The 55,564-nt window shown below is 64.9% G+C and carries 55 protein-coding genes and 1 pseudogene (1 of these 56 running past the window's edge); 17 read left to right on the top strand and 39 right to left on the bottom strand.

Annotation, left to right across the window (positions count from 1 at the left end; genetic code table 11):
• Positions 1-106 precede the first annotated feature (106 nt).
• The 3 genes and pseudogenes from NCR35_RS17515 to NCR35_RS17525 all read right to left on the bottom strand — a co-directional run.
• Positions 107-1,684, bottom strand: a pseudogene (locus NCR35_RS17515) (ShlB/FhaC/HecB family hemolysin secretion/activation protein); the annotation flags it as partial.
• Positions 1,573-3,618, bottom strand: coding sequence for a two-partner secretion domain-containing protein (locus tag NCR35_RS17520; protein ID WP_350029214.1), 2,046 nt, complete (start codon positions 3,616-3,618; stop codon positions 1,573-1,575). The pseudogene NCR35_RS17515 and the gene NCR35_RS17520, both read right to left, overlap by 112 nt.
• A gap of 1,117 nt (positions 3,619-4,735) precedes the next feature.
• The gene (locus tag NCR35_RS17525) at positions 4,736-5,170 is read right to left on the bottom strand and encodes a DUF3293 domain-containing protein (RefSeq protein ID WP_250535354.1); all 435 of its coding nucleotides are present in this window, start codon (positions 5,168-5,170) and stop codon (positions 4,736-4,738) included.
• Positions 5,171-5,271: 101 nt separating this feature from the next.
• On the opposite strand from NCR35_RS17525, the gene NCR35_RS17530 reads away from it, so the two are divergent.
• Complete coding sequence (locus NCR35_RS17530; RefSeq protein WP_250535355.1) at positions 5,272-5,481, top strand: DUF1059 domain-containing protein; 210 nt, start codon at positions 5,272-5,274, stop codon at positions 5,479-5,481.
• Positions 5,482-5,589: 108 nt separating this feature from the next.
• On the opposite strand, the gene NCR35_RS17535 is transcribed toward NCR35_RS17530, so the two are convergent.
• Positions 5,590-5,829 carry a hypothetical protein gene (locus tag NCR35_RS17535; protein WP_250535356.1) on the bottom strand — a complete coding sequence of 80 codons (240 nt, stop codon included), beginning with the start codon at positions 5,827-5,829 and terminating at the stop codon, positions 5,590-5,592.
• Positions 5,830-6,184: 355 nt separating this feature from the next.
• Between NCR35_RS17535 and NCR35_RS17540 the strand changes: the two genes are divergently transcribed.
• A complete protein-coding gene (locus NCR35_RS17540) occupies positions 6,185-6,430 on the top strand; it encodes a DUF4148 domain-containing protein (protein WP_250535357.1) in 246 nt (81 codons plus the stop codon).
• Between the two features lie 46 nt (positions 6,431-6,476).
• Here the strand turns inward: NCR35_RS17540 and NCR35_RS17545 are convergent, their stop codons facing one another.
• The 3 genes from NCR35_RS17545 to NCR35_RS17555 all read right to left on the bottom strand — a co-directional run bounded on the left by NCR35_RS17545 (position 6,477) and on the right by NCR35_RS17555 (position 9,110).
• On the bottom strand, positions 6,477-7,649 hold the full coding sequence (locus NCR35_RS17545; RefSeq protein WP_250535358.1) for an acyl-CoA dehydrogenase family protein: 1,173 nt from the start codon (positions 7,647-7,649) through the stop codon (positions 6,477-6,479).
• 71 nt (positions 7,650-7,720) lie between these two features.
• Positions 7,721-8,086: a nucleotide pyrophosphohydrolase gene (locus tag NCR35_RS17550; RefSeq protein WP_250535359.1), complete on the bottom strand. Its 366-nt coding sequence runs from the start codon at positions 8,084-8,086 to the stop codon at positions 7,721-7,723.
• Positions 8,087-8,126: 40 nt separating this feature from the next.
• Positions 8,127-9,110, bottom strand: a complete 984-nt coding sequence (locus NCR35_RS17555) for a 2-dehydropantoate 2-reductase (RefSeq protein WP_250535360.1) — start codon at positions 9,108-9,110, stop codon at positions 8,127-8,129.
• A 275-nt stretch (positions 9,111-9,385) separates the two neighbouring features.
• Here NCR35_RS17555 and NCR35_RS17560 point away from each other — a divergent pair, with 275 nt between their 5' ends.
• From NCR35_RS17560 to NCR35_RS17575, 4 genes are all read left to right on the top strand, one after another.
• Positions 9,386-9,820: an Hsp20/alpha crystallin family protein gene (locus NCR35_RS17560; RefSeq protein WP_244849988.1), complete on the top strand. Its 435-nt coding sequence runs from the start codon at positions 9,386-9,388 to the stop codon at positions 9,818-9,820.
• 21 nt (positions 9,821-9,841) lie between these two features.
• Positions 9,842-10,246 carry an Hsp20/alpha crystallin family protein gene (locus tag NCR35_RS17565; protein WP_250535361.1) on the top strand — a complete coding sequence of 135 codons (405 nt, stop codon included), beginning with the start codon at positions 9,842-9,844 and terminating at the stop codon, positions 10,244-10,246.
• 142 nt (positions 10,247-10,388) lie between these two features.
• On the top strand, positions 10,389-11,168 hold the full coding sequence (locus NCR35_RS17570; protein ID WP_250535362.1) for an ABC transporter substrate-binding protein: 780 nt from the start codon (positions 10,389-10,391) through the stop codon (positions 11,166-11,168).
• 199 nt (positions 11,169-11,367) lie between these two features.
• The gene (locus NCR35_RS17575) at positions 11,368-11,676 is read left to right on the top strand and encodes a hypothetical protein (RefSeq protein WP_250535363.1); all 309 of its coding nucleotides are present in this window, start codon (positions 11,368-11,370) and stop codon (positions 11,674-11,676) included.
• Between the two features lie 3 nt (positions 11,677-11,679).
• On the opposite strand, the gene NCR35_RS17580 is transcribed toward NCR35_RS17575, so the two are convergent.
• Complete coding sequence (locus tag NCR35_RS17580; protein WP_250535364.1) at positions 11,680-13,086, bottom strand: aminotransferase-like domain-containing protein; 1,407 nt, start codon at positions 13,084-13,086, stop codon at positions 11,680-11,682.
• A 151-nt stretch (positions 13,087-13,237) separates the two neighbouring features.
• On the opposite strand from NCR35_RS17580, the gene aptA reads away from it, so the two are divergent.
• Positions 13,238-14,566, top strand: a complete 1,329-nt coding sequence (gene aptA / locus NCR35_RS17585; RefSeq protein ID WP_250535365.1) for an omega-aminotransferase AptA — start codon at positions 13,238-13,240, stop codon at positions 14,564-14,566.
• Positions 14,567-14,680: 114 nt separating this feature from the next.
• Positions 14,681-15,217, top strand: a complete 537-nt coding sequence (locus NCR35_RS17590) for a carboxymuconolactone decarboxylase family protein (protein ID WP_250535366.1) — start codon at positions 14,681-14,683, stop codon at positions 15,215-15,217.
• Here NCR35_RS17590 and NCR35_RS17595 read toward each other — a convergent pair.
• The 3 genes from NCR35_RS17595 to NCR35_RS17605 are packed head-to-tail and all read right to left on the bottom strand — an operon-like array spanning position 15,214 to position 17,903.
• Positions 15,214-15,984, bottom strand: coding sequence for a slipin family protein (locus tag NCR35_RS17595; protein WP_250535367.1), 771 nt, complete (start codon positions 15,982-15,984; stop codon positions 15,214-15,216). The two genes, NCR35_RS17590 and NCR35_RS17595, sit on opposite strands and share 4 nt — an antisense overlap.
• Positions 15,985-15,999: 15 nt before the next feature.
• Positions 16,000-17,379, bottom strand: a complete 1,380-nt coding sequence (locus tag NCR35_RS17600) for an NfeD family protein (RefSeq protein WP_250535368.1) — start codon at positions 17,377-17,379, stop codon at positions 16,000-16,002.
• On the bottom strand, positions 17,376-17,903 hold the full coding sequence (locus NCR35_RS17605; RefSeq protein WP_250535369.1) for a BON domain-containing protein: 528 nt from the start codon (positions 17,901-17,903) through the stop codon (positions 17,376-17,378). The genes NCR35_RS17600 and NCR35_RS17605 overlap by 4 nt, the downstream gene beginning before the upstream one ends.
• A 101-nt stretch (positions 17,904-18,004) precedes the next feature.
• Between NCR35_RS17605 and NCR35_RS17610 the strand changes: the two genes are divergently transcribed.
• The gene (locus NCR35_RS17610; protein WP_175941218.1) at positions 18,005-18,424 is read left to right on the top strand and encodes a secondary thiamine-phosphate synthase enzyme YjbQ; all 420 of its coding nucleotides are present in this window, start codon (positions 18,005-18,007) and stop codon (positions 18,422-18,424) included.
• Positions 18,425-18,452: 28 nt separating this feature from the next.
• On the opposite strand, the gene NCR35_RS17615 is transcribed toward NCR35_RS17610, so the two are convergent.
• From NCR35_RS17615 to NCR35_RS17700, 18 genes are all read right to left on the bottom strand, one after another.
• On the bottom strand, positions 18,453-19,223 hold the full coding sequence (locus NCR35_RS17615) for a CDP-diacylglycerol diphosphatase (RefSeq protein WP_250535370.1): 771 nt from the start codon (positions 19,221-19,223) through the stop codon (positions 18,453-18,455).
• A 201-nt stretch (positions 19,224-19,424) separates the two neighbouring features.
• Positions 19,425-19,742 carry a DUF4148 domain-containing protein gene (locus NCR35_RS17620; RefSeq protein ID WP_250535471.1) on the bottom strand — a complete coding sequence of 106 codons (318 nt, stop codon included), beginning with the start codon at positions 19,740-19,742 and terminating at the stop codon, positions 19,425-19,427.
• Positions 19,743-19,937: 195 nt separating this feature from the next.
• The gene (gene hutG / locus NCR35_RS17625) at positions 19,938-20,750 is read right to left on the bottom strand and encodes an N-formylglutamate deformylase (RefSeq protein WP_250535371.1); all 813 of its coding nucleotides are present in this window, start codon (positions 20,748-20,750) and stop codon (positions 19,938-19,940) included.
• Positions 20,751-20,774: 24 nt separating this feature from the next.
• Positions 20,775-22,154 carry a formimidoylglutamate deiminase gene (locus NCR35_RS17630; protein WP_250535372.1) on the bottom strand — a complete coding sequence of 460 codons (1,380 nt, stop codon included), beginning with the start codon at positions 22,152-22,154 and terminating at the stop codon, positions 20,775-20,777.
• On the bottom strand, positions 22,151-22,726 hold the full coding sequence (locus NCR35_RS17635; protein ID WP_250535373.1) for a HutD/Ves family protein: 576 nt from the start codon (positions 22,724-22,726) through the stop codon (positions 22,151-22,153). Before NCR35_RS17635 ends, NCR35_RS17630 begins: the two co-directional genes overlap by 4 nt.
• A gap of 1 nt (position 22,727) precedes the next feature.
• Positions 22,728-23,423, bottom strand: a complete 696-nt coding sequence (hutC, locus tag NCR35_RS17640) for a histidine utilization transcriptional repressor HutC (RefSeq protein ID WP_250535374.1) — start codon at positions 23,421-23,423, stop codon at positions 22,728-22,730.
• The gene (hutH, locus tag NCR35_RS17645) at positions 23,420-24,967 is read right to left on the bottom strand and encodes a histidine ammonia-lyase (RefSeq protein ID WP_250535375.1); all 1,548 of its coding nucleotides are present in this window, start codon (positions 24,965-24,967) and stop codon (positions 23,420-23,422) included. Before hutH ends, hutC begins: the two co-directional genes overlap by 4 nt.
• A gap of 132 nt (positions 24,968-25,099) precedes the next feature.
• The gene (locus tag NCR35_RS17650; protein WP_250535376.1) at positions 25,100-25,573 is read right to left on the bottom strand and encodes a GNAT family N-acetyltransferase; all 474 of its coding nucleotides are present in this window, start codon (positions 25,571-25,573) and stop codon (positions 25,100-25,102) included.
• Positions 25,574-25,707: 134 nt separating this feature from the next.
• Positions 25,708-26,085, bottom strand: coding sequence for a fluoride efflux transporter CrcB (crcB, locus tag NCR35_RS17655; protein ID WP_250535377.1), 378 nt, complete (start codon positions 26,083-26,085; stop codon positions 25,708-25,710).
• Positions 26,086-26,128: 43 nt separating this feature from the next.
• Positions 26,129-26,347, bottom strand: a complete 219-nt coding sequence (locus tag NCR35_RS17660) for a hypothetical protein (RefSeq protein WP_250535378.1) — start codon at positions 26,345-26,347, stop codon at positions 26,129-26,131.
• Between the two features lie 71 nt (positions 26,348-26,418).
• Positions 26,419-27,243 (bottom strand): M55 family metallopeptidase, encoded by an 825-nt coding sequence (locus NCR35_RS17665; RefSeq protein WP_250535379.1) that lies wholly within the window; start codon positions 27,241-27,243, stop codon positions 26,419-26,421.
• Positions 27,240-28,265, bottom strand: a complete 1,026-nt coding sequence (locus NCR35_RS17670) for a DmpA family aminopeptidase (protein WP_250535380.1) — start codon at positions 28,263-28,265, stop codon at positions 27,240-27,242. Before NCR35_RS17670 ends, NCR35_RS17665 begins: the two co-directional genes overlap by 4 nt.
• Positions 28,262-29,152, bottom strand: a complete 891-nt coding sequence (gene gsiD / locus NCR35_RS17675) for a glutathione ABC transporter permease GsiD (protein ID WP_250535381.1) — start codon at positions 29,150-29,152, stop codon at positions 28,262-28,264. The genes NCR35_RS17670 and gsiD overlap by 4 nt, the downstream gene beginning before the upstream one ends.
• A gap of 7 nt (positions 29,153-29,159) precedes the next feature.
• Positions 29,160-30,080 (bottom strand): glutathione ABC transporter permease GsiC, encoded by a 921-nt coding sequence (gene gsiC, locus NCR35_RS17680; RefSeq protein WP_175941194.1) that lies wholly within the window; start codon positions 30,078-30,080, stop codon positions 29,160-29,162.
• A 9-nt stretch (positions 30,081-30,089) separates the two neighbouring features.
• On the bottom strand, positions 30,090-31,655 hold the full coding sequence (gsiB, locus tag NCR35_RS17685) for a glutathione ABC transporter substrate-binding protein GsiB (protein ID WP_250535382.1): 1,566 nt from the start codon (positions 31,653-31,655) through the stop codon (positions 30,090-30,092).
• Between the two features lie 62 nt (positions 31,656-31,717).
• Positions 31,718-33,619, bottom strand: coding sequence for a dipeptide ABC transporter ATP-binding protein (locus NCR35_RS17690; protein ID WP_250535383.1), 1,902 nt, complete (start codon positions 33,617-33,619; stop codon positions 31,718-31,720).
• The gene (locus tag NCR35_RS17695; RefSeq protein ID WP_250535384.1) at positions 33,616-34,602 is read right to left on the bottom strand and encodes an isoaspartyl peptidase/L-asparaginase family protein; all 987 of its coding nucleotides are present in this window, start codon (positions 34,600-34,602) and stop codon (positions 33,616-33,618) included. The genes NCR35_RS17690 and NCR35_RS17695 overlap by 4 nt, the downstream gene beginning before the upstream one ends.
• Complete coding sequence (locus NCR35_RS17700; RefSeq protein ID WP_250535385.1) at positions 34,599-35,591, bottom strand: MurR/RpiR family transcriptional regulator; 993 nt, start codon at positions 35,589-35,591, stop codon at positions 34,599-34,601. Before NCR35_RS17700 ends, NCR35_RS17695 begins: the two co-directional genes overlap by 4 nt.
• Positions 35,592-35,769: 178 nt before the next feature.
• Here NCR35_RS17700 and NCR35_RS17705 point away from each other — a divergent pair, with 178 nt between their 5' ends.
• Positions 35,770-37,035 (top strand): mechanosensitive ion channel family protein, encoded by a 1,266-nt coding sequence (locus NCR35_RS17705; protein WP_250535386.1) that lies wholly within the window; start codon positions 35,770-35,772, stop codon positions 37,033-37,035.
• 156 nt (positions 37,036-37,191) lie between these two features.
• On the top strand, positions 37,192-38,160 hold the full coding sequence (locus tag NCR35_RS17710) for a LysR family transcriptional regulator (RefSeq protein ID WP_244849960.1): 969 nt from the start codon (positions 37,192-37,194) through the stop codon (positions 38,158-38,160).
• Between the two features lie 16 nt (positions 38,161-38,176).
• Here NCR35_RS17710 and NCR35_RS17715 read toward each other — a convergent pair whose 3' ends face one another.
• On the bottom strand, positions 38,177-38,473 hold the full coding sequence (locus tag NCR35_RS17715; protein WP_250535387.1) for a YciI-like protein: 297 nt from the start codon (positions 38,471-38,473) through the stop codon (positions 38,177-38,179).
• Between the two features lie 559 nt (positions 38,474-39,032).
• On the opposite strand from NCR35_RS17715, the gene NCR35_RS17720 reads away from it, so the two are divergent.
• Complete coding sequence (locus tag NCR35_RS17720; RefSeq protein WP_250535388.1) at positions 39,033-40,856, top strand: OmpA family protein; 1,824 nt, start codon at positions 39,033-39,035, stop codon at positions 40,854-40,856.
• Positions 40,857-40,939: 83 nt separating this feature from the next.
• Here NCR35_RS17720 and NCR35_RS17725 read toward each other — a convergent pair whose 3' ends face one another.
• The gene (locus tag NCR35_RS17725; protein WP_250535389.1) at positions 40,940-41,428 is read right to left on the bottom strand and encodes a hypothetical protein; all 489 of its coding nucleotides are present in this window, start codon (positions 41,426-41,428) and stop codon (positions 40,940-40,942) included.
• A gap of 215 nt (positions 41,429-41,643) precedes the next feature.
• Between NCR35_RS17725 and NCR35_RS17730 the strand changes: the two genes are divergently transcribed.
• Entirely contained in the window at positions 41,644-41,898 is a 255-nt protein-coding gene (locus NCR35_RS17730; RefSeq protein WP_244849956.1) for a GlsB/YeaQ/YmgE family stress response membrane protein, read from the top strand.
• A gap of 49 nt (positions 41,899-41,947) precedes the next feature.
• Here the strand turns inward: NCR35_RS17730 and hutI are convergent, their stop codons facing one another.
• Both hutI and hutU read right to left on the bottom strand, forming a co-directional pair.
• Complete coding sequence (hutI, locus tag NCR35_RS17735) at positions 41,948-43,168, bottom strand: imidazolonepropionase (RefSeq protein WP_250535390.1); 1,221 nt, start codon at positions 43,166-43,168, stop codon at positions 41,948-41,950.
• The gene (gene hutU / locus NCR35_RS17740) at positions 43,165-44,838 is read right to left on the bottom strand and encodes a urocanate hydratase (RefSeq protein ID WP_250535391.1); all 1,674 of its coding nucleotides are present in this window, start codon (positions 44,836-44,838) and stop codon (positions 43,165-43,167) included. The genes hutI and hutU overlap by 4 nt, the downstream gene beginning before the upstream one ends.
• A 213-nt stretch (positions 44,839-45,051) precedes the next feature.
• On the opposite strand from hutU, the gene NCR35_RS17745 reads away from it, so the two are divergent.
• Positions 45,052-45,261 (top strand): hypothetical protein, encoded by a 210-nt coding sequence (locus NCR35_RS17745; RefSeq protein ID WP_250535392.1) that lies wholly within the window; start codon positions 45,052-45,054, stop codon positions 45,259-45,261.
• Between the two features lie 26 nt (positions 45,262-45,287).
• Here NCR35_RS17745 and NCR35_RS17750 read toward each other — a convergent pair whose 3' ends face one another.
• From NCR35_RS17750 to NCR35_RS17760, 3 genes are all read right to left on the bottom strand, one after another.
• A complete protein-coding gene (locus tag NCR35_RS17750) occupies positions 45,288-48,257 on the bottom strand; it encodes a putative bifunctional diguanylate cyclase/phosphodiesterase (protein WP_250535393.1) in 2,970 nt (989 codons plus the stop codon).
• A gap of 164 nt (positions 48,258-48,421) precedes the next feature.
• Positions 48,422-49,207 carry an N-acyl amino acid synthase FeeM domain-containing protein gene (locus tag NCR35_RS17755; protein WP_250535394.1) on the bottom strand — a complete coding sequence of 262 codons (786 nt, stop codon included), beginning with the start codon at positions 49,205-49,207 and terminating at the stop codon, positions 48,422-48,424.
• Positions 49,208-49,687: 480 nt separating this feature from the next.
• The gene (locus tag NCR35_RS17760) at positions 49,688-50,110 is read right to left on the bottom strand and encodes a hypothetical protein (protein ID WP_159834340.1); all 423 of its coding nucleotides are present in this window, start codon (positions 50,108-50,110) and stop codon (positions 49,688-49,690) included.
• A gap of 298 nt (positions 50,111-50,408) precedes the next feature.
• On the opposite strand from NCR35_RS17760, the gene NCR35_RS17765 reads away from it, so the two are divergent.
• Complete coding sequence (locus tag NCR35_RS17765; protein WP_250535395.1) at positions 50,409-51,647, top strand: EAL domain-containing protein; 1,239 nt, start codon at positions 50,409-50,411, stop codon at positions 51,645-51,647.
• A gap of 87 nt (positions 51,648-51,734) precedes the next feature.
• Here the strand turns inward: NCR35_RS17765 and pip are convergent, their stop codons facing one another.
• Positions 51,735-52,706, bottom strand: coding sequence for a prolyl aminopeptidase (gene pip / locus NCR35_RS17770; protein WP_250535396.1), 972 nt, complete (start codon positions 52,704-52,706; stop codon positions 51,735-51,737).
• 136 nt (positions 52,707-52,842) lie between these two features.
• On the opposite strand from pip, the gene NCR35_RS17775 reads away from it, so the two are divergent.
• A complete protein-coding gene (locus NCR35_RS17775) occupies positions 52,843-53,556 on the top strand; it encodes a lysophospholipid acyltransferase family protein (protein WP_250535398.1) in 714 nt (237 codons plus the stop codon).
• Here the strand turns inward: NCR35_RS17775 and NCR35_RS17780 are convergent.
• Together NCR35_RS17780 and pcaQ are read right to left on the bottom strand one after the other, a co-directional pair.
• Positions 53,553-53,921, bottom strand: a complete 369-nt coding sequence (locus NCR35_RS17780) for a response regulator (RefSeq protein WP_244849947.1) — start codon at positions 53,919-53,921, stop codon at positions 53,553-53,555. The two genes, NCR35_RS17775 and NCR35_RS17780, sit on opposite strands and share 4 nt — an antisense overlap.
• A 190-nt stretch (positions 53,922-54,111) precedes the next feature.
• On the bottom strand, positions 54,112-55,050 hold the full coding sequence (gene pcaQ / locus NCR35_RS17785; RefSeq protein WP_250535408.1) for a pca operon transcription factor PcaQ: 939 nt from the start codon (positions 55,048-55,050) through the stop codon (positions 54,112-54,114).
• A 112-nt stretch (positions 55,051-55,162) separates the two neighbouring features.
• Here pcaQ and pcaH point away from each other — a divergent pair, with 112 nt between their 5' ends.
• On the top strand, positions 55,163-55,564 hold the 5' portion of the coding sequence (pcaH, locus tag NCR35_RS17790) for a protocatechuate 3,4-dioxygenase subunit beta (protein ID WP_244849945.1). It continues 300 nt past the right edge of the window; the window shows 402 of its 702 coding nt (coding positions 1-402); its start codon is at positions 55,163-55,165; the stop codon falls past the right edge of the window.

Here is a 55,564-nt window from a genome sequence, read left to right on the forward strand (position 1 = left end):
ATTATGGGTCGGGTCGGACAGCGGCCCGTCGGTGGTGCTCTTGGCGGGCGCTGCCGTTGACCGTTAAAGCTGGCGGCGACGGTAGGGATGACGCATCTTTGTAGCCTCAGAACTGAGCGGTCATCTGAAAGCCGAGCGTGACGCGTGACGTATCCAACGTGGCCGGCTTGTACAGCGGCGTGCCCGCGAACAGGTCGTAGCTGAAGCCGGCGCACTTCGACGGCAAGCCACCGCGAATACCGATCACCGCGCCGACAAGTTGCGTTCCTGCGAGAAAGGCCGTGTTCGGTCCGAACACGTGGCCGTAGTCGATGCCCGCGTATAGCGTCTGCCCGCTCTTGCCAATCGGCGCTTGCATTTCGTTACGCCAATAGAAGCCCTTCTCGCCCGCCACCATCTGCTCGCCATCGAAGCCTCGCACGGTGTATCGGCTGCCAATGGTTAGGTCGTCGATGTAGAACAACGTGTCGTTCGTGTATTGGCCGTGGAAGGTCGTCACATATCGAAGCGGTTGCGATGCGATCGCGAATGGTACCGACAGGTTTGCATCGAGCACGGCCATGTGGAACAGGTATGTCGGACCCGTCGGCTTCGTTGCGGGCGTCGGCGCGATGTTGGGGTCGGGCGGCTGCGAGGGGTCTCCTGTGGCGCCGAAATCGTTAATGCCTTGCCGGTACGCGAGTGAGCCGTCGAACTGCGCTCCGCCGAAGTAATGCCGGTCGGTCAGCCCCGTTTCGAAGAACGTGTTGTTGCGATGCTGAAGCACGATCTCGGTGTCGTCGATGAAACTTGCGCCGAAGCGCTTCGACAACTGAGCGTAGCCGCCAAAGACATCGTTCTGGCCGCGATGCAGCACGCGCGCGAGCTTGAAGCCCGCCGTCTGCGCGTTGCCGCTCGACACGAAGGTCTGGTTCACGCCCGCAATCTGCTGATAGTACGTGTTCGTGATGCCGAAGAATGTGGCCGTCCAATAACCCCACGGGATCGAATACGAGCCGTTGAAACCGTGAGAGCCGAGGCCCTTGTCGCCGAACTCGAGGTCTTGATTCGCGCCGACAGTGAAGATGTCGTTCAGTCCGAGCGGATTGTCGATGCCCAGACTCATATTGCCTTGCAGCCTCCCCGTTGCACGGCTACCCGAGTTGTCGACCGAGGCGACGAGCGACCACGGCTTCGCACGCTTGAGCGTCAGCACGACGTCGCTCTCGCCCGGTACGTTGGTCGGCTCGATTTTCATGTCGACATCTTGCGATGCCACGCGCTTCATCTGCTCGACGCCTTGTTCGAGATCGCGCAGGTCGAGGATGTCGCCGGGGCTTGTTGGAAATGCGGTCTTCCATGTGTCCCATGACAAAGGCTCTGCGAACCGCACGTCGTGGATCACGCCGGGCACCAGCGCGAACCTCAGCACGCCGCTCGACAGGTCTTGCTCGGGCAGCAACACGCGAGTCGTGATGTAGCCGCGACTGAGAATCGCCTGTTGCAATCCCTTGGTCACTACGTTCACGCCCTCCTTGCCGACGCATTGGCCCCTGTAGTGGTCAAGCCATTCACGCGCAAAGGCAAACGGGTCTAGCGGCAGGGCGGACGCGCCTTTGGCGCGCACAGCATCGGGCAGCGTTGTTGGCACGTCCAGCGCGAAGGTGTCGATGCGGAAGCATGGCGACTCGTGCGGCAGCTGCGGATGGCGGCTTTCACGTTCACGAGTTTGCCCGCCGAGATTGCGCCGCCTGCATCGGTGAGCGTCGTGCCCGCCGTAACGCTCGCGTTTCCGTTCGCGGCCAGCGTGCCCGCGTTCGAGAGCGATTGCGTGGCTGTCGCGGCGAGGTCTTGCACCGCCGTAATCGACCCGGCATTGGCAATCTGCCCCGCCTGCACGACGACGTTGCCGTTCCCGCCGATCGTACCGCCCTGCGCGTTGTTCAGTAGTTCGAAGGTGGTGACGCTGAGGCCATCGGCGTTCAGGGACGCGAAGTGGCCCGCAGTATTGTCGATACTGCCCGCTTGCACGCCGAGCGCGCCCGCCGCCTGAACCGTGCCGCCCTGGTTTTGCAGCGCGGACGCGACGCTGGCGGTCAGCGAGCCGCCCGAGATCATCTGCCCGTTGCGGTTCGAGAGTGCGCCGGCCGTGATCGTCTGTGCAGCGCCGGACTTCAACGCGCCGTTGTCGTTCACGAGCGTCCCAGCGGCGTTTGCGTTGATGCTGCCGCCGGCTGTCATGGTCGCCGACGACAAGTTGATGTCGCCAGCCGTCGCGGTGAGCGCAAGATTGCCGTTCGCCGTGGTCGAACTTCTGGCGAGATTCACCGACGTGCCTTGCACAACGCCGCTGCCGCCTGCCGCGTTGCGCCCGGTCGCGGAGACCGCGCCGCTCGACGTCACGTTCAGGTCGCCAGAACCGGCGATCGACCCGTTGCTGTTCACGCCCGCGCCGAGCGTGCCGGTAGATGCGACGCTGCCCGCGTTGATCGACGTATTGTTCTGCGCGGCAAGCACGCCGCTGTTCGTTAGCGTGCCTGAAGTCGAGACGACGACGTTCTGTTGCGCGTAGGTCGTCCCGCTGTTGTTGATGCCCTGCGCGGCGCTCGCATTGATGGAGCCGCTCGCGTTGGTCGTCCCGGCGAGCACGAGCTGGCCGTTGGATTGCAGCGTCAGATCGCCCGCTTGCGCGGCCAGCACGCCCTTGTTCGAAACCCCGACGCCATACTCATTCGATACGAGAAAGATCCGGTTGGCGTACATCCCGCCCAGCGCACTCACGTCGATTGCAACGGATGGCGCGGGTCCATTGCCCGCGATGGGCGTCGCCGTCAGCGTGTTGTGGTCGATCTGATTCGAACCGGTAATTGCGTTCAGGTTGTTGGCATAGATCGCGGCGTTCACCTGAATCGCACGGGACAGCAAATCGACCTGATCGACGTTAGTGGCATTCAGCCCAGCGCCCTGCACGGTGATATTGCCGCCGGTGACGTTGAAGCCCGCGAGACTGCCATTCGCGCCGAAGTTCGGCGTACCGGTCGTCAGAATCGCGCGCGAGGTGTTGATGAAGCCGCCGCCGTTGACTACGAGGCCATTCGGATTGGCGACGACGACCTCCGCGCGCTGCCCGGCCACTTCCAGATAGCCGTTCAGTTGCGACGGCGAATTGCTCAGCACCTGATTTACGATGATCCCCGCCGACTGCCCCGGCGAGAGATTCGGGTTGCCATTGATGTAACCCGCCTGCTGCGTCTGCACGAGCGTCGGCGAGTTGTTCAGAATCGCGCCCTTCGACGGGATATCGAATTGTGAATAATTGTTAAGGGAAACGCCGGCAGCAGACGGCTTGGCGATGTTGACTTGTTGCAGCCCATTCTGCGTTTGAATCACCTGCGCAGCCGACCCGGGCGCTGCGACGATCTGCGCGTGCGATACCGACATGGCAGTACCCAACAGCAACATCGCGGCGATTGCCACGGCACGCATGGGAAGGCTCGAACCGATGTTCAGAGACGATGCGACCGACCCGCGTTGCGTCGCGCTACCGCCTTGCGCGCCCTGCCCCGTGGCGAAATCCGCAACCGCTACCATCATGTGCCGCACGCGGCTAAACACCAGCTTGTAAATCCCGTTATTGATTCTTCGATGCTTCGCTTTTTTACGGTGCAGGAGGCGCTAAGGGCAACCCGCAAACAGGCCGTGAGTGTTTCCGCGATCAGCGTTGGGGAATATGGGAGTAATCCGAATTCGTTCGCGCTGCTGCCGTTCGATCACGTGAGATCTTTCGTAGGCTTGGAGGTGGGATTTGTGGCAGCAACGCGTGCTAAGTTGCGTGAATGCAACGGGTGATGCTGCGTTGGTGGAACTGCGCGCTCGCGAAGCCGAAGGCGGTCGCGATGCCCGCCTATGACAACCAAGGTGCAGGCGGCCAACGCAATCGATATGCGCGGCGTGCCGTCGTATGCGTTTGCTTCGCCCGACGTTGGTGAGGACGCAGATGTGCTAGCCCGCTTCACACGCTCGCCACAGCGAGCCAAAACGCGGTTCGTGCTCGGCCCGCGATTCCGACGAGCCCCACCATCAGGCCGACGTGCCGGTTGGCGCGCGCTTTGAATCGTCGTGCCGCCGAGATGTTGTCTGTGTTGAGCAGCACGCCAGCGCGCCGATCTCATCGCTCGCCGTCGCGACGACTATATTATTTGCAGTCCGTAGTATTTCGCGCGTTGTGGTGCGGCGCATCCATGCTCTGATAGATGCAGCCACGGACTCTGCCGCCGCGTGCACTTCCGGGAATCGCTGTTGGAGAAGCCTCGAGTGAGCCGCAGCTGTCGGTTGTTTCCCGGCCCGCGTCGTGTTTCCGATGGAACGCATGCCCTCCGCGTTAGTGTGCGACTCTGCTGATCACGACCTTCGCCGAGCCGGGCCCGTTGAGGATCACGCCTCGCCCGGCGAATGCATCCTACTCGGCATTGAGCGACGCACAGCCGAGCGACGAGCTGTCGGTTCAGTGCGAATCCGTCTCTTGGTCGCCTCTGGGGTATTTACCGGAAGCCCTGCCATCCGTAGCCAGCAAACACTGCGCTTGCATAGTCGCGAACGTAGCGTCAAGGGCGAGCGACCCGCCCCGCATCAGCCTGCGCGATTGGCGAGAGCACGGACATTAGACCGTTGATGTCCCGCCCAAACGGCGAACGCCGCACGATGCGCGACGTCCTTCCCTGCGCCAAGTCGAACGGCATGGGAGCGCTCTATTCGTTTACGTATATCGCGGATGCACCCGCAGTTGCGGTAGCCCATCGCTGTGCACGACCACGACGGCGTTCTGTTCAAACGCCAGCATGAAATCGTCGGCGTCCAGTTCAGTCGCGCCGAGCACGAACAGACTCGCTTCGGCGCGCCATACGTTGTTCGGATCCAAGCCTTCGCCTGATAGCGCCATCCAGCCTGCTTGCGCAATGTGCGCTGCGAGTGTCTGCTGCCGCGCGGCGTTCTCTTCGGCGCTCAGTTCGCAGCCGAACGGATTGAACGCGGTCACGAATACTGCGCTCGCAACGCCGTGACCGGCCAACAGCGCGGCGACGGCGGCGTTCTTCGCGCCAATCATCATATCGATCGGCGGCTCGCCGTATATACGGTAGATTGCGGCGCGGTACGCTGCAAGCGTTGCATCGGTAAGCGATGGAGCGTTCATGAGCATCGACGTTACCCGACTGCGCAGGCGCGCGCAAATTGCCCTCGCAGCGTGGACGACCGCCTATACTGAAGTCAGCGCCTTCATGCCAGGAGGACGCCATGACACGCATGTACATCGATTGCCGCGAGTGCTCGAGCGACAGCAACTGCACGATCGCACTGGCGGCCGACTCCGAAGGCGAATTGATGCAAGCCGCCGTGCAACATGCGGTGAGCATGCATCAGCACGAAGATTCGCCGGAACTGAGAGCGGAACTGAGGAAGTTCTTTCACGAGGGCACGCCGCCGCTCGAAAGGCCGTCCGCATAGGACGTGAGGCAGTTGATTTCCGCCAGCTAGCGTTTCTTGGCGCGCTAGGCGGTAGAGCTTTGTCGTTTGATAGGAGAAGACGCGGAAAGCAGCGATGCTGCCGCTAGCTTACGGGCAGCCGGTGCGCCGCTCGCTGCGGCTGAATCGTTGACGCGAACGCCAGTCTTCCGAGCGCAGCACGTGTTCGCCGTCCTCGCGGGCTTCGTCCTCGGAATCGAAGCCCTCGTCGCTATAGGCGACCACCTTCATGCCGCCGCCTGCGGCGCGCTCTACGGTGATGCCCCAATGCCACCCGCCTTCCTGGTGGAAGATATGCAGCGTGGGCTTCGACGGTCCGGTCAGATCCATACATGCGGCTCCTTCAAGTTGACGTCCGTAAGGCTTGCTGCCTTGCCTAGACGAACGCCCTTGATGTCGGGCGCTTCTCTTTGCGTTGCCCGTACGCGGAAATCGTTCAGGGCACTGTTACTCTAACGAGGGGCTTGAGCACCCGCTTAAGACAGCATACTCAATCACATGTTGCATTGCAACACGGGCTTTCCCCGATCGTGTGTTCGCGAGACGACGCCTCGTCGACGAAAGGCGAATGGAAGCGATCCTTTCCTTGCAGAAGTCATCGGACTGTCACGTTAGCGCGCGCCGGTGACATTCGGCGTTGTGTCCTAGAATGAGTAAGCCGTCATCAGCGGCGTAGGAGGGACTCATGAACGCTACTTCCCGAATCATGCTCGGCGCGCTCGCTGCGTGCTGGGCCGCGTCTGCATTCGCGCAGCCGCTCGCCGACGATCCTTCCGCGCCCAAGACACGCGCGCAGGTGCGTTACGAACTGCACGCGTGGATCGCTGCCGGCTACGATCCGAACGACTGGATCAATTATCCGGACAATGCCATGGGCGCGGGCCGCATCGTGGCGCAGCGACGAGCCGACGCGCCGCCCACGACGCACTGAAGCGGCGCGCGTAACCGCGCTCATGCAGCCGGCTCATGCAGCCGGCTCAGGCAGCCGGCTTCGGGCCGCGCAAGATGCGCCGCGCGATGCTCCAGCGATGCACTTCGGACGGGCCGTCGTAGATTCGGAACGCGCGCATGTCCGCGAAGATGCGCGCGACGACCGTCTCGTGTGTGACGCCCTGCCCGCCCAGCACCTGCACGCAACGATCGACGACGCGCCACAGCGCCTCCGACGAAACGACCTTCGCGATGCTCGACTCGTGCTTGCCGAGCACGCCCTGATCCAGCACCCACGCGCAATGCCAGATGGCCAGGCGCGTGACGTGCAGGTCCATCTCGTTGTCCGCCAGCATGAAGCCGACGCCTTCGTGCTCGCCTAGCGCCTTGCCGAACGCCTGACGCTGCCGCGCATAGTCGCTCGCGACGTCATGCGCGCGGCGGGCCGCACCGAGCCAGCGCATGCAGTGCGTGAGACGCGCGGGCGACAAACGCACCTGCGCATAACGGAAGCCTTCGCCTGGTTCGCCCAGCACGTTCGACGCCGGCACGCGCAGGCCGTCGAAACGCACGACGCCGTGGCCGCCGGGAAAGCACGTGTCGAGCGAATCCATCGCCCGTTCGATGACGATGCCGGGACTCGACATGTCCGCGAGAAACATCGTGGCCGGGCCGTCCGCGAACTTCGCCATGATGATCGCGACTGACGCGCCCTCGGCGCCCGTGATGAACCACTTGCGGCCGTGAATCACGTACTCGTCGCCGTCGCGCGTGGCGGTGGTCTGGAGCATCGCCGGGTCCGCGCCGGCGCCGGGCGACGGCTCGGTCATGCAGAAGCACGAGCGGATCTCGCCCGCCGCGAGCGGACGCAGCCAGCGTTCCTTCTGCTCGGGCGTCGCGATGGCTTCGAGCAGATGCATGTTGCCCTCGTCGGGTGCCGCGATATTCAGCGCGACGGGGCCGAGCGGCGAATAGCCCGCTTCCTCGAACAGAATCGCCTTCGCGACATGACCGAGCCCGAGCCCGCCGAACTCCGGTGAGATGTGGCTCGACAGCAAACCCGCCTTGCGGCCCTTCGCGATCAGTTCGGCGCGTAGCTCTTCGTTCGGCCCGTGCGGCGTGCAGCGCGGATCGCGCTCCATCGGCACGATTTCATCGGCGATGAACGCGCGCACCCGCGCCTGCAATTCGGTCAATTCCGGCGAAAGCGAAAAATCCATCGGCATCCTCGGTCGTTAGTGGAGCATGCGAGCTTAATCGTGCGCGCCGCTTTCGTCATTCAGGCATTGCGTCATTCATCGTATTCGCTGTATTTGCGCGCGTCGCCGCGGACCTTGTGCGCCGGATACTTCGCGCGATTGAGCGCCATCTTTTCCAGCAACGCCTGATGCAGATCCACATCGAGCGCGTCGGCAAGCATCACGAGATAAGCGAGCACGTCGGCCATCTCGTGACGAATGGCGCGGAGCTTCGCGTCGTCGAGTTCGGCCCTGTCGCCCGTCTGAAGCCACGTGAAGGGCTCCAGCAACTCGCTCGCCTCCACGCTCAGCGCCGCCGCGAGATTCTTCGGCGCATGAAAGCGGCGCCAGTCACGTTCGTGCACAAACTCGCGCAGCATGTCGCGCATGGCGACGAGTTCACTCCGAGATCCTTCCATCACGTCCTCGACTCATTGCTCATTGCTCATTACTCATCGGTCATTGCGCCGGATAAAGGCCCAGCGTGCGCGCATGCAGGCGCGCGAGGCCGAGCAGCGCGTCGGTGAATGGCGTCGGCACGCCGGTCATCGCGCCAAGTTCGCGCACCGACGCGACGAGCGCATCCAGTTCGACGGCCTTGCGCGCTTCGACGTCCTGCAGCATCGACGTCTTCATCGCGCCCAGTTTCGCCGTGACGGCATGCCGGTCCGCCGGCTCCTGCTCGATGGGAATGCCGAAGCGCGCGCCGATCTCCTTCGCCTCCAGCATGATGCGCGTGACGAAGCCACGCACGAGATCGTCGCCGAGAATGCGGTCGGTGGTGGCGCCGGTGATGGCGCTGATCGGGTTCATCGTCATGTTGCCCCACAGCTTGAACCACACGTCGCGCTGAATGTGCGGCGAAGCGGACGCGTCGAAGCCCGCCCGCGCAAAAAGCGATACGAGCGAATCGACGCGCGCGCTCGGCTTGCCGGTCGCCTCGCCCAGAATCAGCCCGTTGCCCTGATGGTGCCGGATGACGCCCGGCGCTTCTACGAAGCAACTCGCGTGAACGACGCAACCGACCGTCTGCGCGCTCGGTATCGCGGCGGCAATCGTGCCGTGCGGGTCGACCGAGGAGAGTCGCTTGCCGGCGAACGCATCGCCTAAGCCCTCGCAAAACCACCACGGCACGCCGTTCATGGCGGTGAGCACCGTGGTCCGCGCGCCCAGTAACGGCGCGATGTGCGCGGCCACGGACGCCATCGCCGGCGCCTTGACGGCGACCACAACCAGGTCTTGTTCCCCGAGTGCTTCGGGCGCATCGCTCGCGCGGACCGGCGCCGTATGCGTCGCGTCCTTCTCGACGAGTTGCAGGCCGCGCGTGGTGAGCGCATCCAGCGTCGCGCCGCGCGCGACCACGCTGACATCGCAGCCCGCTTGCGCGAGCCTCACGCCCATCCATCCGCCGATTGCGCCCGCGCCGTAAATGCATACCTTCATCTTGTCGTCCCCGCCACTGGTTGGTCGCCCATTGTAAGAGCGGATTGAATTCATCCGCGGGTGACGCTCAAACGGTCCAATCTATGAGTCGCAAAACGCATTTCAAGAGTCGCCGGACGAATAAAAAATGCGCTTGAAAATGCAGTCCGGCTTATTGAAAAGAGCCTCTCCGCACCTATTTTTCGATCCGAGGGCAGCGACGCTCGACCGCCCTGCCCACAAGGATCAACGCACTGTGCCGGCCTGGATGCGGCCGCATTTTCGGAGACTGAATCATGAGTGACTTCTACTTTGGCGGCGACGTGTTCGCGGAACTGGATCGCATGCAGCGGCAAATGTCGACGCTGTTCGGCAACCTGCCGTCGAGCATCCGGACGAGCCGCGCGGATGTCTTCCCGCAATTGAATATCGGCAGCACGGACGAGGCCGTCGAGATCGTCGCGTTTGCGCCGGGCGTGGATCCCGCATCGCTCGATGTGACCGTGGACAAAGGCACGCTCACGATCAGCGGCGAGCGGAAGGCCGAAACGCTGACCGAAGGCGCGCGCACTTATGCGAAAGAGCGCTTCACCGGCAGCTTCCGCCGCGTGATCGAACTGCCGCAGAACGCGGACACCGACAAGGTGCAGGCGCGCTACGAGAACGGCACGCTGTCCATCACAGTCGGCAAGCGCGAAGCGTCCAAGCCCCGCGCCATCACCATTCAGTAATCCAGCATTCGGGAGCTCACGATGAACGACACCACTCAACTGACGCAGCGCAACGAAGGCGACGTGACGCGCAAGAACGAAGACACCGCGCGCCGCGCGAGCATCACGCCCGCGGTCGATATCGTCGAAGACAGCCATGGCATCACGCTTTGGGCCGACCTGCCCGGCGTGCCGCGCGAAAAGCTGGACGTGAAAGTGCATGACGCGCGGCTCTATATCGAAGCCGAAGCGGTGGTCACCGCGCAAGCCGGCTTGCGCGTGCATCACGCTGAAGTGCGCGCGCCGCGTTTCGCTCGCGCCTTCACCGTCAGCGACGACTTCGACACCACGAAGATCGACGCGAATCTGACGAACGGCGTGCTCAAGCTCACGATTCCGCGCCGTGAAGAAGCGCGTCCGCGTCGTATCGAAGTGCGCGCGAGCTAAAGCGAATCTTTAGCAGCAACGCAATGCTTCAACCGAATGGCCGCGAATTTCGCGGCCGTTTTTTTAGCGCATGCTTAACGCCTCTATAATCTTCCGCGGCAGTCCGAGAACTATTCAAACTCATCGCTAGGAAGAGACGAACGTGAAGACGCTGTTGAAGGTGTTGTTGAGTTCCATGCTGGCCGTGTCCATCGGCGCGCATGCGAAAGACTGGTCCACGATCCGGTTCGGCGTCGATGCCAGTTATCCGCCCTTCGAATCGAAAGCGCCCGACGGCCAGCTCGTCGGCTTCGATATCGATGTCGGCAACGAACTGTGCCGCCGTCTCGACGCAAAGTGTGTATGGATCGAAAACGCCTTCGACGGCATGATTCCCGGCCTCAAGGCGCGCAAATTCGACGGCGTGCTCTCCACCATGTCGATGACGCCGGCGCGCGTCAAGCAGATCGCATTCTCCAGCAAGCTCTTTCATGTGCCGACGCGGCTGGTCGCGAAGCGCGACTCGAAGATTCAGCCGACGGCGGAATCGCTTGCGGGCAAATCGGTCGGCGTCGAACAAGGCTCCATGCAGGAGAGCTACGCGAAGGCGCATTGGGGCGCCAAAGGCGTGACGGTCGTATCGTATGCGGATCAGGATCAGGTCTATGCCGACCTGCTCGCCGGCCGTCTCGACGCATCGCTGCAAAACGCGGTGCAAGCCGAACGCGGCTTTCTCGACACGCCGCGCGGCAAGCCGTTCGCTTTCGCCGGCCCGGCTCTCGAAGACAGCGCGATCTTCGGCCCCGGCACCGCAATCGGCCTTCGCAAGGAAGACACCGATCTGAAAGAGAAGCTCGACGGCGCGATCGCCGCGATGATCAAGGACGGCACATACAAGCGCATCGAGCAGAAGTACTTCGACTTCGATATCTACGGCGAATAAGCATAAGAAAGCAGTCGGCGCGAGCGCGCGGTAGGCCTCGCGGCAACACATGCGTTGGCGCGCCGATGGCTTTTTTTCACGCACGTCATGCTGAAAATTACACGTCGCCCGCCGGCACGCTGGGAATCTGCGTGGTCGAAGCATCGGCATAGTGTTTGCATGCCCGGCAACGCACAGAGAGACTGTTTCCGGGGGCATCATGCATCATTCGATCGAACCTCACGAGCTCGGCAAGGTTGATCTCGCGCACTTTCAGATCGTGCAAGTGTCGGACGGCACGCATACCGTCGTGCTCTGGGAAGCGCCGGAGCCGGACACGCTGGTGCCGCTGCACGCACGCGCCGCCACACTCACCATTCGTCTGTGCGATCCGCTCAACCCCGTGCGCAGAAAAGACGTGTGCGAGCGCTTGCAGGCGCACCTCGCGGCATCGCGGGGACGCAAGAGCGCAGCGCGGCCGCGCACGCATCTGCATCGACTGAGCGCGAGTCCGCGCGCCGCTCTGTAGCCGCTAAAGCGACTTGCCGAGAAAAGTCCACAGCGCGTCGTCGAGCGAATACGGCACGTTGAAGCGAAAGCACGCGCTCGGTGCATCGCCGGGCCGGAAATACGAACCCGGCGCGAGCCAGATGCCGTGTTCGAGCGCGCGCGTCGCGACATCGCTCGCATGCGATGGATCGATCGGCAACTCCGCCCACACGAAAAGACCCGCACGCGGACGGCGGAACAACGTGGCGCCGAGCGCATCCATGCGCTGCTCGACGACCGCATGCGCGTCCTTCAGCTTGTCGATCACGAATTCGACGTGCCGCGCATAGCGCCCTTCCGTCAGCACCTTCTCGACGATGCGCTCCGTCGCCTCCGACGACGTGAGGCCCACCGCCATCTTCGTGCGCGCCAGTTCGCGCAGCACGTCGCGCTCGGCGACGACATAGCCGCAGCGCAGCGACGGCGTGATCGTCTTGGCGAAGCCGCCGACATACACGACGCGGCTCAATCCTTCCAGCGCCGCGAGCAACGGCGCGCCGGGCGGCGCGAGCTCGCGGTTCACATCGTCTTCCACGACCCACAGGCCATGCCGCTCCGCGATCTGCATCAGGCGGAACGCCGACGCCATGCTGAACGTCGCGCCGGTCGGATTCTGCAGCGTCGTGTTGAGAAAGACGGCCTTCGGACGATGCTCCGTCACGATGCGCTCGAAGACGTCGGTGTCGATACCCGCGACGGTGCGCGGCACGCCATGCACGTTCAGGCCGGCAAGCCTGAGAATCTGCAGCAGATTGCAGTAGCCGGGATCTTCGACGACCACGGCATCGCCGGGACGCAGCAACGTGCGCACGATCAGATCGAGCGCCTGCGTCGCGCCGCTCGTCAACAGCACGTTGGGTGTGGCATCGACCGGCAAGCCGTGACGGTCCAGTTGCTCGGCAATGCGCTCGCGCAGCGGCGCGAAGCCGTACGGATGCCCGTAATCCGCGATGCGCGCCGCCGGCACGCGGCTCACCGCGCGCAGCGCGTGGTGCAGCCCGCTTTCGTTGACCCATTCGTTCGGCAGCCAGCCGCAGCCCGATTTGATCGGCACCGAATGGTCCGCGAAGACATCGGAAAGCAGCCATGTCGCCGTGAGGCTCGGCGGCTGCCATTCGACCGAGCGGGCCCGCGCGCGCGGCCCGCGCACGGCCACGCGATACCCCGAGCCGCGCCGCGCGGTGACTAGGCCCATCGACACGAGCCTGCCGTACGCTTCGGTCACGGTGAACGTGCTCAGGCGCTCGGTTTCGGCAAGACGCCGCACCGAAGGCAACAGCGCGCCCGCGCGCAACGTGTCCGACTCGATGGCGGATGAAAACGCGCGCACGAGTTGCTCGACGAGCGTCGGCGCCTGCCGCGAGCCGCGTTCCAGGTTGAGTTCGATCATCGGTTCAATCGGCCAAGGTAATCAGCCAAGGTCTGCCAGCACAGTTCGCCCCATTTTGCCAGCACAGTTGGCAGCGCGGTGAAGCAACTGTCTATGCCGCGCAAAATTGCGTCGACATACAGTGACCGTTCTTTCGAGGAGAGACCTAGCCATGAACGCCCGCCCCGTCATCGACGACCTGTCGTCTTTCTGGATGCCCTTCACCGCGAATCGCCAGTTCAAGGCCGCGCCGCGGCTTCTGGAAAGCGCCAAAGGCATGTACTACCGGTCGACCGACGGCCGCGAAGTGCTCGACGCCTGCGCGGGGCTGTGGTGCGTGAACGCCGGTCATTGCCGCGAGGAAATCGTCGAGGCCGTGCAGAAGGCGCTCGGCACGCTGGATTTCGCGCCGACGTTCCAGATGGCTCACCCGCTAGCGTTCGAAGCCGCGACGAAAGTGGCCGGACTGATGCCCGACGGCCTCGACCGGATCTTCTTCACGAACTCGGGCTCGGAGTCGGTCGACACGGCGCTCAAGATCGCCATCGCCTACCACCGCGCGCGCGGCGAAGGCCAGCGCACGCGGCTGATCGGACGCGAGCGCGGCTATCACGGCGTGGGCTTCGGCGGCATTTCGGTCGGCGGCATCGCGCCGAACCGCAAGACGTTCTCGGGCGCACTGCTGCCTTCGGTCGATCATCTGCCGCATACGCACGATCTCGCGCACAACGCGTTCTCGAAAGGCCAGCCGGCGTGGGGCGCGCATCTCGCGGACGAACTGGAGCGCATCGTCGCGCTGCACGATGCATCGACGATCGCGGCGGTGATCGTCGAACCGGTAGCGGGCTCCACCGGCGTGCTGATTCCGCCGCAAGGCTACTTGCAGAAGCTGCGCGAAATCTGCACGAAGCACGGCATTCTGCTGATTTTCGATGAGGTCATCACCGGCTTCGGGCGTCTCGGCAAGGCGACGGCCAGCGAGTTCTTCGGCGTGACGCCCGACCTCATCACCATGGCGAAGGCGATCAACAACGCGTCCATTCCGATGGGCGCGGTCGCGGCGCAGCGCACGGTGCACGACACGATCATCGATGCGGGCGCGGCCAATGCCATCGAACTCTTTCACGGCTACACGTACTCGGCGCATCCGGCCGCGACGGCTGCGGCCATCGCTACGCTCGACCTCTACGTGCGCGACAAGCTGTTCGACCGCGCGGCATCCAAGTCTCCGGCGTTCGAAAGCGCGGCGCATGCGCTGCGCGACGCGCCGCACGTGAAGGACATTCGCAATCTCGGGCTCGTCGCGGGCATCGAACTCGAACCGCGCGACGGCGCGCCCGGCGCGCGCGCCTACGAAGCGTTCGTCAAGTGCTTCGAGGCAGGCGTGCTCGTGCGCTATACCGGCGATACGCTGGCGTTCTCGCCGCCGCTCATCATCGAAGACGATCAGATCGACCGTATCTTCACGACGGTGAGAGAAGTGCTCGCGACGGTGCAATAGAAGATGAGACGATCGCGCGTTTCGTTGAGACGCGCGCGCATTCACGGCGGCGCTGCTCCGGCCTACAGTTGACTCAAGCCATTCAGATGGCTCACCAACGAACCGGAGCACACCATGTCACGTCTTTCCCAAGTCAACGTCAACGAAGCCACCGGCAAGACCGCCGAACTCTTCAGCGCCATCAAGAAGGCCGCGGGCCGCGTGCCGAACGCGTATGCCACCATCGGCACGCATAGCCCGGCGGCGCTCGGCGCGGCGCTATCGAACGATGCCGTGCTCGCGAAGAGCAGTCTCGACAAGGCCGATGCCGAAGCCATCAAGCTCGCCGTCAGCGAACTGGCGGGTTGCGATTACTGTGCCGCTGCGCATACGGTCGTCGGCAAGATGGTCGGGCTCACGCAAGCCGAGACGCAGCAGATCCGCGCGGGCGACGCGACCGGCAATGCGAAGCGCGATGCCCTCGTGCGCTTCGTGCGGCAAGTGGCGGATTCGCGCGGCACGGTGGATGCCCGCGTGCTCGCCGATGTGCGAGAAGCAGGCTATAGCGAGGCGCAAGTCATCGACGCGCTGTTCGCGATGAGCGTCATCAACTTCACGAATCTCGTCAACCGCGTGAACGACACGACGCTCGACTTTCCCGCGCTCGTCTAAGGGTTCGAGGACTTCGTGAACCGGTCGATCACCGCGCTGACCAGATCGACCGGGACCGGAAACACAATCGTCGAATTCTTGTCGCCGGCGATCGTCGTCAGCGTTTGCAGATAGCGCAGCTGCATCGCCTGCGGCGCCTGGGCGAGCATCTGCGCGGCCTGCAACAGCTTTTCCGATGCCTGCAATTCGCCTTCCGCATGAATGATCTTCGCGCGACGCTCGCGCTCGGCTTCGGCCTGGCGGGCGATCGCGCGAATCATCGTCTCGTTGATATCGACGTCCTTGATCTCGACGTTCGACACCTTGATGCCCCACACGTCCGTCTGCGCGTCGAGCACGCGCTGGATGTCGCTGTTCAGGCGCTCGCGCTCGGACAGCAATTCATCCAGTTCGTGCTTGCCGAGAATCGCGCGCAGCGTCGTCTGCGAGAGCTGGCTCGTCGCGTCGAAATAGCGCGCGACCTGAATCACGGCTTTTTCCGGATCGACCACGCGAAAGTAGACGACCGCGTTTACCTTCACCGAGACGTTGTCGCGCGTGATGACGTCCTGCGGCGGCACGTCGAAGACGACCGTGCGCAGGTCCATGCGCACGACCTGCTGCACGACCGGAATGATGAGCACGAGCCCCGGCCCTTTCACCTTCCAGAAGCGCCCGAGCATGAACACGACGCCGCGCTCGTACTCGCGAAAAATGCGCACCGCCGACGCGAGCAGAAAAACGACGAGCGCGAGGACGATGCCGCCGAAACCAAAAGTCAGCCCCATGTTTTCTAGCCTCGTTCAAGCTGCATGGTGATGTGATTCGTCGAACGGCTCGACGGTCAGCGTGAGTCCGTCGCGCGCGGTCACGCGCACGCGCGCGCCCTGCCCCGGCAAAGCAGCGGCCGATGCCGGCTGCACGCGCCAGCGTTCGCCCTGCACGCGCGCCCAGCCGACGCCTTCGCCGCCCTCCAGCATCACGCCGATGCTGCCGAGCATGGCCTCGCCGCCGCTGACGACGGGCCGCCTGCGCGCCTTCAACGCGAGCCCCGACACCGCGAACACGAAGACCGCCGAAAACAGCGCGAGCGCCGCCACAAGGCCCGGTGGAACGCCGAAGCCGGGCACGTCGGTATCCACGAGCATCAGCGCGCCGATGGCGAACGCGACGATGCCGCCGATGCCGAGCGTGCCGAACGTCGGCAAGAACGCCTCCGCGACGAGACAGCCGATGCCGAGCATCAGCAAGCCGAGGCCCACGTAGCTCACCGGCAGCAATTGCAGCGCGAACAGGCCGACGAGCAGGCAAATGGCGCCCGCGACGCCCGGCAGCACGTAACCGGGATTCGCGAACTCGAAGAAGAGGCCGTACATGCCGATCATCATCAGTATCAGCGCGACGCTCGGGTCCGTGATCGCCGCGAGAAAGCGGCTGCGCCAGTCGGGCTGGAACGCGACGACGCTCGCCTCGCGCGTCGCCAGCACGCGCTCGCCCTGCGCCGTGCGCACGCGGCGGCCGTCGAGTTTGGCAAGCAGATCGGGAATGTCGGTCGCGGTGAGGTCGATCACCTTCTGCGCAAGCGCCTCGTTGGCCGAGAGCGCGACGGCCTCGCGCACCGCGCGTTCGGCCCACTGCGCGTTGCGCCCGCGCAGTTGCGCGAGGCCGCGGATATACGCGGCGGCGTCGTGGACCTGCTTGCGCGTTTCGGTCGATGCCCCTTCCGCCGCGCCCGACGCGCCCGACGCCGCGCGCTCCGCTCCACCGGCGCCAAGCTGGATCGGCGTGGCCGCGCCGAGATTCGTGCCGGGCGCCATCGCGGCGATATGCGCGGCGTACACGATATACGTGCCCGCGCTTGCCGCACGCGCGCCGCTCGGCGCGATGTACGCCGCGACCGGCACCGGCGAAGCGAGGATCGCCTGAATGATGGCGCGCATCGAGAGATCGAGGCCGCCGGGCGTGTCAATCCGGAGGACGGCGAGTTGCGCGCGCTCGTCTGCGGCGCGCGCAAGCGACCGCACGACGAAATCCGCGCTCGCCGGGCCGACCGCGCCGGTCAGCGGAATCACGACGACGGGCGCGGCAGCTTCCGCGTGAAGCGGGAACACGGCGAACGCCAGCACTAGCAAGAGGCGTTGGACGAACGGCAGGAGCCGGTCAGCGGGTATCGTTCTCATCATCGGCAATCGCCGGCCGAGGCCGGCGTCGCGCAGGGTCTCGCTTTCAGCTTAGGCGATAGAACCGTCGTGCGGTCGATGATCTTCTCGACGTCCGCCGTCTCGCTCAAGCCCGCCACGAACCGCGCGCGGTCGAAGTCCGGCGAGACGCAGCCGTCCACGTAGACGAAGCGGCGCTGCAGCGTGAGCCACAGGCTCGTCTTGTCGCGCCATTGAAGCGATGCGTTCAGCGCGTTCAGACGGCGCGTGACGCTTTCGGCGATCTCGCGGTCGTAGTCGTAACTGTTCGGCAGACGGCAGCGGCCCGCGATCCAGCAACTGTTGCCGCGCTCGATGCGATAGTGCGCTTCAGCGAGCCATTCGGCTTCCGTTTCGAACGGGCCGCGCGGCGCGGGGCAATCGGCGATGGCGTTCGATACGTGCAGAAACGGGTCGTTGCCGCGATTGGCGAGCGTGTCGGCGTGGACGGCCAGCGCGTGCAGTGCCAGCAGTACTCCGAGCAGCGCGGTGGTCTTCGGTTTGCGCATGATCGTCCGATCGTGTGAACGGCACGCGCCAAGCATAGACCATCATCGCGCGAACCAGCCGTTACACTGGAACCCGCACTTTTCCTCGGATTCAAAACGACATGAAACAGGCACTTCACCATCTGACGCTCGCCACCGGCTCGCGCGGCCTGCACGAAGTCACGCGCGACATCGACCGCTGGATCGACCTGCAGGATATCCGCACGGGTCTGCTGACGGTGTTCTGCCGTCATACGTCGGCGTCGCTGCTGATTCAGGAAAACGCCGACCCGGACGTGCGCGCGGACCTCGAACGGTATTTCGAATCGGTCGCGCCGGAAGCGCCCGGCCGCTATATCCACGACGCCGAAGGCCCCGACGACATGCCCGCGCACCTGCGCACCGCGCTTACCACCGTGCAGCTTTCGATTCCGGTCGAAGCCGGCCGCATGGTGCTCGGCACGTGGCAGGGCATCTATGTGTTCGAGCATCGGGCCGCGCCGCATCACCGTGAACTCGTGTTGCATCTGATCGGCGAGTGACCGCGGGCTTCAGAGAGATCCGGCGCGGTCACGGTTTGATGATGGTCCGTCCGGCCAGCGCGCAGGTGTGATCCTGCAATTCTTCCGACGACGCGAGATTGCCGGGACCGACGTGATCGTTGAGCAGAAAGAACGCGGGCGCGCCGTCGCTGCGCTCGGCGCCCACGAGCAGCAAAGTCTGATCGCCCATGGAACCGCCTTCCTGCGCGACGGTGGCGGCCAGCAGCCTGAACGGATCGGTGCGCGACAAATCCGCGTCGTCGATGCGCAGCGCGCGATACCTGTGTCCACGAAGGCGCACGGGCAGCGGCGTCCAATGCGTGCGGATGCCCGGCCCCGCTTCGCGCAGCGCCTCTGCCACGTCATCCGCGAGGCAGTCGATATGGATATGCAATTGATTCTGCGTGCGTCCGCTCGCTGAATTGACCGCGAGCGACATCTCGTCGCGCGGCAAGCGGCGGCGCAGCGCGTCCTCGACGTAATGGCGCGCGTTCCACGCATCGCGCCAGTAGTTCGGCGCGTCCGGTTCCAGTAGCGCCGGACTTTCGATGCCGCTCACGCGCGCGGTCGGAATCAGCAGATATTGCGCGACGCCGACGATGTCCTTGAGCACCGCATAGCCGCCTGCGACGTTCACCTCGGCGCACGGCTGCTCGATGCGCGCGCCGTCGGCGGCGGGGACGCAGCGGTCATGGACGATCTGCCAGAGCGCATCGGAATTGGCCGCGCGCGCGGGCGAACACGCGAGGCCCAGCGCGACAGCGGCGCTGGCGAGGAGACACTTCGTGAAGATGTGCATCGGCAATGATCCGGGACGGAGACCCTAGCGTGCCGGATTATGCTTTCAGCCGCATGAAACTCCGCTGCGGCGGCCTCGCGCGTGCCGACCGCACAGCAAAAAGCGCCGGCTGCGATAACGCGGCGGGCGCTTTCTTTACTACGACTGCCCTGCTCCTGCTGCCCGCCGCGTGCCATCCGCTGCGGGATCACAGACTCCGGCTTAGTGGCCGAAGTAGACCGAGTTGCGATCCGACATCGTGACCGCTGCACGCGCGCCCGACTGGGTGTTGCCAGCGGTCGATGCGCCATACGACGTCGTTGCAACCGCGCCTTGCTCGGCGTTCACGCGCGCCTGGGCGGCTTGCAGGTTTTCCGGATAGTTCACGCGGTCTTGCGACGGGTTGTAGCCAGCCTTTTCCAACTGAGCCAGTTCGGCGCGAACCTGAGCGCGCGTCACGGGCGCATTGTTTTGCGCGAAGGCGAAAGTCGGAGCGGCCAGAGCCGAAGCGAGGACGAGAGCCGGAACGAAAGACTTGATCATGATGACCTCCAATAATCTTGTTTTGAAATCGACTGGAAATCGGAGAGCTTTTTAAGCGTTTTCTGATTTCCTTTCGCTTGCAAAGAAGTTTAGGAGGTCAAGGACCTAGGGGAAACCCCGATTCTCATGAAAGATCTTTGTTCAACGAGCAATAATCCAGGCACGAATCGAAGCTGATGACCGCTCCCGCCGTCACCGCGCCGCGACGTGTTCGAGCGCGACGCTCATCAACTCGCGCAGCAGCGGCTGGACGGCGCTGGCGCGGGTGTCGTCGTAGGCATAGGGCGACGTTTCTTCCATATACGTCACCTGCGTCAGTTCCAGTTGCACGGCGTGGATGCCGCGCGCCGGCTCGCCATAGCGCCGCGTGATGTAGCCGCCCTTGAAACGCCCATTGGCGACGCTGGTGTAACGCCCGTCACGCGATACGACCTCCGCCAGCCGCTCGGCAAGCCCCGGCGCCGCCGACGCACCGTCTGCCGTGCCGAAGTTGAAGTCGGGCAAGCGGCCTTCGAAGAAACGCGGCACGACCGAGCGGATGGAATGCGCTTCCCACAACAGCACGCGGCCGTGCGCTTCGCGCAGCGCGGCGAGTTCGCCGGCGAGCGCGTCGTGATACGGCTGCCAGTACAGCGCGCGACGCGCTTCGATCTGCTCGCGCGACGGCGCGTGCCCGGGCCGGTAAAGCGGCTCTTTCTCGAACGTATCGACCGGACAGAGACCCGTCGTGTCGCGGCCGGGGTACAGATTCGCGTCGTCGGGCGGGCGGTTCAGGTCGATCACGTAGCGCGCATATTCCGGCAGCAGGATCGACGCGCCCAACTCGCGCGCGAACGCATACAGCCGCTCCAGATGCCAGTCGCAATCGTCGACGCGCAGCGCCACCGGCGTCATCTCTTCGACGAGCGCCTCCGGAATGCGCGTGCCGCGATGCGGAATCGAAATCAAAAGCGGCGCGGTGCCGCGTTCCAGCGTGTAGATGGAGCAATCGTGAACGGTATCCATGTCTGCGGCTCCGGGAGTTGAACGTTACGCGAGCAGTTCGCCGAGCGCCGCGCGATAACGCGCGAGTGCCCGCTCTTCGCCGGCGTGGCGGCGGTCGGCGACGACCTTGCGGCCGCCGACGAACACGTCGCGCACCGGCGTCTGCCCATGCTCGCAGAAGACTGCGCTGGACAGCCACGCGTCGCAGGAAAGTCCGCCGATGCCGGGATGCGCTTCGTCCAGCACGATCCAGTCCGCGCGCATGCCCGCCGCGAGCGCACCGACGCGCCGCCCGGTCGCGCTCGCGCCGCCGTCGAGGGCGGCGTCGAAGAGACGGTCGGCGGGGCGCGTGTCGCGCGCCGACGCCAGCACGTTGCGCTCGCGACGCAGCAGCCGCTGGCCATATTCGAGTAGTCGCAGCTCGGAGCGCCAGTCGACGCCCACGTGACTATCGGAGCCGATGCCGAAGCGCCCGCCCGCATCCAGATAGTCGCGCGCCGCGAAGAAGCCGTCGCCGAGATTCGCCTCCGTCGTCAGGCAAAGGCCGGCGACCGCGCGGCTGTCAGCGAGGCCGCGGCATTCGCTCGCGTCCAAATGCGTGGCGTGGACGAGGCACCAGCGCGCATCCACGTCGAAGCGATCCAGCAGCCACTGCACCGGCCGCTGGCCGGTCGCGGCGACGCACGCATCGACTTCGGCAACCTGCTCGGCGATATGAATGTGCACCGGAGCGCGGTCGAAGCGGGCGTCGAAGCCTTCGAGCAGCGCCGCGAGCGACTCGCCCGAGACCGCGCGCAGCGAGTGCGGTGCGACGCCGTAACGCCGCGCGCCGTTCTCGGGCCGCGCACGGGCTAGCGTGTCGAGCATGTCGAGGAGGCTCTCGGGCGTATGCAGGAAGCGGCGCTGATCGTCGCGCGGCGCGGTCTTGCCGAAGCCGCCGTATTGATAGAGGACCGGCAGCATCGTGATGCCGATGCCCGCGCGCTCTGCCGCATCCACCACGCGCTCGGCCAGTTCCGCACGGTTCGCATACGGCGAGCCGTCCTGCGCGTGATGCACGTAGTGGAATTCGCAGACCGATGTGTAGCCCGCCTTCAGCATTTCGATGTAGAGCCAATGCGCGATGTCCGCCAACGCGCGCGGCTCGATCTTCGCGGCGAAGCGGTACATCAGGTCGCGCCAGCTCCAGAAGGTATCGGCGGCGCTTGCGCGATATTCGGTGAGCCCGGCCATCGCGCGCTGGAACGCGTGCGAATGCAGGTTCGGCATGCCGGGCAACACCGGGCCTTTCGCCCGCTCGACGCCTGCCGGAGCCGCGCTGTCCGGCTCGACGCGCGTGAGCGCGCCGTCGTCGCTCCACTCGATCCGCACGTTGCGCCGCCAGCCATCGGGCAAGCGCGCGTGGTCCGCGAAATAGAGATTCAAGCTCGTGTCTCCTCGATGCCGATACAAAGCCACGCGGCATCGCCCGCGGCTTCGACGATGCAAGTCCGCTCGATGCGCGCGGTATCGCCGGGATAAAGCATTGCGCGCGTTCCATCGGCGGATGCGATATTCAGGCTGCCGCTCGCGCAGTAGACGAACGTCAAGTCGTGCTCCTGCGCCAATTCATGACGCCCGGCGCGCCCGACGCACACGGACATGCGCGCCCGGTCCCGTCGGACCATCACGTTGAAGTCGCGCGTCGGCCCGTCTATGAGACTCGCGTGGATCGGCGTTTCGCCCGCGAAGCGCGCCATCGCGAGCGGTTCGTCGAGCCGATGCTCGCGGCCGCCCGCCTCAGTGAGCAGCATGCCCGCGCCGTCGAGCAGGACGAGCGCGCGATCCACGCCGGCAAAGGCCGAAAACGCGCCATCCGACGACACGTCCGCGACCGACAGCCGCCACGCGAACGCATCGAGCGATGCGCCCGGCGGCCCCGCCGCGATCTCGCGCGTGATGCCGCCGCCGTTCTTCCACGGCACGGCGATGAGCGAAGCCGCAGGAATGATCGTCACGTCAGAAGTGCCCGGTGAATTGATAACGGTCGCCGGGATGCCAGAGATTCGCGACCGATGCGACGGCATCCCGCGACCACGTGCGCCGATGCAGCAAGAGACAAGGCTCGTACTCGCCCATTGCGAGCGCCGCGCGGATTTCGGGCGACGGCACGGATGCCTCGATCCGGTACTCCACGCGCTGCAGCGGCGCGGCGATCATCAGGTACTGGTTCGGCGTGATCGTCGTGAAATCCTGCCGCGCGTACTCCGGCGCGAGCGCCGGGTTGACGTAACGTTCTTCGAGTTGCACCGGCTCGTCGTTCTCGAAGTGCAGCACGCGCGAATGAAACACCGGGCTGCCGAGCGCGAGCTGCATCTCGCCGGCGAGCGCCTCGTCCACGATGGATGCGCCCAGATGCAGCACCTGCGCGCGATACGCATGACCGCGCGCAGCGATTTCATCGGAAATGCTGCGAATTTCGACGAGCGTCGACGCGTACTTCGGCTGCGCGACGAAGGTTCCCGCGCCCTGTACGCGCGTCAGCACCTGTTCGGCCGTCAGTTCGCGCAGCGCCCGGTTCACGGTCATGCGCGCGACCTTGAACTCGCGCGCCAGCTCGTTCTCGGACGGCACCTGATCGCCCTCGCGCCACTCGCCGATGTGAATGCGCTGCAGGATATAGTCCTTGATCTCCTGATACGCGGGCGTGTTCATGCGCTCGCTTCCGCTTTCTCAGCGGCTTCGGATGCAAACGCGAACGGGCTGTGCCGCGCGATGGCGCCCTGCTCGACGAGCCTGGCGATGGCCGCGATATCCGGCGCGAAGTAGCGGTCGAGGTCGTAATGCGGCACGTGCGCGCGCAGCGTGTTCATCACCTCGATGAGCGGCGCGCTCGTCTTGTGCGGCGCGCGCAGATCGACGCCCTGCGCCGCCGCCAGCAGTTCGATGGCGAGAATGTTGGCCGTGTTGCTCGCGATATCGCCGAGCTTGCGGGCCGCGAACGTGGCCATGGAAACGTGGTCTTCCTGATTCGCCGACGTGGGCAACGAATCGACCGAAGCGGGATGCGCGAGCGTCTTGTTCTCGGAGGCGAGCGCCGCCGCCGTCACGTGCGCGATCATGAAGCCGGAGTTCACGCCGCCGTCGCGCACGAGGAACGGCGGCAGGCCGGAAAGCGTGGCGTCGATCAAGAGCGCGATGCGCCGCTCGGCCAGCGCGCCGATTTCAGCGGCGGCGAGCGCGAGATTATCGGCGGCGAAAGCAACCGGTTCAGCGTGGAAATTGCCGCCCGACAGCACTTCGCCGGTGTCGGGAAAGATCAGCGGGTTGTCGGAGACCGCGTTTGCTTCGATCAGAAGCACATCGGCGGCGTGGCGCATCTGGTCGAGGCACGCGCCCATCACTTGCGGCTGGCAGCGCAGGCTGTACGGGTCCTGCACCTTCTCGCAGTCCGCGTGCGACAGATTGATGCCCGAGCCGGCGAGCAGCGCGCGATACGCCGCCGCCGCGTCGATCTGCCCGCGATGCCCGCGCAATTCATGGATGCGCGCATCGAACGGCACCACCGAGCCCGCGGCCGCATCCACCGACAGCGCGCCTGCCACGAGTCCGGTGCGGAACAAATCTTCGATGGCGAACAGGTGGTACAGCGCCAGCGCCGCCGATGCCTGCGTGCCGTTGAGCAGCGCGAGCCCTTCCTTGGCCTGCAGCGTCAGCGGCTTCAGGCCCGCGACCGCGAGACCGTCGAGCGCGCTCGCGCGTTCGCCGCGAATGGTGACTTCGCCGATGCCGAGCAGCACCGTCGACATATGCGCGAGCGGTGAAAGATCGCCGGATGCGCCGACCGACCCCTTGACCGGGATGATCGGCAGCACGTCCGCGTTGAACAGCGTGATGAGCGCGTCGATCACTTCGCGGCGAATGCCCGAATGGCCGCGCCCGAGGCTCGACAGCTTGAGCGCCATGAGCAGCCGCACGACCGGGCGCGACATTGGCTCGCCCACGCCGACCGCGTGCGACAGCACGAGATTGCGCTGCAAAAGCTCCAGCTGGTCAGCGGGAATATGCGTGTTCGCGAGCCGCCCGAAGCCCGTGTTGATGCCATACGCCGGATCGCCCTTCGCGGCGATGGCCGCGACCGCGCGCGCGCTGGCGTCGATGGCGTCGAAGCTCGCGGGATCGAGCCGCAGAGAATCGGAGCCGCGCGCGATGCGGCGCAGTTGCGGCAGCGTGAGTTTTCCGGGCGTCAGCGTAATCATGTTTCATCCTGTCTATACAAGTCAGACGCCAGTCTAAACGGGCACAAACGGCGAAACAAGAGGCTTTCCGGGATTCCCCTTAGCTCGAACAGCGGATATAGGCGGCGCTTGTCTATACAGAACGCGCGATGCTCACAGCACTTTCTCCATCACGAACTGCACGAACCGCTGTCCGCGCACGACGACCGCGCGTGCCAGCAGCATCGTGAACCCGCAATATTCGAAGAACGGACGGCCCGTCGCGCTCGCGTAGGTGTGCAGCACCTGCATGCCCGCCTCGTCCGCCTCGGCCTCGATGCGCGCGAGCAGCGCGGTCGCCACGCCTTTGCGCTGGTGCTCCGGGTGGACGAACATCATGTCGATCAGGCCGTTGCGCTCCAGATCGGCGAATCCGGCAAGCTGGCCGCCGCTGAACGCGACCCACGTCGGACGGCTCGCGCGGGCAAGCGCCCATTCGTCGGGATCGGCCTGCGCCCAGACGTCGATCTGCTTTTGGTTGTAATCCGCCGATGCGGTCTCGCGCACCGAACGGAGAAACAGGTCGATCACGCCGTCGAGATCACTCGCCCGGTACGGTCTGATTTCGATTAGCGGGAACTCGGGCATGTCTTCACCTTCTGTATTGCGATAAAAATCGAGCCGCCGAAAGCGCGGCCAAGTGTCGGGCGTCTGAACGCGGGAAGAATTGTAGGAAACGGACGCGGGATAAAAGCCAAAAGGTGTCGCCAACGTATCGCCGATTAGCTCGCGACAGCCACCGTTGCGATGCCGAGCGCGGTCATCAGGAGCGACGCCCCGACGTGGATCGCGATTTCCGCCAGCGCCCAGCCGAGCCGCCCCTGCTGAAGATGCGCGACGACTTCCGCCGAGAACGTCGAGAACGTGGACAAGCCGCCCATCAGCCCGGTAATGACGAAAAGCCGCCACTCGACTGAGAGGTCCGGCATACGAGCAAAGAACGCAACCGCCACGCCGATGATGTAGCCCGCGATGACATTGGCCGCGAACGTGCCGAGCGGCAGGTTCGGAAAGATGGCGTTCAGGCGCAGGCCGAGCGCCCAGCGAAGCAGCGAGCCGAGGCCGCCGCCGAGTCCCACCGCGATGATCGACAGGTACATGTAGTTGTTCAGTTATCTTGATGAAAGAGCGGGCGGACCGACGTCATGCCCCGCGAGCCAGCCGTTCGATCAGTGCGGCGCGGCTCGGCTCGACGATCCAGCCCTGGCCGTGCCGCAGATGCGCCGTCCACGTGCCGTCGCGCCGGGCTTCCCAGCAGCCGGCTTCGTGGCCGTCGATGAACAGCGATCCGCGCATGACAAGCATGGGATCGGCGGGATCCAGCGTGGTGTCGTCGTTGTGTGCGAGCCTGACGTCGTGCATGAACTTCGCCTGCCGGGCATTGAATGGAGCGTGCCTGCTCAAGGGCTCCATTCTAACGATACTTCCGGCCCTCACCGCGACATAAACGACATTGCCGAAAGGCAATTGAGCGTGCGAACGACATGCTCGGCGCTGGGCGCATCGAAGGCGAGCGTCACCGCGTCGATGCGTTCGAGCGACGGCCACTGGCAGAAAAGATCGGCGAGCGCGCTCGTCTGAACACGCAGTTCGCAGTGTCGTGTCGAAGGTCCTTGGCGCGTGCCTAAGCGCTCGTGCGCCGCGCCTTCGACGACCTCTTGCGCCGCGCGACGGATCGCTTCACACGCCGCAGCAGGCGTTTGCGTGACGCCGCTGGAATAGCCGTGCGCCGATTTCACGCAGACGAAGCGCGCGCCTGCGAACAAGGGCAAGGTCTCGGCGCCGAAGACGTCATCGCCGGTCAGCAGCGCCACGCGAGCGCCGCGTTCTTCCGCGAGCCGGCCATAGAGCGCCGCCTCGCCGGCCTCTTCGCCGTCGATCATCACGCGTGCGAACGCCGTGCTGTTGATCGTATGCGCGAGAATGCCGCGGCTTTGCGCCCGCGCGTGATAGCCGACCATGAACACCAGATCAGGCGATGCTTCGAGGCCCGCCATCATGCCTAGCGTGCGTGGCTTGCCGAGCACGAGCCGCACGCGTGAATCGAATGCATCGGGCATTAAGTTTCGAAAGCCGCCATGCGAATCGTTGATCCATACTTCAGACGCGCCGCCTTCGAATGCACCTTCGGCCGCCGCATTCGCTTCATGCGTCATCCAGCGTCGCGCCTGCTCGTACTCCGCGTTGCCGGGCCGCGTTTGCTCGGGATGAAAAACCCCTGCGATGCCTTCGATGTCCGTCGAGATCAGCACTTTCATGGCGTCGGTTTCAATGCGTCCGTGAGAGATAGCCGCCGATGCCCGTTGCGGCCGGTCACGGTCTCCGCGCTGAAGAGCGCATCGAGAATGGCTTGTTCGATGCTGTCGGCAGCCGCCTGAAACAGCGGATCGAGCCGCGCGTCGGGAAGCAGAGGCGGCAGCGTGACGAATGCGGCGTGGTGCGGCACGGTGTACGCCGTCGAGAACGCGAGCGCAATGTCGCCGCTTCCATGGCCATAGACCGAGCCCGTGCGCGCGAGGCCAGCGGCGGCGCGCATTGCCATGCGTCGCAACTGTCGCGAGTCCAAAGGCGCGTCGGTTGCGAGCAGCATGATGATGCTGCCTTGCTCCGGCTTCATCCGGCTTTGCACGGCCGCGTGCAGCCCGAGGCCGACGCGCTCGCCCGCTATCGTGAGCTGCGGCAAGCGCCCGAAGTTCGCGAGCACGAGCGCGCCGACAGCATAAGCGTTCCCGCCGATATCGACGATCCGCGACGCCGACCCGATGCCGCCTTTCAGTTCGAAGCACGACATGCCACGCCCCGCGCCGACCGCGCCGCGTGCGAAGTCTTTCGCACATCCGGCGAGTGCTTCGCGGTAGTGCGACTCTTCGACGGCGAACGCCTGCAAGTCGTTCAGATAGCCGTCGTTGCACTCGAAGACGAGCGGATTGACGCTCGGCCACTCTCGCCCTATCTCTGTATCCACTTCGCACGCCGAACGAATCTGCCCCGCTGCAACGGCGCCGACGGCGAACGTATTCGTCATAGCAATCGGTGTTTCGAGCACGCCGAGTTCATCGACTTGCACGAGGCCGACGCTCTTGCCGAAGCCATTGATCACGCACGCGGCGGCGGGCACTTTCTCGCGATACAGATCGCCGCCGTGCGGGAGCACCACGGTCACGCCGGTCTGCACGTCGCCGGCATCGAGCGTGCAGTGCCCCACCGTGACGCCCGCGACATCCGCTATCGTCGCGCGTGCGCCCGCTCGCAATGTGCCGATATGCGGTGCTTTCCTCACGGCCGGTCCAGCTTCGGATCGAGCGCATCGCGCAAACCGTCGCCGAGCAGATTGAACGCGAGCACCGTGAGGAAGATCGCGAGGCTCGGGAAGATGGCGACGTGCGGCGCCATCGCCATGTCGGCGCGCGCTTCGTTGAGCATCGCGCCCCACTCCGGCGTCGGCGGCTGCGCGCCGAGGCCGAGAAACGAGAGGCTCGCCGCCGTGATGATCGACGTGCCGATGCGCATCGTGAAGTACACGACCACCGATGAAATCGTGCCCGGCAGAATATGTCGCACGATGATCGTCCAATCCGACGCGCCGATGCTGCGCGCCGCTTCGATATACGTCAGATGCTTGAGCGCGAGCGTGTTGCCGCGCACGAGCCGGGCAAACGCCGGAATGCTGAAGATGGCGACCGCGCACACCACGTTCACCATGCCGTTGCCGAGAATCGCGACCACGCCGATCGCGAGCAGAATGCCGGGAAAGGCGAACAGCACGTCGGAGATGCGCATCACGATGCGGTCCCACCATCCTTCGTAATAGCCTGCGAGCAGGCCGAAGAACGTGCCGATCACCGCGCCGATCACGACCGACAGCAAACCGGCCGTTAGCGAAATGCGGCTGCCGACGAGTATGCGGCTGAGAATATCGCGCCCCAGCGAATCGACGCCGAACCAGTGCGCAGCCGACGGACCCGCGTTGAGCGCGTCGTAATCGAAGTAGTTCTCCGGGTCATAAGGCGCGATATACGGCGCGATGATCGCGATCACTATCAGCAGCAAAACGAACACCGCCGCGACCATCGCGACATGCTGCTGCCTGAACTTGCGCCAGAACTCGGTCCACGGCGTGCGGACGTTCTGCTGCGCGTCGTGTGCGGCTTGCACGGTTACGCTCATGCCGTCCTCACTTGAAGCGAATAGTCGGGTTGATGACCGCGTACAGCACGTCCACCACCAGATTGATGACGATGAATTCCAGCGAGAACAACAGCACTTCCGCCTGAATCACCGGATAGTCGCGCATCTCGACGGCATCGACGAGCAGGCGTCCGAGGCCCGGCCAGTTGAACACCTTCTCGACCACGATGGAACCGCCGAGCAGGAAGCCGAACTGCAGGCCCATCATGGTGACGACGGGAATCATCGCGTTGCGCAGGCAGTGCTTCACGATGACGATCGGCTCGTGCACGCCCTTCGCGCGTGCCGTGCGCACGAAGTCTTCGCCGAGCACTTCGACGAACGAAGCGCGCGTAAAGCGCGCCATCACGGCGGCCACCGCCGCGCCGAGCGTGAGCGACGGCAGCACGTAGCTTTGCCACGTGCCATCGCCGACGATAGGCAGCCAGCCGAGCTTCACCGAGAAAATCTCCATCAGCAGCATGCCGAGCGCGAACGCGGGAAACGAGATGCCCGAGACGGCAAGCGTCATGCCGAGCCGGTCGGGCCACCGGTTGCGCCATACCGCCGACACGATGCCGATGCTCATGCCGAACACCACGGCCCACGCCATGCTGGCGAGCGTGAGCCACAGCGTCGGCATGAAGCGCTCCGCGATTTCGGTGCTCACGGGGCGCTTGCTTCGCGTCGATTTGCCGAAATCGAAGTGCGCGACCTTGCCGAAGAAGCTCGCGAGTTGCTGCGGCAGCGGCTTGTCGAGGCCGAGGTCCGCGCGAACGAGCGCAACGGTCGCTTCGTCCGCTTCGGCCCCGGCTGCGAGCCGCGCGGGATCGCCCGGCAACAGATGCACGAACATGAACACCAGCACCGCGACGATGAAGAGCGTCGGCAGCAGCCCGAGCAGGCGTTTGGCAAGGAAGTTAAGCATCGCGGGTCTTTACTTGATGGCGATCTCGTCGAAATTGAACGAGCCGTCCGGCATCACATACGCGCCGGAAAGACGCTTGCTGCGCGCGTACACGACCTTCTCCGTCACGAGGAAGATCCACGGCGCGTCGGCCCAGATGCGTTTTTGCGCATCGGCATAGAGCGCGGCCTTCTCGTTGCGGTCGGTGGTGGCGAGCGCCTTTTGCAGGTCGGCGTCGACGCTATCGTTCTTGTAGTACGCGGTATTCGCGAGCTTCGGCGGAAACGATGCGCTCGACAGCAGCGGCGAGATGGCCCAGTCCGCTTCGCCCGTCGACGACGACCAGCCGATGTAGTACATGCGCACCGGAGCCGTCGCGGGATCGGGCGCGCTGTCGACGCGCTGCACGCGCTGCCCCGCTTCGAGCGCCTCCACCGACGCCTTCACGCCCACCTGCGCGAGCTGCTGCTGCACGAACTGGATGATCTTCTGCGCGGTCGTGTGGTTATAGCCGGACCACAGCGTCGTTTCGAAACCGTTCGGATAGCCCGCTTCCTTCAACAGTTCACGCGCCTTCGCGGGATCGTACTTCCACGGGCCGGTCTTCGTCGCGTAGTCGACGCCCGGCGGCACGACGCCTTCGGCAGGCACCGCATAGCCCGCGAACGCGACCTTGACCAGTGCTTCCTTGTTGATCGCGTAGTTCAGCGCCTCGCGCACCTTCGGATTGTCGAAGGGCTTTTGCTGCATGTTCATGCTGATGTAGCGCTGAATGATGGAAGGCGCGGCGATCAAGTCCACCTTCGGGCTCGACTTCAGCGTGGCCGCCTGCTCGAACGGCACCTGGAACGCAAAGTCCGCTTCGCCCGTTTGCATGAGCGCGGCGCGCGTGTTGTTATCGACAACCGGCTTCCAGTCGATCATGTCGATCTTCGGATAGCCCTTCTTCCAGTAGCCTGCGAACTTCTTCACCTTCAGGTCGTCGGTCTGTTTCCACTCGACGAATTCGAACGGCCCCGTGCCCACCGGATGAAACGCGATCTCCTTGCCGTACTTCTTGATGGCGGTCGGCGAGATCATCACTGCGGACGGATGCGCAAGCACGTTGATGAACGCCGAAAACGGAATCTTGAGCGTGACCTTCACCGTGTACGGATCGACCACTTCGGTCTTGTCGATCTTGTTGAAGAGGTTGTAACGCTTGAGCTTGTTCGCCGGATCGGTCACGCGGTCGAAGACGGCCTTCACGGCTTCGCCATTGAAGTCGGTGCCGTCGTGGAACTTCACGCCCTGGCGCAGATGAATGGTGTACACCTTCGCGTCGGGACTCGCCTCGTAGCTCGTCGCGAGGACGGGCTGAATCTTCATGTCCTTGTCGAAGCCGAAGAGCCCTTGATAGAACGACTTCGCGACCGCCTGCGAGAGCGTGTCGTTCGCATCGTACGGATCGAGCGTCGTGAAGGTCGAGGCGACCGCCATGACAGCGGTGCTTTGCGCGTACGCGGACACAGGACCGAGCGCGGCGAATGCAGCGAGCCCGGTGAACGCACCGGCGGTTAGAAACGCGCGCAACGGTGAAGGACGAGAGGACGGCATCGTGAGGCTCCTTGGCTTGACGTTATGGTTCACAACGATGGGGTGCGGTATCGGCTCAACGATCAATAAGCGCCGCCGACATGATGCTCGGCGACGTAATGGCCTGGCCCGACAGCAACGAGCTTTGCGACCACCGGTTCGTCGCCGAGCTTGCGAATGGGGCTCGGGATTTCGTCGGCGGCCAGCATGCGTTTCGCGTGACGGCGCCCGGGATCGGCCACGGGCACCGCGCTCATCAGCTTTCTCGTGTACGGATGACGCGGCGCTTCGAATACCGCGGCGCGCGGCCCGATTTCGACGATCTGCCCGAGGTACATCACCGCGACGCGATGGCTCACGCGCTCCACCACCGCCATGTCGTGCGAAATGAAGAGGTAGGCGACGCCGAGTTCGCGCTGCAAATCGAGCATCAGATTCACGATCTGCGCGCGCACGGAGACGTCGAGCGCGGAGACGGACTCGTCGGCGATCACGACCTTCGGGTTCAGCGCAAGCGCGCGAGCAATGGCAATGCGCTGGCGCTGCCCGCCTGAAAACTCGTGCGGATAACGCTGCGCCGCTTCGGGCGGCAAGCCCACTCTTTCCAGCAGCCAGTCGACGCGCGCCTGCGCTTCCTTGCCGCTCGCGACACCATGCACGAGCAGCGGCTCCATCACCGAAAAACCGACCGTGAGACGCGGGTTCAGCGATGCGAACGGGTCCTGAAAAATGAACTGGATGTTACGCCGCAATGCTTGCAGCTCGGGGCCTTGAAGCGCGCTGATGTCGCGTCCGTCGAATTCGATCGACCCGCTCTGGCTTTCCACTAAGCGCAACAGCGAGCGCCCGGTCGTCGATTTTCCGCAGCCCGATTCGCCGACGAGCGCGAGCGTTTCGCCGCGGCGCAGATCGAAGCTCACGCGTTCGACGGCATGCACCGCCGCAGTCATGCGCCCGAAAATGCCGCTTCTCACAGGAAAGCGCGTGACGAGATCGCGCACGCGCAGAATCGGCTGACTGGTTTCATCGACGGCGGGTTGGACTTCGTGCTCCACTGCCGCCGATGGCCGCAGCGCGCTTGCGTCGTCGGGAGCCACGTCTGCCGGAGCGACTTCGAGAATCGGGAACTTGGCGGGACGGTCGGTGCCGCGCATTGCGCCGAGCGTCGGCACAGCAGCGAGCAATGCCTTCGTGTAGGCATGCTTCGGGCTCCGAAACAGTTCGTCGGATCGGCCCTCTTCCACTTTCTCGCCGCGATACATCACCAGAACGCGGTCCGCCACTTCCGCCACCACGCCCATGTCATGCGTGATGAAGATCACCGCCATGTTCATCTCGTCCTGCAAGCCGCGCACGAGTTGCAGAATCTGCGCCTGAATGGTCACATCGAGCGCGGTGGTCGGTTCGTCGGCAATCAGCAGCGCGGGCTTGCAGGAAAGCGCCATTGCGATCATCACGCGCTGGCGCATGCCGCCCGACAACTGATGCGGATAACGCGCGAATACGCGGCGCGCTTCGGGAATGCGCACGAGATCGAGCAGCCGCAACGCTTCGGCGCGCGCCTCTGCGCGGCTCTTGTTCTGATGCAGCGCGATGGCCTCGGCAATCTGGTCGCCCACCGTGAACACCGGATTGAGCGATGTCATCGGCTCCTGAAAGATCATCGCGATGTCCGCGCCGCGCACGCCGCGCATGGTGGCCGACGACGCGCGCGCGAGGTCGAGCACCTGTCCGTTGCGCCGACGAAACGCGATGCTGCCCGATGCAATCGAGCCGCCGCCATGCTCGACGAGCCGCATCAATGCCAGCGACGTCACGGATTTGCCCGATCCCGATTCGCCGACGATAGCGAGCGTCTCGCCGCGATCCACGTTGAACGTGATGTTGCGCACCGCTTCCACGGTCCGCGAGCGCGAGCGGAATGTAACGGACAGATCGCGCACGTCGATGACGCGCGAGTCCGGTAGGGTCGGCGTCGCACTCATGAGCGGTAGATGGCCGTGACCGCCTGTTCGCCGACTCGCGCGAACCCGCGATACATGCCGTCGGTGTTGAACGGCAGCGTGACGTTGCCGTGCGCATCGACGGCGATAAGACCGCCGCGTCCGTCGATGCGCGGCAGCTTCTTCATCACGACGTCTTCCGCAGCGGCCTCGAGCGTCAGCCCGCGATATTCCATCTGCGCGGAGACGTCGTAGGCCGCGAGCATGCGGATGAACATTTCGCCCGTGCCGGTCGTCGATACCGCGCACGTCGCGTCGTTCGCATAGCAGCCCGCGCCGATCAACGGCGCATCGCCGACACGGCCCGCCTGCTTGTTGGTCATGCCGCCCGTGGACGTGGCCGCCGCGAGATGGCCGCGTGCATCGAGCGCCACTGCGCCGACCGTGCCGAACTTCTTCTTAGGATCGATGGGGTCGTCCTCGCCGCTCTCCTGCGACTGCTGCGCGGCTCGCGTGGCCGCATCATGATCGAGCAGCGTGCCGGACTTGCCGCGCGCGTTGAGCCATTGCTGATAGCGCGCATCGGTATGAAAGTACGACGGATCGACGAACTGCAGCCCTTGCGCCTGCGCGAACGCCTCGGCGCCTGCACCCGTGAACATCACGTGCTCGCTCACGTCGAGCACGCGGCGCGCGGCGAGCACGGGGTTCTTCACGCGCGTGACGCAACTGATTGCGCCGGCGTCGAGCGTCGCGCCGTCCATGATCGACGCGTCCAGTTCGTGCGTGCCCGCTGCGGTGAACACCGCGCCGTGGCCCGCGTTGAAGAGCGGACAGTCTTCGAGCAGGCGCACGGCTTCGGTCACGGCATCGAGCGCGCTGCCGCCATCGGCGAGCACGCGCTGGCCCGCGCGCAGAATGTCGCCGAGCGCGGCGTGGTAGCGCGCTTCGGCGTCGGTGCTCATGGCCGAGCGCAGGATCGTGCCCGCGCCGCCGTGAATGGCGATGACTGGAATGGCGCTCATGTTTCGCGCGGCTCCGTGTGAGGGGGTCGTTTGGCGGATGCGCGACGCGGCGCGCGCGCAGGCGTAGCTGGCGGCACGGTCGCGGCGCCGTTCAACATCGGCGGCGCGACGAGCCACGGCAGCACGAATTCGGTCAGGCCCGATGCCGCTTCCACCGAGCGTTTCGCGCGATGCGCGACTGCGTCGCACAGTGCTTCGATGACGGCAAGCACCGCCGTATCGCAATTGGCGGCAAGGCGGCGCTCGGCGCGGATCGTCAGTACGAGGTCCGCGATGCACGCGAGCGGCGATGCGCCGCTGTCCGTGAGCGCCACGACGCGCACGCCCCGCTGCCGCGCTTGCCGTGCGAGCGTGATGGTGTCGTCGACATAGCGCGGAAATGCAATGGCGACGAGCACGTCGTTGCGCGATGCGGTGAAGAGCCGCCGCGCCGCATGCGACGGCCCGCCGTGAAGCGCGAGCGACTGCACGTTCGCGCAGTACGGCGTGAGGCCGTGTTCCATGAGACCCGCAAGAAACGCGCTAGCGCCGTATCCGAGTACGAACACGCGCTGCGCGCTCAGGACGGCCTCGACGAGCGCTTCGGCCTTCGCGGCATCGACCGAATTTTGCGCGAGACGCACGTTGGCCGCTGCCTGCGCGAGCGACGATTCGAAGACTTCGGCGCCGCTCGCCGGCGATTCGAGCGACGAGCGCAGACGTTCGACCGGCGCGATGGTCGCCTCGAAGCCGCGAACGAGCGCCTCGCGGAATGCGGGATAGCCCGAGAAACCGAGCGCCCGCGCGAAGCGGTTCGCCGTCGCGATCGAGGCGCCGACGGCGTCCGCCAGTTCGTCGATGCGCATGGTCGCCGAGCGGAACAGATTCGCCAGCACGAACGCGCCCATGCGCTGATGAATCGGCGTGAGCATCGGCATGGCGGCGGCGATGCGCGTCGAAATCAGCTCGTCGGCATTCGCGGGCGAAACGGCCGGTGGGCGGCGGGACATACGAGGGCGGCAGGCTGCTCGGAAGTGGTGATGAAAGTATGTTTACCCAAAACCGACGCCAAAAAAAATTCATTTTCATCGGACTGGGGTTTTCGATAAGGCGCATTCGCCCGTCGATCGGCCCTTGCATGTTCATGCACAATACGGGACGCATCACTTCCTTGGCCGTGATCCACGCATGAATCTCGACTGGCTTCCAGACACGCTTTCACGACATCTTCCGACGCAGCCCTGGGCGCAACTGCTGCTCGGGCTCGCCGCTCTCTTGGTCATCGCCGAGTTCGCGCAATGGGTCATCGCGCGCGTGCTGCTCCGGATCGCGCATCGGCTTCTGGTGCTGGCCGGTCATGCGGCGTGGGATCAGGCGTTCATCCGGCATCGCGCGTATCACCGGCTCTGGTATGCGGCGCCGTTCGCGGTCGTCGCGCTCGGCATCGGCGAAGTCCCGCATATCGGACACTGGGCGACGGCCGTGGCACGCGTCGCGCACGGCGCGGCATGGGTGTGCGTGTTCCTCGCGACGGGGAGCGCGCTCTCGGCGTGGCAGGACGTCTACGCCGCGAGCAAGGAAGCGCAGACGCGCTCGATCAAGGGCTACATTCAGATCGGCAAGCTCGCGCTCGCGCTGATCTGCTTCGTGCTGGTGCTGTCCATTCTCATCGACCGTTCGCCGCTCTGGATGCTCTCCGGGCTCGGCGCGCTCTCCGCCGTGCTGTTGCTCGTCTTCAAGGACACGCTGCTATCGCTGGTGGCGAGCACGCAGCTCACGTCGAACGACATGCTGCGCATCGGCGACTGGATCGAGATGCCGCAAGCGCTGGCCGACGGCGCGGTGAAGGACATCGCACTGCATACGGTGAAGGTCCAGAACTGGGACAACACGATCACGACTGTGCCCACGTACAAGCTCTTTTCGGAGAGCTATCGCAACTATCGGCACATGTTCGAATCGGGCGCGCGGCGCATCAAGCGATCCATGCGGATCGACGCGCAATGCGTGCGCTTTCTCACCGATGACGAGACGCAACGCATGATGCGCTTTCGTCTGTTGCACGATTATCTGCTGCAAAAGCAGACGGAAGTCGAACAGGCGAACCGCAACCTCGGCGAACTCGCGGCGGAGCCTGCGAACCGGCGGCGGCTCACGAACATCGGCACGTTCCGCGAGTACGGGCTCGCGTACCTGAAGCATCATCCGGAGATACGGCAGGACCTGGCGATCATGGTTCGCATGATGGAGCCGGAATCGGAAGGCATTCCGGTCGAGGTCTATTGTTTCACCGCGACGACCGCGTGGACGCAATACGAGCGCATTCAGGGCGACGTGTTCGATCATCTCCTCGCGATCCTGCCCGAGATGGGCCTGCGGCTCTATCAGGCGCCCTCGGGCACCGACTTCGCCGGCGTCGCCGGGCGTCTGCGCGGCGAAATGCCGACGCTCTGAGCCTCCGAGTTTTCTGCCGGAAGAATCAGGCAAGAATCGTCCAGTTTTGTGTATTCACGCATCGCGCGCCGGTCCTTACGATGTGACCATTCGCCGATGCGCCGTCCGGATTGCCGCCCGCGCATCGCCATCCATCGCGAACAAGGAAAACTCACCGTGATCGATCGCGTCCATGCCATGCGTGTCTTTACGCGTGTCGTCGATACGAACAGCTTCACGCGCGCCGCCGAATCGCTCGGCATGCCGCGTGCAAGCGTCTCGACGACCGTGCAACAACTCGAAGCGCTCGTCGGCGTGCAACTGCTTGCACGCACGACGCGGCGCCTGAACCTGACCGTCGACGGCGCCGCCTACTACGAACGGTGCGCGCAGATTCTCGCCGACATCGACGAACTCGAATCCGGCTTCGGCGCGGGCGAAGAACGGCTGCGCGGACGGCTGCGCGTCGAGATGCCGGATACGGTCGCAACCTCCATCGTCGTCCCCGCGCTGCCGGAGTTTCATGCACGTTATCCGCAAATCGAACTGTCGATCGGCATCGGCATTCGCAACGTGGATCTCGTCGGCGAAGGCGTCGATTGCAGCATTCAGCTGGGCGAATTGCCCGATTCGGGCTTGATCGCGCGGCGGCTCGGCATGCTCGAACAGGTGACCTGCGCGAGCCCCGCCTATCTGGAGAAGCACGGCACGCCCGCGACCCTCGACGAACTCGCGCAGCACGTCGCGGTGAACTGTGTCCCCGAGAAAAGCGGCCGCCCGGCGGACTTCGAATTCGACGTGGACGGCAAGCCGTTCACCGTGAGCATGCGCGGCTTCGTGCAGGTCGCCGACGAGCACGCGTACCTCGCGTGCGGGCTCGAAGGGCTCGGCCTGATTCAGCCGCTTTCCATCGCGGCGCAGCCGTATCTGCGCTCCGGCCAACTGCGGGAAGTGTTGCCGCAATGGAAATCGCCGCCGCTCAAGGTGTCGGTCGCGTTCCTGAAAAGCAGGCAGGCGACGCCGCGCGTTTCCGTTTTCGTCGACTGGCTCGCGGAATTGTTCGAGCGCTCGCAACAGATGGACGACACGCTCACGAGCCTGTATCGCGCGGCACGGCGTCGGCCGGAGGAAACGGCGGACGCCTGAGCCCGCCGCCTTCGGTCTAGCGAACGGGCGTGGCCGCGTCCTCGCCCACCACTGTGTTCCATTTGCGCACTTCCCAGCGTTCGACCAGTTTGTTCGTCACATACGGATCGTTGCGCGCGAACGCTTCGGCGGCGGCGGGCGAGTCACCCTGAAACAGCAGCATCGCCCGATCCGCCGGCGCGTCCAGCGCGCCCGCCAGCACGATCTCCCCGCGTTCGACCGCTTCCCACGCCAGCTTCAGATGCGCATCCCGAAACTGCGCGCGGCGGTCCAGATAGTCCGCGCACAGGTGATAAATCAGCAGATAGTGCATAAGCATGTCTCCTTTCTCGAAGTCGTGTCATAGCCCGAACGGCTATCCGATGCTTTTCTGCCCCGTTTGCGGGCAATTTTAAGACTCAATCAGAACCGTCTGATCGTCAATCGTTACAAGATGGCACATGATGCGCGGGTACTCGAATCAGGACCCTCCCATGTATCGCGATCAACCTCCCTGCAACACCTGCGCGAAGCACGATTGCCGCTCTTGCGCGTGGACCTCGCCGCTCGACGCATCGTATCGCAGATTGATCCACGCTCAATCCGTCTTGTCGCTGCTCGCCGTCGCTGCGCGCAATCTTGAAACGCCCGCCGCGAAGCCGTCATGGTTCGGAGTCGTGAAGGCGCGCCTTGCACGCATCTTTTCGGATTCGTCCGCGCGTTCTCGCTGAAAACGAACTGTCAAGCGCTGCAATCGCCTTCTTTAATGGAGTGGCGTGCGTGCGGCACATATGTAAAGAAATATCCCGCCGTCTTTTCAGGATACCTGCACATATAGAATGCGCACGTCATTGCGCCCGCGCTCGGCGTCATAGTAAAAGGATAGGCAGTCGATGAGTATCAATCTGGTTCAGGCGGTCAACACCGCGATCTCCAGCGAGATTGCGGAACAGTTATCGCAGAAGTTCGGCATTCCTGCGCAGATCGTGCAGCAACTGGCCGCGCGTACCGCGCCGGGGCTCGTGGCCTCGGTGATGGACCGGTCGGCGCTCGCCGATGGCGCGCGTGCCGTGTATTCCGTCATCATGTCGCCCGAAGCGAACGCCTTCGTGGCCGAGCAGTTGCGAAACGTCATCACGACGACCGCCGGCCTGAAGCATCTGGAGGCGTCGGGCCATCTGCTCGCTTCGCGCGCCACGGGCCAGCGCATCGACGCGCTGACCGACGCAGTGTCGGCCGAGACCGGCGTACCCGTGCAGGCCACCTCCGCGCTCGCGGGCATGTTGTCGGCCATCATGTTCGGCATTCTCAAGCATCACTTCCTGCTCTCGCAGGCGAACCTGTCGCAGTTGCCGGGCTTGCTGCGCGACCAGATCGGCGAGATGCGCGCATCGCTCACGCATAACGCGGCGAGCGCAATCGGCGTGGGCAACGTGGATGGCTTCGTGAGCAGCATCGGTGCGCGGCTCGACGCGGTCGGATCGACGCTGGATATCGCCGATGAGCCTCCCGTGCCCACAGCCGGCTCCGCGAGCTACGCTTCGCCCGCGCCGGCGCGGAACACGCCGCCTGTGGTGGCGCCGCCCGCTCCGCCCGCGCCGCCCGTGGCGCCGCCGCCGACGATGTCCGCGCCGCTGCGCGCGCCGGTGCGCAAGCCGGCGCCGAAGCGCTCCAATAAGGCGGTATGGCTGCTTTTCGCGGTGCTCGCCGCGATTCTCGCGCTCGTGTATTACCGCGGTTTCACTCACAACCCGAACGTCGATCTGAGTTCGAACGCGGCAACGACGCCCGTTGCGACGGTCGCGCAGCCCGCTTCGCAGGCCACCGCTCCGGTGGACGCGGCGTCGACCGCCAACGCCGCTTCCGCTTCCGAATCCGCCGCCAGTTCCGGCGCGGCGAGCGACGCAGCAGCCAGCACGCCGGTCGCGGCAGCGAAGGACGCGCAGATGGTGTTTTCCGTCAGCGAAGCGGGCGTCCCTTCCGTTCAGGCGACGGTCGGCTCGGACGCTGAAAAGCAGCAACTGATTGCGGCGCTGGAGCATCGCTTCGGACAAGGCTACAGCGCCGAAGTGACGGTGGCGCCGGGTACGCCTCCGGCCCCGTGGCTCGGCCGGCTCAAGGAATTGACGCCGTTAATGGCGGTGCCGGGCGCGGAGGCGAAGGTCGTCGGTTCCAAGGTCGAGTTGAGCGGCGCCGCGGCGGACGCCAAGCTCGGCTGGACCGAACGCCTGAAGAACTCGCTCGGCGGCATGTTCCAGGTCAGCTCGTTCGACGTGGACAGCGCGGTGGCGCACGCCACGCAATCGTTCCGCAGCGCGATGAAGACCCTGCTGGCCACTGACGAGGCCTGCTCCGGACCGAAACTCACGGCGGTGCTCGACCTGCAGGTGGTCAACTTCGGCCGTTCGAGCGCGACGGTGCCGGAAGGCGCGGCCGCGACGCTCGGCGAAACGGCGCAACTGCTCAAGAATTGCGCGGCGAAGGGTTCGATGGTGAACCTCGAAATCGCGGGCTATTCGGACGGCGTAGGCGCGCCGCCCGCGAAGCTGGAAATGTCGAAAGAACGTGCGCAGGCTGTCCGCGCGTTTCTCGTGAAGAACGGCGTGCCGCCGCAGTCGCTCACCGCGACGGGCTACGGCGACGCGAATCCCGTTGCCGACAACGCGACCGCCAGCGGACGATTCGCGAACCGCCGAATCGAGTTCGTCGTCAAGTAAGCGTTGCCTGCCCTGCAGCACAGAAGAATGCCGTCACGTTCGCGTGACGGCATTTTGTTTTTCGCAGCCAGCGCGCGAGCCGCTCAATTCGGTTTCGCGAAGTCGTTCTCGGCCCACCGCTCCGCGCTCGCCTTGTTCAGCTTGAACGCCGGCGAGACGCGTACGTGCGCCAGTTGCGCGCCGAACGCATCGATGGCCTTCAAGTCGGCGTACGGGTCGTCGTCATCGGGAACGATATCGAGCGTGACCGTGATTTCCTCGCCGCGCACGTCGAGGGTGACGTTCTTGTGCAGCATGGCGTGACGCTGTTGCTCATGGCGGCGCAGCACCTCTGAAGCCGTCTTCACGAGCGTGCGAAACGCGGCGGCATCCAGCGGCTTGGGGTTCTTCTTGTCGCGGCCCATCGTCCACGGACCGACGAGCGCCGGTTCCGCCTCGCCCGCCTGAATCATCTCGACGGCCCAGCCGTCGTCGTCTTCGTTCTTGATCACGCGGGCGGTCCAGCCGTCGTCGCGCCAAAGGCGGTCTTCGTGAAGCGGCTCGTCGGTGGAATGGAGTGCGGAGTCGGCCATCGTGCAGTGCAGTGTCTGTGCGTGAAGCAATGCAACGAATTCTACCTGCTGTACTGCGTGGCATCCCGTGTGCTACCCGCATTAGCCGAACGGCCTATGCCGTCCACGGCCGGCGCGGCCATACTCAAACGCGACCGGTCGTGCTACGTTGAAGGACCGGGCGACGCCCGGACCCTATCTGCTAACACGCAGCAATCACGTGAAGGAGCAACCGCATGCTTGCATTCATCGGTACCTTGATCGTTGGACTGGTCGTCGGTCTGATCGCCCGCGCCATCAAGCCGGGCAACGACAGCATGGGCTGGATCATGACCATCGTGCTCGGCATTGCCGGATCGCTGATCGCGGGCTATGTGGGCCGGGCGCTCGGCTGGTATCAGCCGGGACAGCCTGCCGGGTGGATCGCCTCGGTCATCGGCGCGATTATTCTGCTTGTCATCTACGGGATGGTGCGCGGACGCCGCGCCTAGCCAACCTGCACGCAAGACCACGCCCCGTCGGAATCGTCGGGGCGTCGTCTTATCCGGCGCGTGTATCGAAGGCGATTTCCTCGCCGTTGCGCACCACCCGATTCGGCAGCGCGCCGCCCAGCCAGTACGCGAGTTCCGCAGGCCGGTCGATGCGCCAAGCCACGAAATCGGCCGCCTTTCCCGCCTCCAGCGAGCCATGCGTTTCCTTCAAGCCGAGTGCCTGCGCAGCGTGGATCGTGACACCCGCGAGCGCTTCTTCCGGCGTCAGACGGAATAGCGTGCAACCCATGTTCAACATCATGCGCAGCGACAGCGCCGGCGACGTGCCCGGATTCAAATCACTCGCCAGCGCGATTGGCACGCCGTGCCGCCGCAGCGCGTCGACGGGCGGGACTTGTGTTTCGCGCAGCATGTAAAACGCGCCGGGCAGCAGCACGGCAACGGTTCCGGCGTGCGCCATCGCGATAGCGTCGTCCTCCGTCATGTATTCGAGATGGTCCGCCGATAACGCCTCGTAGCGCGCCGCCAGCGTCGCGCCGCGCAGCGACGACAACTGCTCCGCGTGCAGCTTGACCGGCACGCCGAGGCCGCGCGCCGTGCGGAATACGCGCTCCACTTGCTGCGGCGAAAAGGCGAGATGCTCGCAAAAAGCATCGACGGCATCGACGAGATCTTCGTCGACGAGCGCCGGCAGCATGGTTTCGCAGACGTAGCCGATGTAGTCGTCCGCGCGGCCCGCGTATTCGGGCGGCAACGCATGCGCCGCGAGGCACGTCGCGCGCACCGTGAGCGGCAACGCGCCGGCGAGACGCCGCGCGACGCGCAGCATCTTGCGTTCGTTCGCCAGGTCGAGGCCATAGCCGGATTTCACTTCGATGGTCGTCACGCCGTCGCGCATCAGGGCCAGCGCGCGAGAGCGGGCCGCGTCGAACAGCGCGTCTTCGCTGGCTTCGCGCGTCGCGCGCACGGTGCTCGCGATGCCGCCGCCGCGCGCCGCGATTTCCGCGTACGTCGCGCCTTCGAGACGCGCCTCGAATTCGCCGCTCCGGTCACCGCCGAAGACGAGGTGCGTATGGCAATCGATCAGCCCGGGCGTCACCCACGCGCCGCCGAGGTCCACCCGCTCGCAGCCGGTACCGCGCGGCGCATCGGCAAGCGGCCCGATCCACTCGATGCGCCCGCCGTCCGTCAAAATCGCGGCGTCCTCGATGGTCGAATACTTGCCGCCCGTCATCGTTGCCGCGTGACAGTGATGCCAGAGCGTGCTCATCGCGCAATCATCGGCAGATCGAGATTCTTCTCGCGCGCGCATTCGATGGCGATGTCGTAGCCCGCGTCCGCGTGGCGCATGACGCCGGTCGCCGGATCGTTGTGCAGCACCCGCGCGATACGCTCGTCGGCTTCGCGGCTGCCGTCGCACACGATCACGACGCCTGCGTGCTGCGAGAAGCCCATGCCGACGCCGCCGCCGTGGTGAATCGACACCCACGTCGCGCCGCTTGCCGTGTTCAGCAGCGCATTGAGCAGCGGCCAGTCGGAGACGGCGTCGGAGCCGTCCTTCATCGCTTCCGTTTCGCGATTGGGACTCGCGACCGATCCCGAATCCAGATGATCTCGCCCGATCACAACCGGCGCCGACAACTCGCCGTTACGCACCATTTCGTTGAACGCGAGGCCGAGCTTCGCGCGCTGGCCGAGCCCGACCCAGCAAATGCGCGCCGGCAAGCCCTGAAAGCGGATGCGCTCGCGCGCCATGTCGAGCCAGCGATGCAGATGCGCGTCGTCGGCGATCAGTTCCTTGACCTTGGCGTCCGTCTTGTAGATGTCCTCGGGATCGCCCGAGAGCGCGGCCCAGCGGAACGGCCCGACGCCGCGGCAGAAAAGCGGCCGGATATACGCGGGCACGAAGCCGGGAAAGTCGAACGCGTTCTCGACACCTTCTTCCTTCGCCATCTGGCGGATGTTGTTGCCGTAGTCGAACGTCGGCACGCCCTGTTCACGGAACGCGAGCATCGCGCGCACGTGCTCGGCCATCGACTGCTTCGCGGCCTTCACGGTCGCCGCCGGATCGCTCTGCGCACGGTCGCGGTATTGCGTCCACGTCCAGCCTCGCGGCAGATAGCCGTTCAGCGGATCGTGCGCGCTCGTCTGATCCGTGACGAGGTCCGGTCGCACGCCGCGCCGCACGAGCTCCGGCAGCACGTCGGCGGCATTCGCGCACAATGCGACCGACACCGCGCGGCCCTCCGACGTGTAGCGGCCGATGCGCGCGAGGGCATCGTCGAGATCGCTGGCTTGCTCATCGACGTAGCGCGTCTTCAGACGGAAGTCGATGCGGCTCTGCTGGCATTCGATATTCAGCGAGCACGCGCCCGCAAGCGTCGCGGCGAGCGGCTGCGCGCCGCCCATGCCGCCCAAGCCCGCCGTGAGCACCCAGCGACCTTTGAGGTTGCCGCCGTAATGTTGCCGTCCCGCTTCGACGAACGTCTCGTACGTGCCCTGCACGATGCCCTGGCTGCCGATATAGATCCAGCTTCCCGCCGTCATCTGGCCGTACATGGCGAGACCTTTCGCGTCGAGCGCGTTGAAGTGCTCCCAGTTCGCCCAGTGCGGCACGAGATTCGAATTGGCGATGAGCACGCGCGGCGCGTTTGCGTGCGTGCGGAAGACGCCGACCGGCTTGCCCGACTGGATCAGCAGCGTTTCATCGGATTCCAGGCGCTTGAGCGTCTCGACGATCTTGTCGTAGCAGGCCCAGTCGCGCGCCGCCCGCCCGATGCCGCCATAGACCACGAGTTCGTTCGGATTCTCGGCGACGTCCGGGTCCAGATTGTTCATCAGCATGCGCAGCGGCGCTTCGGTCAGCCAGCTTTTGGCGTTGAGTTGGCTACCGCGCGGCGCGCGGATCTCGGTATCGCGGAAACGGGAGGAAGACGTCACGGTGGCTCCTGCGCATGGGCATTGAGTGGTTCACCGCATGTTCTTGTATATACAACTTGCGTTGTATTAGGGAATTCCCGGATCAGACCGCAGTATTTCTTGCCTTTCTTGTATAGACAGGAAGCGCTAACTGACGCGCCGGCTATTTCGTCCGCGTTTTTTGGCCGGTTATGTTGAACGCCTTCCTCAAATGCCTCGATCGAGACAAACGACATGAGCACACTCGAAGCTTTTCACGCAATCGTCACGGACGATAATGCGCCGCAAATCATCCGCGATCACGTCGTCGATGCGCTCCAATATGCGCTCCGAAATCACGCCGGCTATTTCACGCGAAAGGAACTGCAATGGCTGGCGCAATGGAACGACACGCGCATTCCCATTGCGGCGGAAAAGATTCTGAGTGAGATGAAAGCGGCCTGAGCCGGCCGCCGAAAACGCGCCGATTATCAGTGCGTGCTCGCGGCGCGCGTGCGCCGCTCGGAGTCGATGGCAATGGCCTGCGCCGGCTCCGACAGACACTGCACGAAGCTGACGACCTCCGGGTCCTTGACGAAACTCGCCGCCGAGCGTGCCGCGAGAATGGCCGAACTGTCCTGCGGCCGCGCGACCAGAAAGCCCTGCACGTAATCGACGCCGATTTCCTGCAATGCGCGCAGCGTATCGATGTCTTCGACCCACTCCGCCACGCTTCGCATGCCGAGATTGCGCGCCAGCGCGACGATCGCCTCGACGATTGCGATATCCGCCGGATGCTCGCACATCGAGCGCACGAATTCGCCGTCGATCTTGAGCGCATCCGCCGAAAGCGACTTCAGGTATTTGAACGACGTATAACCCGCGCCGAAATCGTCGAGCGCGATCTTGCCGCCCATTTCGTGAACCCGCGCAATGAAACGCTGCGTGTTTTCGAGGTCGTGCAGCGCGACGCTCTCGGTAATCTCGAGGCACAGATACTGGACAACCGACGGGTGCCGCGCAAAGAGCGCGAAGATGTCCTCCATGAACTGCTCGTCGTTGAGCGAGCCGCCGGACAGGTTCACGCAGATAAACTGCGTGTTCTTTAGTTCGTGGCGGTGGGTCTCGATCCATTCGAGCAGCGTCGAAATCACCCAGCGGTCGATCGCCGCGATATTGCCCGATTCCTCCGCCGCCACAATGACCTTGCCCGCCGGCAGCGTTGTCCCGTCGGGCGCGCGCATGCGCAGCAGCACTTCGAAGTTCAGCGACTCGTTCGGCGCGCGCAGCGACATGATCGGCTGCATCACGAGAAAGAGGCCGGGCGGCAGGCGATTGCGGCCGAGCGTTTCGACGAGCTTCAACTCCTCCGCGCGTTCCTCGAACGCCGCCGCGCCCTTGCGATACGTAACCAGATGCGTGTGCGCGACCTTCTTGGCTTCGCGGCACGCGCGGTCGGCGTGGGAGAGCGCGTCCTGCACGCGCACGCCCTGCGAACATTCCACGAGCCCGATCGACGCCTTCACCTGAAACGCGCGATTGCCGACCTGATACGGCGCGTCGCTCAGAATGGAGATGAGTTCGCGGCATTGCGCGATGGCGTCTTCGATCGACGTGTCGTTCATCACGCATACGAACTCGTCGCCGCCGATGCGGCCGACCGGATAGCTGCGCGCAAAATGCGCCCGCGTGCGCGCGGCGACTTGCCGCAAGACTTCGTCGCCGCTTCGGTGTCCGAAGAGGTCGTTGACGAGCTTGAAGCGGTCGAGATCCACATACGCGAGCGCCCACGGCAGCGATTCCTCGTTCTGCGCAGCGATGGCTTTCTCGACGCCGCGGCGGTTCAGCGAGCCGGTGAGCGGGTCATGCTCGGCGAGAAAGCGCAGGCGCTCGACCGCTTTCGAACGTTCGGTCGTGTCCTGCAGTGAACCTTCTATCCAGCCGTTCGAGCGTATGGCCTTCAGCAAGTAGCGGCGCTCGCCGGTGCCGCGCTCCACCGAACCGCTCATTTCGAGTTCGCCGTCGCTGCCCTTCGATGCAAGCGCCTGCAACGCGCCCCACGCGCCGGGTTCGAAGTAGTCGTGCCAGTGACGCAGCTTGTACTCGCCTTTTTGCAAATCCAGCATGGCGCGCAACGCGGGATTCGTGCGGACGAAGTGACCCTTCTCGTCGAGCGTGAAAAGCCCGATGGGCGTCACCTCATAGGTATTGCGCAATTCCATCTGCGCCTGCCGGCGGATGTCGCGCTCCGCACGCATTTGTTCGGCGATGGCGAACGCGGCCATCATGCTCGACGACAGCGCGGCCATGACCGTGTTGACCCCGCTCAGGAGCAGCTTCACGCCGAACGCGGCGCCGAGCACCTCGGAGAAGGTGGCGAAGAGCACAATGGCAAGCGACGCGACATACCACAGCACGGTCCGCGAACGCGCCATCCACACGAGGCGCACGAGGAAGAACACCAGCACGCAGATGCCGAATCCCGCGATGACCCACAGCGTCGGGATGAAGAGCGAATAAGGCAGCGCAAGCGCCGCGGCGAGCAGCACGATGCCCACGTACTGAATGACCCGCAGCAGCCACCGATAACCGACCACGCGAAGCTCGCGACGGAACAGCTGCGCAAAGAGCGCGGCGGTCAGCAGATAGTAGGCGGCGAACGTAATCTGCCGCAGCGGCATCATGAATTCCGACGGCAGCACGCGGCCGAGCCACTGCATGTCCCAGCCCATGGCGTTCGCGCACAGCCGGAGATTGCCGACGAGCCATACCGCGAAGATGACGTACGTCCACTCGCGGTTGATGAGAGCCGTGACGAACACGAACACGGCGAGCGTCAAGAGGCCGCCTGCGATCAGACCGGAGCTTTCCTGAAAGTCCAGCGCGGAACTGCGCAGGCCCTGCCATTTCCATGCGAGCGCGGTGACCTGCGCCGGACCGGAATAGGTGCCGCGGCAAAGGATCGTCTCGGGTTGCGTGAGGCGCCCCGCCTGAATGAAGAAGCCGGCCTTCACCGGATGCATCGCCCCGCTCGCCGAATCGCGGTCCGCGCGGCCGAGCGGAAGCAACGTCGCTGCGTCCCAGCAGGCAAGCGTTTGCGCATGACGCGAAGGCAATTCCACCGTGGTCGACAACTCGCCGCCCATCGGGGGCGCAGTGAACGTGAACCAGACGGGCTTCTCGGAAAGATGGGTGCTGTAACGCTGAACAGGCGCCGCGCCGCTCAGCGCAGCGAGCGCCTCGGCGGGTCGCAACTGCTCGCCTTCGTCCGCCACGACGCGCAGCGGCAGCGCAATGGCCCCGCGCGATTCGTACTGGCGCGGCAGGAAATAAAGCGTGGCGATGGTGCCGATCGCGATGAGAAGCGGCACCGCGTAGACGGCGACCGCGTACAGCGCGTCGTCGATCCACGAGCCGCTTCGTTTGAATCTCGATAAGGAAGCTGGAATAACCGACGCCATACCTGGACAACCCCCGTTCACGCCGCCAGCGCCCCGTCGCGCCGACATTGGCGAACAGCGGGACGGCACGCCGTCACCGCTGCCTTTTGGCCAACCGGACCGCGCCGGGGTCCGGTTAATTGCTTTTTACCTTCGTTGGTGCATTCCTGAAAACGGCGGTGCCATTAACGGCCATAAGCCATCAACGGCGCCTCCGGGCATCCTACCGTTTCCCAATCAAAAGATAAATCGACAGATTGCAGATCGATGTCCGGATGATGCGTGTTCACCATATAGTTGAACAATGGATGACGCGCTTCTTCCCAACGCTGCCGCGCGACAGCCACTTCTTTCGCCAATACTCGGTGCGGTAACCCACCGACATGCGACATCGGCAGATATTCATTCGCACCAAAAACATCCTTGAACAGCATGGCCTCGTATTCACGGTCGAGCGGCGCGCGCGCGGTAATCACCATCCAGTCGATGTCGTGCAATTCGCAGAACATCCACAACGCCTTGCACAGCGCCACCTTCACGACACGGCCGACCATGCCGCCCGCGACTCCCAGCCGCGTGGCTTCTGCAAGGCGGCTCGTCGCAAGGTGATCCGGCAACGTGATCGACTGCTCGACTGCGAGCGGCCCATACGCATTGGTCTGAATGCGCATGGTGCCGAGCGGCGCGCCGTCGAGTTTCGACTCCGCGAGCAGCACGGCGGTGCCGGGATCGCGATCGGAATGCTCGATTGACATTTTCTCGGCAAACTCGGGCAAATGCCGCCCATAAGCAGAACGTCGGATGCTTACGGCTTTCTGCAGTGCATCGTCGTCGCGGACGATACGAATAGTAAACGGCATGCGCTCGGTTTTCTGAAGCGAAGGCACGACCGTAAGCGTCGGGCGAAGCGCGCTGTCGAATTGATTTGCTTGGTGGACGGCGGCCTGATTGGCAAGATCCAGACGTTCCATTTGTTAAACCCCATTTTTTCTCGGCGATTAGGATGTGCCGCGTGATGAGGGCAGATGGTAGGTAGGACCCTCATGGCGGCGTGTCGAGCCTCTCACGAAGTCAAATAACGGGGTGCGCGCTTGCCGCTGTTCAAGAGCAACTTTCGGGCAATGTCGGTGGAGGAAATCTTCTAAAACGAATTATCCACCGGTAGGCATCGGGTTTCGAATAAACATCTGCCGTACGGGAATAATCGTGCACGAAATTGGTGAACCGAAACGAGGGCAAGCCAAAGCAAAACCCCGCGCGAGAGGCAATTCGAAGAATAGCTGTCTACGACGAAATAAGACATGACTCTTAAGCGGTTGCGAAATAGAAAACCACCGCCGGAAACGTTTGCGTGTCGTATTTGCCGCTGACAGGCGCCGCCAAAAAGAAAACGCGGATTGCAGCCGTAGCCGCAATCCGCGTTCTTCGCGCAAACAGCGCGGTCAGCGCGATCAGTCTTCCTCGTCGAGCCAGGGAATATCGACGTCTGTAATGAAGGCGACCATCGCGAGCGGCCGGCCCTCCTGCCGCCCGAGGTTGCCGTCTGCCCGCTGCCATTCGCACCGGAACACCGTGCCGGGGGTATCGGCGAGCAGCGTGACCGTGCGGATCTCGTCGGGATCGTTCTCTTCGACCGGGCCGTCGAGCGAGACGAGCAATTGCTGCGGCCAGACGCCATCGGCGGGATCGTAGATCTTGTCGCCATCGTGGATGACGACGTGCGCCTCGACGCCGATGGTCGCCGATGCCTCGACGATCATCTTGCCGAGCGCGCGCAGCACCGCGGTGGCGCGGCCCGAGTTGGCCTGACGGATTGCCAGATCGCCGCGCGTCAGCGCCTGCTCGAGTTTGGGATTGGTTTTCTGTTGCGCCATCGATGTCTCTCTTGAAGTTCGAATGCAGCGTTCGACGAGCCGCGCGCCAGGTAGTTGCAGCGCGATCGTATCACCGCAACCTCAAAGATAGGTCGCGGGACGTGGACCGGCAAACCCGGCGCGCGCTCAAGTTCGTGTCGGCCACGCCGATAACGAGAGCATCTCATTTCAAGTCTTGCATCGCCGCCGTGCTGCCGTTCTCCGATCCGTGTGCCGACCCGTGCGTGTCCTTGTCTGCTCTTGACGACCGCTGGCGAGCGCGCGCCTGCCGCGCGCCGCGCGAGCGGGCGGAAGACTGATGCGGCGCGCCGAAGTCGTCGACGGCATCACGCTTTCGACGCACGTCCAGCCCATCTTCAGCCTTTCGCATCAACGGGAAATCGGCTATGAGGCGCTGCTGCGCGGCAAGAAGCAGGCGAGCGATGACGAACCGCTGCTCGGTCCGTTCGATCTCTTCGGCCGCGCGATCGTGGCGGGCACGGTCGTCGAGCTGGACCGCCTGAGCCATCTCACGCATCTGCGCAGCGCCGCTGGCTTCCTGCCGACCGCGCAATGGCTCTTCGTCAACATGAACCCGGCGACCTTCACCGACGCAGGCTATGCGCGCGAATTCGCGCAGCGTACACGCGATGCCGGCCTCGCGCCCGAGCAGCTCGTGATCGAAGTGCTGGAGTCGGGCGGCACCGACGTCGAACGCATTGCCGGCGCGACGCGGGCGTTTCGCGCGGAAGGCTTTCTCGTCGCGGTCGATGACTTCGGCGCGGGGCACTCCAACGTCGACCGGCTGCTCACGATGCGCCCGGACATCGTCAAGCTCGATCGCAGTCTCATCCGCGTGCAGAGCGGGCAAAAGCGTCCACATTTCAGCGACTGGGTGCTGCCGAAGCTCGTCGATCTGCTGCATCAGTCGGGCATGTTCGTGGTGGCGGAGGGCATCGAGACGCGCGAGGATTTGCTGCTCGCCGCGCGTGCCAACGTCGATTTCGTGCAGGGCTACCTTCTCGGCAAGCCGTGCGATGGGCTGGCGCCGGGCGGCGCGGCCACCGCGTTGATCGAAGAGGCGTTCGACACGCTTGCGCAGGCCCGCCGCACCGAGCGCCTGACGCGCGACCTCTTGCTGATGCCGTATCGCGCCGGGCTCGCGCAGGCGGCGCGACGCCTCGCGGGAGGCGCGAGCGGCGAGTCCGCGTGCGCCGAGATTCTGGCGCTGCCGAACACCGTGAGCTGTTTCTTTCTGGACGAAGCCGGCCGCGAGTTCATGCCCGCCCTGCCCGGCGTCTGCGCGAAGCGGCGCAGCGAGCGTTTCGCGCCGATTGCGGACCCGTCGACCGGGCGCTGGGACAATCGCTCCTATTTCGTCGATGCCTGCGCGCAGCCGCAGCAGGTGATCACGTCGGCGCCGTATCTGTCCGTCACAGGCACGTCGCTGTGCGTGACGCTCGCCATTGCCACGCGGCGCGGCGAGCGGACCATCGTCGCGGGCGTGGATCTCGACTGGCGACGGCTCGCGGAAGCGGCGCGCACGCCGTTGCCTTGATGGCTCGTCTGCGCAGGCTAGCAGGCAGGTGGCGGGCCGCGTACCCCACCGTCGCAGACGAAACCATCGACTAGCGTCGACTTCAACTCACACACCGCGAACCGCCTCCGCAAGCGCCGCCGCGCCCGCCCGCAGCGCCGCCACGTTGCCCGGCTCGAACGTCCAGTGCCCCGCGCCGCTCACGACGGCCAGTTCCGCGCCGGGCCACTGCGCCGCGAGCGCCACCGCCTGATCCGCCGGACACACCATGTCGAAGCGCCCGTGGACGATTCGGCACGGCAGATGCGCAATGCGCGCGACGCGCGGCAACAGCGGCGTCGGCGGCAGTTCCTCCGCCATGTAGTGACGCTCGAGCAGCGCCATGGACACCGCGGCGGCGTTGGCTTCGGCGCTCGGCCGCTTGTCCTCGTCGGCGGGTTCCGTGGCCGGCTTGTTGACGACCGATAGCGTCGTCTCATACAGCGTCCACGCTCGCGCGAGCCGGGCGCCCGCCTCGTCGAAGCGCGCGAGCGGCGCCTCGGTCAGCGTCAGAATCTCCTGCGCGTTCGCCGGGCGCTGGCCGCAGGCGGCTTCGATCGCGTCGAGAAACGCGCGGTGCGCGTCCGGAAATACGCGACGCACGTCCCACAGGAACCAGTCGATATCCTCCTGGCGCGCGAGGAACACGCCGCGCAGCAGGAAGCCCGTGCAACGTTCCGGATGCGCGACGCCGTACGCGAGTCCGAGCGTCGTGCCCCACGAACCGCCGAAAATCGCCCATCGCTCGATGCCGAGCGCGACGCGCAGTTTCTCCATGTCGCCGACGAGCGCGTCGAGGCCGTTGTGTTCGAGCTTGCCGAACGGCGTCGACTTGCCGCAGCCGCGCTGGTCGAAGAACACGACGCGCCACGCGTCCGCGCCGAGCACCTCCGCCCACTTCACGTTCATCGCGCCGCCGGGGCCGCCGTGCACGACGACAAGCGCGGGCGCGTCGCGCGGGCCCTGCGCGCGCCAGTAGATCGAATGTCCATCGCCGACGTCGAGCATGCCCTCGTCGAAATTCACCGGCACTGCATCCATTGCGTCTTTCCCGTAAGTGTTGAACCGCGATCATTGTTGCATTCGGACGCGAGAGCGCGCATGAAAGCTCCTGAAAGAGCGATACGCTATGCTTCTGCCCTTATCGCTTCCTTCAATCCGATCGCTCCCACGCCCGATGCGCCGCACTCTCGTCAAGTGGCTATTCGCTACCTATCTGCTCGGCAGCGGCACGCTCTGGTCCATCCTGATCCTGCCGCTCTTCCCGTTCGTCGGCCGAAACGGGCGCTACTGGCTCGCGAAGCTCTGGTGCCGCGCGGTGGTCGCGATGATGCGCGTCATCGCCGGCGTCACGTGTTCGGTCGAAGGGCTGGAGCATCTGCCGCAAGGACCGTTCATCATCCTGAGCCGGCACGAATCGACGTGGGAGACGCTCGCGTTCATGGCGCTCTTCCCGCGCCGCATCAGCTTCGTCTTCAAGCGCGAACTGATGAAGATTCCGTTTTTCGGCTGGGTTCTGCGCGGACTCGACATGGTGAGCCTCGATCGCGGCTCGATCCGCCAGGCGCATCAGGCGGTCACGCGGGAATGCGCGGCGCGGCTCAAAAAGGGTGATGCCGTCGTGATTTTTCCGGAAGGCACGCGCGTTGCCCACGATGCGCCGCTCAAGCTCGCCTCGGGCGGCGTGCGGCTCGCCTGCGCGACCAAAGTGCCGGTGGTGCCGGTCGTGCACGACGCCGGGAAGGTATGGCCCGCGAAAGGCTGGCCGGACCGCGGCGGGCACATTCGCGTGATCGTCACGCCGCCGCTGCCGCTAAATTGCGAGATTCCGCAGGAGTTGAACCGGCTCGCGCAGCATCAGATGGACGAGGCGCTCGCCGAACTTCGTTAATAGAGCGGGCGTTTCTTCGCGGCGCACAGCCGGTTCACGGCCGAGAGCAGCGTTTCCATGTCCACGGGCTTACGCAGATAGCCGTCGTAGCTGACGAACGCCGGCGGGTTCGGATGCCCCGAAATCATCAGAAACGGAATGTGCGAAAGCGACGCGTCGTTCTTCATCGTCTGGCAGAGCAGCGCGCCGCCCAGGCCCGGCATCATCCAGTCGGACACGACGATGTCCACCGTCTGCTCACCGAGGATCGATAACGCCCGGTTGCCGTCGAGCGCGCTGAGGACGGTGCAATCCTCGCCCTTCATGCAAAGAGTCCAGGCTTCGATGGTGCTGGGGTCGTCGTCGACGAGAAGTACGGTCTTCATGGTGCGAACGGTGCGGGCACGGGTTGAATGCGGGAACGAGGGCCGGGCGGCGGCGAGTGGTTGACCGTGAACGTTTGCTTTCGATGCCGCGAGCACCCCATCTCCGCCCTTTCGTCATAGTATTTTGTTCCCGCGAAATTTGCGCGGTAAATGCTGCCTGAGCAAGCAGCGGGCCGCGCGCAGGCGTCGGTCATTTGCTCGCCGCGCGCGAGCGTCCCGCCTCGCGGATCGCATCCACGAGCGATTCCTCCACCGCCGTGCGGGCCGCGTCGTTGCGGCGGATGAGACCGATGGGCTCGTCGGTGCCGGCGAACGGCATGGGCAGCGCGACCAGCAGCCCGAGCGCGATGTCGTGTTCGACCGCGCCGGCAGGCACGAACCAGACGGCGTCGTTATGAAGCGCGAGTGAGCGTCCGAGCGAAACCGACAGCGTTTCGACGAGCGCGGTGAGCGCATGAGCGCCGAAGGCGGTCAACATGCTCTCGGCGGACTGCCGGATGAGCGTGCCGAACGGCGGCACGACGATGGGAAAGCGCGTCAGCAGCGCCGGCGTGAGCGGCGTTTCGAACATGAGCGGATGATCGCGCCGCACCGCCACCGCGAGCGGCTCGCGATAAATCTGCTCGAACGACAGTCCGTGCATGGCCTCCGGTTCTGACAGCCGCCCGACCACCAGATCGACTTCGCCGGCCTTCAGACGGTCGAGCAGCGGCGCGTTGGAATCCGTCTGCACGCTCAGCGAGACCGCCGGCCATTGCTGCCGGAAGGCGGCGAACGCGGGCGGCAGCAACGCGTTGGCGACCGTCGGCAGCACGCCGATCGACACCGCGCCCGGCACGTCCCCGCGCTCCCGCAGCAGCATGTCGACGCCCTCGCGCAGCGAGGCCACGCACGCGCTCGCGTGCGGCGCGAAAAGCCGCCCCTCGCGCGTGGGCACCGCGCCGCGCCGACCGCGCTCGAAGAGCCGCACGCCTAGAATGGATTCGAGTTCGCCGATGGTTTTCGACACAGCCGGCTGCGTGATCGACAGGCTATCGGCTGCGCGCTGAACGCTGCCGAGTTGCGTCACGGCCAGGAAGCACTGCAAATGGCGGAACTTGACGCGCGTGTTGGTGAAGTCCGTATCCATGAAGAGCCGTTATGGTTCGCCGCATAAAACGTCATTTTCCATAACTCGGCGCGTTCGATAAAGTAGTCGCCAGAAATATCCCATTTACGTCACATCATCAGGAGACAGTGACATGACGTCCCCCATTCTCACGCCGCGCGACTGGGAATCGCATCCGCCGTATCTGTCGCCGGGTTACCGGTCGTCGGTGTCGCGCAGTCCTTCGCTGCCGCTCATTCCGCTCAAGGAAAACCTGCGCAACCGCCGCGTGCCCGTCTACGGCGCGGACGACCTCGGCATGTACGACAACGACCTCACGCGCAATGCCGCAAAGAACGGCGCGCCGCTCGGCGAGCGCATTATCGTGACGGGCCGCGTGCTGGACGAAGGCGGTCGCCCCGTGCGCAACACGCTCGTCGAAGTGTGGCAGGCGAACGCCGCCGGGCGTTACGTGCACAAGGCAGACCAGCACGACGCCCCGCTCGACCCGAACTTTCTCGGCGCAGGGCGCTGCCTGACCGATGATCAGGGCCGC

It is taken from the genome of Caballeronia sp. AZ10_KS36 (assembly GCF_023631105.1).
GTDB lineage: Bacteria > Pseudomonadota > Gammaproteobacteria > Burkholderiales > Burkholderiaceae > Caballeronia.

What these genes read in the sequence shown, in the direction of transcription:
- NCR35_RS17665 (WP_250535379.1), bottom strand. Translation starts at nt 27,243, where the DNA reads ATGAAAGTGCTGATCTCGACGGACATCGAAGGCATCGCAGGGGTTTTT.
- NCR35_RS17550 (WP_250535359.1), bottom strand. Translation starts at nt 8,086, where the DNA reads ATGGAAGGATCTCGGAGTGAACTCGTCGCCATGCGCGACATGCTGCGC.
- NCR35_RS17705 (WP_250535386.1), top strand. Translation starts at nt 35,770, where the DNA reads ATGAATCTCGACTGGCTTCCAGACACGCTTTCACGACATCTTCCGACG.
- NCR35_RS17720 (WP_250535388.1), top strand. Translation starts at nt 39,033, where the DNA reads ATGAGTATCAATCTGGTTCAGGCGGTCAACACCGCGATCTCCAGCGAG.
- hutC (WP_250535374.1), bottom strand. Translation starts at nt 23,423, where the DNA reads ATGAACACGCCCGCGTATCAGGAGATCAAGGACTATATCCTGCAGCGC.
- NCR35_RS17690 (WP_250535383.1), bottom strand. Translation starts at nt 33,619, where the DNA reads ATGAGTGCGACGCCGACCCTACCGGACTCGCGCGTCATCGACGTGCGC.
- NCR35_RS17555 (WP_250535360.1), bottom strand. Translation starts at nt 9,110, where the DNA reads ATGAAGGTATGCATTTACGGCGCGGGCGCAATCGGCGGATGGATGGGC.
- NCR35_RS17700 (WP_250535385.1), bottom strand. Translation starts at nt 35,591, where the DNA reads ATGTCCCGCCGCCCACCGGCCGTTTCGCCCGCGAATGCCGACGAGCTG.
- pip (WP_250535396.1), bottom strand. Translation starts at nt 52,706, where the DNA reads ATGGATGCAGTGCCGGTGAATTTCGACGAGGGCATGCTCGACGTCGGC.
- NCR35_RS17535 (WP_250535356.1), bottom strand. Translation starts at nt 5,829, where the DNA reads ATGGATCTGACCGGACCGTCGAAGCCCACGCTGCATATCTTCCACCAG.
- NCR35_RS17730 (WP_244849956.1), top strand. Translation starts at nt 41,644, where the DNA reads ATGCTTGCATTCATCGGTACCTTGATCGTTGGACTGGTCGTCGGTCTG.
- NCR35_RS17695 (WP_250535384.1), bottom strand. Translation starts at nt 34,602, where the DNA reads ATGAGCGCCATTCCAGTCATCGCCATTCACGGCGGCGCGGGCACGATC.
- NCR35_RS17715 (WP_250535387.1), bottom strand. Translation starts at nt 38,473, where the DNA reads ATGCACTATCTGCTGATTTATCACCTGTGCGCGGACTATCTGGACCGC.
- NCR35_RS17545 (WP_250535358.1), bottom strand. Translation starts at nt 7,649, where the DNA reads ATGGATTTTTCGCTTTCGCCGGAATTGACCGAATTGCAGGCGCGGGTG.
- NCR35_RS17750 (WP_250535393.1), bottom strand. Translation starts at nt 48,257, where the DNA reads ATGGCGTCGGTTATTCCAGCTTCCTTATCGAGATTCAAACGAAGCGGC.
- pcaQ (WP_250535408.1), bottom strand. Translation starts at nt 55,050, where the DNA reads ATGGATACGGACTTCACCAACACGCGCGTCAAGTTCCGCCATTTGCAG.
- aptA (WP_250535365.1), top strand. Translation starts at nt 13,238, where the DNA reads ATGAACGCCCGCCCCGTCATCGACGACCTGTCGTCTTTCTGGATGCCC.
- gsiD (WP_250535381.1), bottom strand. Translation starts at nt 29,152, where the DNA reads ATGAGCGTAACCGTGCAAGCCGCACACGACGCGCAGCAGAACGTCCGC.
- NCR35_RS17660 (WP_250535378.1), bottom strand. Translation starts at nt 26,347, where the DNA reads ATGCACGACGTCAGGCTCGCACACAACGACGACACCACGCTGGATCCC.
- NCR35_RS17610 (WP_175941218.1), top strand. Translation starts at nt 18,005, where the DNA reads ATGAAACAGGCACTTCACCATCTGACGCTCGCCACCGGCTCGCGCGGC.
- gsiB (WP_250535382.1), bottom strand. Translation starts at nt 31,655, where the DNA reads ATGCCGTCCTCTCGTCCTTCACCGTTGCGCGCGTTTCTAACCGCCGGT.
- NCR35_RS17775 (WP_250535398.1), top strand. Translation starts at nt 52,843, where the DNA reads ATGCGCCGCACTCTCGTCAAGTGGCTATTCGCTACCTATCTGCTCGGC.
- NCR35_RS17565 (WP_250535361.1), top strand. Translation starts at nt 9,842, where the DNA reads ATGAACGACACCACTCAACTGACGCAGCGCAACGAAGGCGACGTGACG.
- NCR35_RS17595 (WP_250535367.1), bottom strand. Translation starts at nt 15,984, where the DNA reads ATGGGGCTGACTTTTGGTTTCGGCGGCATCGTCCTCGCGCTCGTCGTT.
- NCR35_RS17760 (WP_159834340.1), bottom strand. Translation starts at nt 50,110, where the DNA reads ATGGCGCAACAGAAAACCAATCCCAAACTCGAGCAGGCGCTGACGCGC.
- NCR35_RS17650 (WP_250535376.1), bottom strand. Translation starts at nt 25,573, where the DNA reads ATGCCCGAGTTCCCGCTAATCGAAATCAGACCGTACCGGGCGAGTGAT.
- NCR35_RS17780 (WP_244849947.1), bottom strand. Translation starts at nt 53,921, where the DNA reads ATGAAGACCGTACTTCTCGTCGACGACGACCCCAGCACCATCGAAGCC.
- NCR35_RS17600 (WP_250535368.1), bottom strand. Translation starts at nt 17,379, where the DNA reads ATGATGAGAACGATACCCGCTGACCGGCTCCTGCCGTTCGTCCAACGC.
- NCR35_RS17580 (WP_250535364.1), bottom strand. Translation starts at nt 13,086, where the DNA reads ATGATCGAACTCAACCTGGAACGCGGCTCGCGGCAGGCGCCGACGCTC.
- gsiC (WP_175941194.1), bottom strand. Translation starts at nt 30,080, where the DNA reads ATGCTTAACTTCCTTGCCAAACGCCTGCTCGGGCTGCTGCCGACGCTC.
- NCR35_RS17755 (WP_250535394.1), bottom strand. Translation starts at nt 49,207, where the DNA reads ATGGAACGTCTGGATCTTGCCAATCAGGCCGCCGTCCACCAAGCAAAT.
- NCR35_RS17590 (WP_250535366.1), top strand. Translation starts at nt 14,681, where the DNA reads ATGTCACGTCTTTCCCAAGTCAACGTCAACGAAGCCACCGGCAAGACC.
- NCR35_RS17745 (WP_250535392.1), top strand. Translation starts at nt 45,052, where the DNA reads ATGAGCACACTCGAAGCTTTTCACGCAATCGTCACGGACGATAATGCG.
- hutG (WP_250535371.1), bottom strand. Translation starts at nt 20,750, where the DNA reads ATGGATACCGTTCACGATTGCTCCATCTACACGCTGGAACGCGGCACC.
- NCR35_RS17560 (WP_244849988.1), top strand. Translation starts at nt 9,386, where the DNA reads ATGAGTGACTTCTACTTTGGCGGCGACGTGTTCGCGGAACTGGATCGC.
- NCR35_RS17540 (WP_250535357.1), top strand. Translation starts at nt 6,185, where the DNA reads ATGAACGCTACTTCCCGAATCATGCTCGGCGCGCTCGCTGCGTGCTGG.
- NCR35_RS17765 (WP_250535395.1), top strand. Translation starts at nt 50,409, where the DNA reads ATGCGGCGCGCCGAAGTCGTCGACGGCATCACGCTTTCGACGCACGTC.
- NCR35_RS17615 (WP_250535370.1), bottom strand. Translation starts at nt 19,223, where the DNA reads ATGCACATCTTCACGAAGTGTCTCCTCGCCAGCGCCGCTGTCGCGCTG.
- NCR35_RS17525 (WP_250535354.1), bottom strand. Translation starts at nt 5,170, where the DNA reads ATGAACGCTCCATCGCTTACCGATGCAACGCTTGCAGCGTACCGCGCC.
- NCR35_RS17530 (WP_250535355.1), top strand. Translation starts at nt 5,272, where the DNA reads ATGACACGCATGTACATCGATTGCCGCGAGTGCTCGAGCGACAGCAAC.
- NCR35_RS17575 (WP_250535363.1), top strand. Translation starts at nt 11,368, where the DNA reads ATGCATCATTCGATCGAACCTCACGAGCTCGGCAAGGTTGATCTCGCG.
- crcB (WP_250535377.1), bottom strand. Translation starts at nt 26,085, where the DNA reads ATGTACCTGTCGATCATCGCGGTGGGACTCGGCGGCGGCCTCGGCTCG.
- NCR35_RS17725 (WP_250535389.1), bottom strand. Translation starts at nt 41,428, where the DNA reads ATGGCCGACTCCGCACTCCATTCCACCGACGAGCCGCTTCACGAAGAC.
- hutI (WP_250535390.1), bottom strand. Translation starts at nt 43,168, where the DNA reads ATGAGCACGCTCTGGCATCACTGTCACGCGGCAACGATGACGGGCGGC.
- hutH (WP_250535375.1), bottom strand. Translation starts at nt 24,967, where the DNA reads ATGATTACGCTGACGCCCGGAAAACTCACGCTGCCGCAACTGCGCCGC.
- NCR35_RS17605 (WP_250535369.1), bottom strand. Translation starts at nt 17,903, where the DNA reads ATGCGCAAACCGAAGACCACCGCGCTGCTCGGAGTACTGCTGGCACTG.